Genomic DNA, 57,671 nt, shown 5'->3' with positions numbered 1-57,671 from the left:
CATCGGAGATATATTTATATCCAGATAAAATGTCTTCCATAACAATCCAGCTATAAACATTTTGTAATATGTTAATTATTTCAATCTTATCATTTATTTTTTCTGCAAGCTCCAGTATTTTTTCTTCATATTTACTGTCATCAAATTGTATTTTTATACTTTTTCCATCCTCTCCTTTAAGTTCACTTTCACCAATTACAGTTCCTACATTAAATTTATACCCAAGACAGGCTTTGGCTATTTCTTTACTTATTTTTTTATCCCATTTATTATCAACTAAAATCTTCTCTAAATCTTCGCATTTTTCAGCCTTACTTTTCTTATGTTCATTATTTACCCCTTCTTTTGTTTTTTCATTGAAAATTTCTTCCACTTTTTCTATAACTTCTTTTTCTATTTTAAACTCTGCCCCTTCAAAATTACATTTTAAACAGTCACTTAATTCATTTATTATATCTGACAAATCACTTACTTCCTCGAATTTCTGCCCCTGATACAAAAAATGACCCCTATGTTTAATAATATTATGTATTGCCAGATAAACCATTCTTGGATCAGCTTTTTCATTTGACTCAATCAAATGTTTTCTTAAATGATAGATTGTTGGATATTTCTTATAATATTCTTTATCCGTATAATCCTTATCTGCAAACAATAAATAATCTGATTTTTCTGTCTTATCACACTTCCACAAAAAACTTTCATTAAGCCTTACAAAAAAATTCTTATCTTTTTGATTAACCATATCTCCCAATAAATTTTGAAGTAAAATTATTCTCTGCCTTCTTCTCGCATATCTTCTTCTCAGACTTCTTTTTAATCTTCTTGTTTCCGCTGTCTGTCCTTTATCAAATAATCTTGCTCCCCACATATTTCTTCTCTTAAACTTCATCAATTTGCCATTCATATCCGTAACACACCATCCAACTGATGAAGTTCCAATATCCAAAGCAATATTATATAACTGCTCCATTGTTTTATTTGTACTATCACAAACATTTGCTCTATCCATTAAAACCTGTTTATTTCTGTTCATATACATCCTCCTATTTTCAAACCATAATGAAATGACATTGAATTTTATTTTGCACTTATTTATAATATACAACATTCATTTATATTATTCAAGTATTTATACCACCTTTTTTATTCCTAATCCCTCTTTGAATACACCTCTTACCTCTTTTTAATCAGAATATTTCTACCGCTTTCATCATGGTTAATTTGACATTTTGCATATATCATGTTATATTTTGATTACTATTCACGATTTGGCATTTGTCGTTTCATTAGTTTTAGGAATATGTTAAAAATCACTTGCATTATATTGATATATATCATATAATGAATTTGTTATTACCATTCAAAATTACATATACAAGATTAAAATAAGTTTTTTACAAAATGATTTTCAGACTGCGTATGGCGGTCAAAAAAAAGATTATACATTGCGTATAATCTTTTTTTGCATTTATATATTAGTTATAGTTATGGCTGACTCTCGACCTCAAATCTCTCCTTCGCCTCTTTTACATACTCTCCCGCATTTTTTATATTCGCTTCTAGTTCTTCGTCTCTTATCTTTCTTACAACCTTACCCGGATTTCCAAGCACTACCGAGCCGTCAGGCACATCAACACCACCCGTTACAAGTGCACCTGCTCCTATCAGGCAGTTTTTCCCTATCTTACAGCCGTTAAGCAATATTGCACCCATACCGATAAGAGAGCAGTCCCCAATCTCACAACCGTGTATTATCGCACCGTGTCCGACGGTCACTTTGTCACCTATACGAACCGGATACCCCTCATCGACATGAATTACGCAGTTATCCTGAATATTGCTTTTCTTTCCTATATAAACCTTGTCCGCATCAGCCCTTATGGTTGCATGATACCATACATTGACCTCCTCGTCCAAAGTGACATCCCCGATTATATCAGCACTCGGAGCCATATAACAATTTCCTTTTTTTATAACAGGCATAATTCTACTTCCCTTTCCATTCTTTATTTAGTCAAGCGGATATTCACAATCCACTTAAAGCCATATAGTTATTGAATACACTTAATAGCCGGCAAAGTGTTTATTTCACTTCTAAAATATATCTATCATAGACAATTATAACAAAAAAACATAATCACCTCAAATACAAAGTATCTTTTATTTGTTAAAAATCTCCTTTACCACATTGTAAGCAAGTTTTTTTCTGCGAAATTCATCAACAATCCCCTTATTGTTCATCGTTCTTGGTCTTGTGCCAAACCACTCATCACTTATCCTTATATCACAAAACTGCCAGATATAAACACCAATACAGTCTTTATACCCTAATACCGCTGTAAGCTGTTTTCTAAGTGCTTCTGCCTGATACTCCTCCGTCCATTTTGAATCATAATTGTTTCTATAGCCGTAAAGACCACCTGCTCCTATCTCCGTTATCATAAATGGTTTTCCCACACCTTTAGTTTCATTTTGCACCCATTTATAAAGGTCATCGAGATATTCATCCGGCTCAGTGTCATGATACCACAGAGGATAAATATTATATGAAACCACATCCGGCAGCTCAAAGCATATGTCCGTCTTAACTTTACAGCTTGCAAATGAACACGGTCTTGATGTATCAAGTTTTCTTATTATGTCAAACTGCTTTTTATAACACTCTTTTCCATACTCCGTGTCACTCGCACACTCATTTAATATCCCCCATATATAAATTGACGGATGATTATAATGTGCCGGTATCATCTCCTCTATCACCTTTTCTGCCTGCGGTTCAAAGTTAGGATTTCTCATGTTCTCCTCACTAAGACCTCTCGCATGATTTTCCTCCCACACAAGTATTCCCTGCTCGTCACATATATCAAGAAAAATCTCATCATTTGGATAATGTGATGTCCTTATCGAATTTGCACCCATATCCTTTACAAGCTCAATATCTGCCGCAATAGCCGCAAATGGGAGTGCACACCCAAACTGTGGATGATCCTCATGACGGCAGACACCTTTTATCCTTATTTTCTCCCCGTTTAAAAGTATTTCTTTTCCCGATACTTTTATCTCCCTGAACCCAAATCTGTCAATAAGGTCATCAAACGCCTTTTCATTTCTTAAAAGTTTAACCTCAATATAATAAAGTTCAGGTGTTTCTGGTGTCCATTCATTTATGTTATCAAATTCCATTTCTGCCTTAACAATATTATTTTTTTCTGCATCAATATTTTTTAATATTAAATTTTCTCCTGCCACTTTTACCAAAACATCCACGCTTCTGTTTTCAGAATTTTTTATATCGTTCTCTCTATCTGACACACATCTGTTATTTTCACTAATATTTTCTGTCTCATTTATTTTAAAACAATCTTTATCTCCATATTTATTACCCTTTGTATTTTCAAGATAAATTTCAATCTTTGCTTTCCATTTTCCATCTGCTCTGTAAGGTGTAACGTGAACATTTCTAATATAAACATCTGATATTTGCTCAAGCACTACAGGGCGGCTCACTCCACCATATGACATATAATCATTTGGTATATGTAATGCACTTTTTTCGCTGAATCTGTTATCGGCTCTTACTGTCAGCGTGTGCTCGCCATATGAAAGATTAGTGCACACGGCATCAAATATCGTATATGCATTATAATGTTTTGCAATCTTCCTTCCGTCAAGCCATACTTCTGCTGTGTGGCTTATCCCCTTAAATTCAAGCCTTATATTTCCACCAGCTTTAAATATCGTGGTGTATTCTCCCTCTCCACGATACCCTGCAAACTTCGGATGACTCTCCCAGCAGCAAGGCGTTGCAACCTTAAAATGTTCACCTGCATATTTGCCCACGCAAGGAGAAAAATCCCAATATTTTCCCGTTAATTCCTGCTGTTTTCTAATATTATGTGTATTAAATGTCCTTACCATATCAATCTGCCGCCTTTCTTTGTTAATGCACTCTCTTTATCTTCTCAAAACTAAGATAAGGAGAGTATATGTTTTAATAACAATATAATATTATTTTATTGACGCTATTGTTTCAATAGATTATACTAATAAAAAATTGATATATTCTCATATATCAATTTTTATAATCAGATAAACACAATAATATTTTATACAGCCAGATTTGAATTTTATATATTTTCGCTTATTACAAAACTACCATAACCCGCAATTAACATAACATATAGCCGGTTTCTCCATTATCTATTTCATCTATTTTAACGAAAGGACAACAGCTAACATATGATAAACATATTAAAAATAGGCGAAAACGCCGCCCATGACTCCACTTTTATCGTGGACAGACCACTCGGACATCCCGCCTACCTTTTACTTTTAATAAAAACACCTGCATCTTTTTTTATTGATGCAGCAAATTCTTCCGAGTTTAAAGCAAGAAATCATTCCACGGATAATTTATTAAACATTCCTTGTCCTCCACAAACAAAACGATTGAGGAGATAAGTCTGCAGTGTGGTTATAAAAATATTGAACATTTTATAAGACAGTTTAAAAAATCACAAAATATTACTCCTGCAAAATACAGAAAAGCTCATATCATCACCCAAAGAATATCTCCATATCGTTCTCAACGGTCGTAATTCCTGCAATGTCAAATTTATCGACGAGCACATCAACGACCTCCGGACTTAAAAATGCCGGAAGTGTCGGACCCAAGTGTATATTTTTTATTCCCAGCGACAAAAGAGCCAAAAGTACAAGTACGGCTTTCTGCTCATACCATGCGATATTATAGATTATTGGGAGGGCATTTATATCATCAAGTCCGAAAGCTTCTTTTAATTTCATTGCTATAACTACAAGCGAATAAGAGTCATTGCACTGACCTGCATCAAGTACTCTCGGTATGTCACCTATCATGCCGAGGTCAAGTTTATTATATCTGTATTTCGCACATCCTGCCGTCAGTATCACTGTATCTTTCGGAAGTGCTTTTGCAAATGCAGTATAATATTCTCTGCTTTTTGCCCTGCCGTCACAGCCTGCCATCACGACAAATTTCTTTATCGCTCCTGATTTGACTGCATCAACAATCTTGTCTGCAAGTTTTATCACCTGTTCATGTGCAAACCCACCATAAATCTCTCCTTTTTCTATCTCTGTCGGTGGCGGACACTTCTTTGCGTGTTCTATTATCTCACTGAAATCTTTCTTCTCACCATATCCGCCCGTAATGTGCTTACATCCCGGATAGCCTGTCGCACCCGTTGTATAGAGCCTGTCCTTATAGCTTTCCTTTGGCGGCACGATACAGTTTGTTGTCATAAGTATCGGACCGTTAAATTTTTCAAATTCGTCCTTCTGCTGCCACCACGCATTCCCATAATTTCCGACAAAATTTTCATACTTTTTAAATGCAGGATAAGAGCATGCCGGAAGCATCTCCGAATGTGTATATACATCAACCCCCGTCCCATTAGTCTGTTCAAGAAGCATCTCTAAATCCCTTAAGTCATGTCCCGACACAAGTATTGCCGGATTTTTTCTAACACCTATATTTACCTTTGTTATCTCAGGTTCACCGTATGCGTCGGTATTTGCCTTGTCTAGAAGCTGCATAACGGCTACACCGTTTTTTCCGACCTCAAGTGCGAGTGACACAAGATTATCTACGGAAATATCATCCCTAAGCGTTGCGGCAAGTGCTTTCTGGATAAAAGCGTCTATCTCAGGATTATCTTTTAAAAGTGCATTTGCGTGCTTTGAATATGCACCGATTCCCTTTATTCCATAAGTGATAAGGCTTCTCAACGAGCGGACATTGTCGTTCTCAGTGTCCATAATACCAACTTCCTTAGCTTTCTTTTCAAACTCACTCTCATCACCGTTCCATAATGCCGCCTCAGGAAGTTTCTCTTTGTCCTCGTCATTAAGTTTTTTTAATAATCTTTCCTTTTCAAGCAATGTATCTTTTATCCTGTTTTTTATCGACTCATTATCAAAATTTGCATTTGTAATCGTTGTAAAAAGATTAAATGTAACCCTGTGATTTACATTCTCATCAACTGCAAGCTTTTTTTCTCTCATTTTCGTTGTCACGGCAGAAAGACCTTTTGTCACATATATAAGTAAATCCTGCATATTTGCTACTTCAGGAACTTTCCCACACATTCCTGATACCGTGCAACCTTTGTTTCCTGCCGTCTCCTGACACTGATAACAGAACATTCTTGTCTGTTTGCTGTCTTTTACGGCTTCATTTCTTTTTGTAATCTGCTCCATGTTAATCCTCCTTATTTTTCGCATTTAATTTTTCATTTCTACATATAGCATAACCACTCTATAAAATAAATTACACTATATTTTATCTGTCACCATTCACTCATTGACAAATATCTTTGCAAGCAGTGTAATGCTTTCAAGTAAACAGTAACTATAATGCTCTCTTACATTATCTGCCATTTCAAAAAAAATATACTACAAAAGGACAAAACACTACTTTACAGGCATTTTCCTATACAATAAAAAATGCCATACATTTCTGTATGACACCTTTTATTAAAACTACACCATAATCACAAACTGCAGCTTTTTTCAATAGTTTATTTGCTCATTATATCATTGTAAGTGGATTTATCATTATGTTTTGCCCTCCATTTCCTCAACTGCATCCATATAACTGTTAAGCCACTCTGACTGCTCAACAATAATTTTTATACTTAACTTCTCTGATGTAAACTGCCACTAAATTTCTTTACAAATTTTCAAATTTTGCAACACCTATTTTTTTCATCCATATATATAACATTACTGATAAAGCAGCAAATACCATATCAACAATTATAACATACATAAACAAACCAATTTTGTACGCTTTAACAATAAACACTAATGCTACCGCAATTGCAAATATCCATCCTCCAAACATTGCTATAAATATATTTAAACTTTGTTTTATTGGAGCCGTCTCATTCGTCCATGTAAGATTTACAAAACTAATCCCAAGCAACATTCCAAATAGTAACATAAACACCATATATAAAATTGGAAGTATAAATAACATTATAAGAGTAACCGGTTTTATATCTGCTCTGAATACTATAAGCATACATATATCACAAAACAATACCGGAATCCCTGTAAAAATAAACTGTACCGCAAGTTTTGCCCTAAATATATCCCATGTTTTTACCGGAAGTGAACGTAGCACCCACAGATTTTTTCCCTCCAGTGATACCGACGGAACAACTATATCATTCATAGCTGCCGTTGCACATATTGCTACTGCAAAAAACAGTGGTACCATGCGTACTGCTTCTTTATATTGAAATATCGTATCCGCAAAAACTACAAGCGAATGACCTTTCACGATAAACACCCCACCTAATACAAACAGAAACAGAGAGCCAAGCCCACAATTTAACATATAACTCGGACTTGCAAAAAATCGTGCAAATTCTTTTGAGAGAACCGCCGCAAATTGATTTTTCATTTTACTCTTTTTCTCTTTATATCTGACTTTTGAAACAGTATTATTTGATGTAGCAATATTTATAAAGCTGCCTGAAAGCACACGGTATATTAAAGCACATAAAACCACTATCACAACTGTATAGATAAGCATTGCACTTATATCACCCTCACCTATTCTTCCAAACATATATACAGGGTATGCTTTATTTTTAACATTTTCCCCATAAACAACCGCATTAACCATAATTTTATTTATTACTTCCTGTGCTTTAAAAAATACAAAATAATATGCGGCAAAAAATAAAAGTGATGCCAATACAGTAATAAAGCTTTTATTTTTCAATTTTCTGCTTATCTTTGCCACACACCAGCCAAGAATACATGACAATATAAGCACAATGAGTGAAATAATTACTATAAGTAAAATTGAACCTATTACATTTAATACGGTACATTTTGCAACAACCCAGTAAACAATTACGGCAGGCACTATCACTACTGCTGAATACATAAGACCGAGAAGATAAACGCCTGCAAGCCTTGCTATAAGTATCGTTCTTACAGGAACAGGCATTGACAAGAGCAGATCATTATCCTTTGACATATAAAGACCTGAATATGTATTAAAAACACTGCCAAATGAACCGAGTGATACAGCAACCATACTCATTATAAGAAAATAAAGCCAACTCATATTTACCGCTGCAAACGGTCCGCAGATACCTTTTGAAAAATATGCAAACATTCCGCCCAGCACACCAACCATCATCACTGCATATATGAGCATAAATAATATTGTTGAAACAGTTGAACGCTTTTTATTCTTCTTTGAATCATAAAAATAGCTCCTGAATATCTCCATCATCTGTTTCTTTATAAGAATCCATGTCATTATTCATCCTCCAATTCCAAAAAGACATCTTCAAGACTGTCATCACCTTTTACTTCTTCCATAGTACCAGATTTGATAAGTCTGCCGCCTTTTATTATAGCCACCTTGTCGCAAAGTTTCTCTGCAACTTCAAGTACATGTGTTGAAAAAAAGATTGCTCCGCCATTATCACAAAACTCCCTCATCATTTCCTTTAATAAATGAGATGCCTTTGGATCAAGTCCGACAAAAGGCTCATCCATGATAATAAGTTTAGGATTGTGAAGCCATGCACAAATAATCGCAAGTTTCTGTTTCATGCCATGTGAATATGCTGCTATCGGCTGGCCAAGATCATCCGTAATCTCAAATATATCCGCATATTTCCTAATGCGTTCCTGCCTTGTATCAGCATCGACTTTAAAAATATCAGCGATAAAATTCAGATATTTTATTCCTGTCATAAACTCATAAATATCCGGATTATCAGGTATATAAGCAATTTTTTTCTTACATTCAATAGGATTTTTTAAAACAGACTCCCCGTCAACAAAAATCTTACCCTCATCAAACTTCAAAATCCCGACAACAGACTTAAGTGTCGTCGTCTTACCTGCTCCATTATGACCTATAAAACCATAAATCTCTCCCGCATTTATGTGTAGAGAAAGGTCATCAACAGCTTTCTTATCTCCATAAATCTTAGTCAGATTCTCAATCCTTAACATAAAACTCCCTCTCTTTCCTTCTTAGGTAATTGCAAAACAAATTATATACTATATTAAGTATGTATTACTATGCTTTCACAAGTACCTATTATACTTTTCATTTTCATACATATAAAAATATACACTTAAATATACAACACTGTCAAATAAATAAACAAAATCTCCACAAAAACACAAAAAAGTTCACCAATAAAAACTGTACTTACCATACAAAATGCAGGATAATATTTTTATCTCTAAATAAAAAACAGCTTTGAAGAAGGTTTACAATTCTGACCGAAGGGCGTTAGAACATCGCCGGTAAATAAGCGAGCGTATTTTGGCTCACCTATGTACCTCTACGCTATTCTCCGAGTGAAAGCGTCCCTAAGTGCAGAATAATACTCCTTCTTCAAAGCGTCCATTAGTCAAAGTAGTATATTTCTACTTAAAATAATCCAAATTTTTTCTTGTAAGGCTCTGTCTCTACCGACATTACGGTATATCCGGTCTCATCTATAACTGCACGGATTTTATCTTCATCTAATGCTTCCTCTGAGATTATCTCTGTTCTTTTCTTACTGTGTGATGAAGAAACTTTCTTTACATCAAATGACTTTCTTATTACATCATTTACATGACTCTCACACATTCCACACATCATTCCATCAATTCCTACTATTGTCTTAACCATAACTTTTTCCTCCTGTTCCTGTTTTTTTGCATTATATCAGACTTTTTCATATTATGTCAGATACTTTCATAATCAAAAAAACATATACTATTTACATTTTTTTATATTAACAAAGTTTAACCGCAATGCGTTTGTTACAACACAAAAGCTTGATAAACTCATTGCCAAAGCACCAAACATCGGATTTAATGTCCAGCCGAATATCGGTATCCATACACCCGCCGCAAGCGGTATTCCGATAATATTATAAATAAATGCCCAAAACAGATTTTCATGTATATTTCTGAGCGTAAATCTGCTGAGTCTTATAGCTGCCGGCACATCACTTAATCTGCTCTTCATAAGAACAACATCTGCCGCATCCATCGCTATGTCCGCACCTGCCCCGATGGCTATTCCTATATTTGCCTTTGTAAGTGCAGGAGCATCGTTTATTCCATCACCTACCATAGCAACTTTGCCCTGTCCCATCAGTTCTCTTATAACACTTTCTTTTCCATCAGGAAGAACTCCTGCTATAACCTCATCAACTCCCGCCTGTGCTCCGATGGCTTTCGCCGTTCTCTCGTTATCTCCCGTGAGCATGACAGCCCTTATTCCCATATCTTTTAAATCTTTAACTGCCGCCGGGCTGTCCTCCTTTATCGTGTCAGCTACCGCAATCAGACCACACAATTTATTGTCCTGTGCAAAAAGAAGCGGTGTCTTTCCCTCTTTTGCAAGTTCTTCTGCTTTCTGTCTTATCTCGTCTGATACATTTATCTGTTTGCTTATAAATTTAAAACTTCCTCCGGTTATCGTACCGCCGTTATACTGTGCCGTAAGACCGTTTCCCGGAAGTATCTTAAATCCGTCAACTTCATCTGCCTTTATATTTCTGCTCTCTGCTTCATTTACAACAGCTTTTGCAAGCGGATGTTCACTTTTTGCCTCAAGCGAATAGGCAAGTTTTAACAGCGACTTATCATCATATCCTGTCGTTGGTATCATATCTGTCACCTTGGGCTCGCCCATAGTTATCGTACCTGTTTTATCAAGTGCAACTATGTTTACACGACCTGTCTCCTCAAGCGAAACCGCCGTTTTAAACAAAATACCGTTTTTGGCACCAACACCGTTACCTACCATTATGGCAACAGGTGTCGCAAGACCTAATGCACAAGGACAGCTTATTACGAGTACAGAAATTCCTCTTGCAAGTGCATAACCGGCTTCTTTTCCTGCAATCAGCCATACTATCGTTGTTATTATCGCAAGCACGATAACAACCGGCACAAACACTCCCGACACTTTATCAGCTATCTTTGCGATAGGTGCTTTTGTCGCAGCTGCATCACTCACCATTTTTATAATTTGTGATAATGTAGTATCCTCGCCTACTCTTGTGGCTTCGCACTTGATATAACCCGACTGGTTAATCGTCGCAGCCGATACCATGTCTCCTACTTCCTTATCGACAGGTATGCTCTCTCCTGTAAGTGCCGACTCATTTACGGCACTGTTTCCCTCGATTATACAGCCGTCAACCGGAATATTTTCTCCAGGTCTTACAACAAAAATATCACCTTTTTTCACACGCCTTACCGCAACTGTCTTTTCCTCACCGTCAATCAGTACAACTGCCGTCTTAGGTGCAAGGTTCATAAGACCTTTAAGTGCATCCGTAGTCTTTCCTTTAGAGCGGGCTTCAAGCATCTTACCAACCGTGATAAGCGTAAGTATCATAGCCGCAGATTCAAAATAAAAATCCATCATATAATTCATAACAGCTTTCTCATCACCTGCAGCCTGTGCACCTGTCATTTCAAACAGCACATACACACTCCAAACGAATGATGCCATAGAACCGAGTGCCACAAGCGTATCCATATTAGGCGAACGGTTTATAAGTCCTTTAAATCCGTTTATAAAAAAATGCTGATTTATTATCATAATTATCGCCGCAAGAATCATCTGCAAAAGTCCCATTGCGACATGATTTCCCTCAAACCATTTAGGAAGCGGCCAGCCCCACATCATATGCCCCATTGAAAAATACATAAGTGCTGCCAAAAAAAATATTGATGCTATAAGTCTCTTTTTCAATACAGGTGTGTCCGTATCCTCAAGTCCGGTATCTGCACCTGTTGCACCTTGCGACTCGTCACCATTAACAGACGCACCATAACCCGCCTGCTTAACAGCTGAAATAATAGTCTGTGCATCAGCATCACCCTCGACTCCCATCGAATTAGTCAGCAGACTGACCGCACATGAAGTAACACCGGGCACTTTCAAAACTGCTTTTTCAACTCTTGCACTGCACGCCGCACAATGCATACCCGTAACTTTAAACTGTTCCATTTTGTCCTCTCTTTCTTACTTTATAAGCTTTTGCAATGTCACCATCAACTCATCCACAACCTCATCTTTTCCCTCCCTTATGTCTCTGACAACACAGGAATGGATATGATTTGACAAAAGCTCTCTGTTGAAAGCATTTATCGCCGCACCAACCGCCGCTGACTGGATAAGAACATCATTGCAATAAGCATCGTTTTCTATCATCTTTTTTATTCCTCGTATCTGTCCCTCGATACGGCTCAGACGATTTACAAGCTTCTTTTTGTCTTTCTCTGCACGCTCTGTCTTTTTTACATTACCACCACAACAGCAGCATTTTACCTCAGTATTATTATTACCATTTATCTTATTTTGTTCCATATATACTAATCTCCATTTCTGCATATGCTTTCTCATATTAATCCTAATTCCTGCATTGCTTTTTGTGTATATCAATTTATACAAAGCCCAAATCTTAAGTATGAAAATTTTTAATTTCCAAACCACAAGATACCCCTACAGGGTATATATCATGTTTTTCACAATATATACCCTGTAGGGGTATCTTGTCAAGCGTTATTATTGATATTTTTTATCACTTGTCTTTCAATTATTATATTTTATCATACACAAAGTCTGATTATCAGGTCATTGTCCTGTCAAGCATTTTCTAAACATCTTATCTTTACTTTCTTTATCAAAAAACTCTGCCTGCTTACATTCCAGCCGGTTTTTACCCGGCATTTACTCGTTTTTCATCCTCCAGTCAATGCACCTTTGCAAATAATCAACATATTCAGGATTTTGGCACATTTCCTTTCCGTGTGTATCAGAAATCTTTGCAACATCGGTCGCATTGCACTTTGTCACTTTCATAACAATATTAAGTGCTTCCTTGTCTGTGTCATTTGAGATAAATGTTCCAATACCAAATGCTACATTTATCTTTCCGTCAAAATATCTTTTTATCCTGTCGGCACGCTCAAAATCAAGACTATCACTAAAAAGCAGAGTTTTCATTTTCGGATTAATGCCAAGTTTCTTATAATGGGCTATCATCTTATCCCCCCACACTATAGGGTCACCGCTGTCATGACGCACACCGCTGAAAAGTGTCGCATATGTCAACTGGAAATCTCTTAAAAAGCAATCGGTCGTGATAGTATCAGTAAGTGCAGTTCCATTGAGCACCCCGTACTCTTTTACCCACGCATCGAGTGCATACCAGTTTGAATATGCGGGATTATGTTTTTTATTGCCCTGTCCGGAACACATTATCCACTCATGAGCCATAGTTCCGACCGGAGTAAGTTTGTGCTTTTTTGCAAGATATACATTTGATGTTCCCACAAATGCTGAATTTTCCGACTTGACGCTGCTTAATTCCTCAATAGCATATTCCTGTGCCTGTGCAGATAATCTTCTGCGAAGCCCAAATTCCGAATAATTTCCAAGTCGATATTCTCCACTTTCTATCTTCTGTTTCTTTTCTGCAAGCCTTTTTCTGAAGCTGTCAAAAAGACTTTCATAATCATATGCCATTCTAAAATATACTTCATTTACTATTGCAAGTGTAGGGATTTCATACATGGAAGTGTTGAGCCATGTTCCAGCCGTTTCTATTGAAAGACCACACTCCCCGTCCGTAGTAATCTCAAAATCCTCATATCTGGGCTGCCATAATCTTAAAAAATCAACATACGAGCCCTTTATCCATTTGATATTGTCAAGGTAAGTAAGTTCCTCCTCCGTAAATCTAAGATTACAGAAACCTTTAATCTGCTCTCTGATTTCCTCAATCATCTCCGTACTAAAAAACACATCTTTATTTCTGCACTTAAAAGTCCAGGTTGTCTTATAGTCTGAAAACTGGTGATAAATCGCCTGTCCCATTGAAAATTTATACATATCCTGCTCAAGCAGTGATGTTATTATTTGATGTAATCTCATTTCTTTCCTCGTTTCTTAGCAATTTGCAACAAAGCACAAATATTTAAAAACTTTTCATTTATCAAGTTCTTTTAAAACTTCATTTTCCAAATTTCTATTTACTAAACATCTTAAAATATTCCTGTGCTTTCTGTAATGATACATCCAGCTTCTTTTGAAGTCTTATCAGAATTTCCTCTTCTGAAAGCCCAAATTCATGACCTGTTTCAATGATTTCCTCTGCCCTTCCCTCCAATTTTCCTTCTAACCTTCCTTCCAATCTTCCTTCCAATCTTCCTTCAAACCTTGTTTCTTCAAATACTGTACACATATCAACACTTCCTTTCCCTGCTATCATATCATAATCCATCTTACAGTTTGCCGCTCCTGCCACTGTCATTATTACTGACTTATCCACATCATGCTCCGATGCATATTGTATTGCTTTTTCTTTTGTTTCTTTTAACTTTTCGTCTTTATTTAATAATATCTCAAGCAGATTGAATAAATCTATATTATTTATATTATGTAATTTCAGATTATTTTTTCTTGCTTCTATCAGATGCATTTTATAATCATTGACAAATGGTTCCACTTCTTTTGGGATGTTTAACATCTCGTGTAATGACAATGCCCCATCCCACGGATTTTCTCCATAATAAACAACTATGGTGATAACCGGAATAAACTTGTCCATCTTTTTCATTTTAGACATATATTCATCTCTTGACATTCCATTTGCATTTTTATATTTTTTTGCATTATCATCATATTGTTTCTTATATGTTCCATAATCATAGCCCATCACTCTCATAGGCATTGCGTAATGTATTCTTTCCTGTCCTTCCATTCCCAGTATTACTAGTTCTACATTATATATTGTAGATTTTTTTCTTATTTTTACATTATCCCTGGCTGCCCCTATACTCTCTGCGTAGTCTTTATGTTCAAGTATTGAGGACTCCTCTGTATCAATATCCTCCAGCTCATCCGCTTTTATAATCTCCTTTCCATCAAACAATACAGCATTAAAAAAATCTGCAAACTGTTCATTATTACGCCAATAGTTTTTTACAACAATATCAGGTTTTAACTTCTGTTTTCTTTTTCCCATAATTACCTCCCAAATTCTCTACCGTCCGTCTATCAGCACTTGTTACAGTTTAAAAAACATAACCTGCAATAGATTTTGGCAATGCTTCGCATCCTAAATTGCCAAAATCCTCACACGAAACTTTTCACTTACGATATTTTCGGTTCCGAAAATACCTACCTACCGTCTATCAAAACTTCCTTGCCCTTAAACGCAAAACCATAGTGATGTATGTTTTCTTCTTTCACTCCCCGTTTGATAAGCTCTGCATCCTAGTTTTTTTCCTCTATCTGTTTTAATGCCGCTGCGACCGTTTCTTCCAGTGAGTTTTCTTTTCTCTGATTTATCACTTTAAATTCGATTACGATTCCCGGAAGTTTTTCATTTGTTTTGTCTATTGGTTCAAGCATTATGTCATAACGACCAAAGCCACTTTCTCTGTTTGAGGTTATGATATAATTTTCTGTCTGGTCTACCATAAGTCCTAATACAAAGCCCTGGAAAAACGCGATGACTTTTTTTGCCATATGCACCCTCCTTACTAAACGAACTTTATATGCTGTCCCTACAATTTTTAATAAATACATTTTAACATTAAAACAATGGTATGTAAACGATGTTTGCCCCCCAAACCCTGTCAAATAATTTTTCTAAAAATTTTATTATATCATTTTACACACGCCAATTATTGCCGCTATTTTCCATAGCACTTGACTAATAACGATTTATTGCCTAAAATAAAGACTTGTTGTATATTGTTTTTGTAAATAGCATTTATAATTATTAATTATAAGTTTATAAATATTCTTTTACAATTAAAAAATATGCTTTCACAAAGAGAAAATTTATGTTTCTACTAACAAACTCATAACACTATGAGAAAAAACTACGCCATTATAATGGCAGAATGGAGGAAAACAATGGGCGTTACCTATGTTAAAGAAGTTATTTCACCAGAGGAGCTTTTTGAAAGATATCCTCTCCCTGAAGCTCACAAGAAATTAAAAGCAGAAAAAGATAAGGAGATTGCCAAAGTCTTTACAGGAGAGTCTGATAAGTTTCTGGTTATCGTTGGTCCTTGTTCTGCCGACAATGAAGATGCTGTATGTGATTACACATCAAGACTTGCCAAAGTTCAGGAAAAAGTTAATGATAAGATTATAATCATACCTCGCATATATACAAATAAACCAAGAACTACCGGTGAGGGCTATAAGGGAATAGTTCATCAGCCTGACCCGGAGAAAGCACCTGACCTTCACGAGGGACTTATCGCTATGAGAAAGATGCACCTTCGCTCTATCGCTGAGACTCATCTTTTTTCAGCAGACGAGATGCTCTATCCTGAAAACTGGCCATATCTTTCTGATATATTATCATATGTTGCAGTCGGTGCACGTTCTGTTGAGGATCAGCAGCACAGACTTACAATAAGTGGAATCGATATTCCTTGTGGTATGAAAAATCCTACAAGCGGAACTTTAAGTATCATGCTTAACTCCTGCATAGCCGCACAGGGAAGTCATACATTTATGTACCGTGGATGGGAAGTTAAATCTGACGGAAATCCTCTCGCACATACTATTTTAAGAGGTGCAGTAAACAAGCATGACCAGTCGCTTCCTAACTACCACTATGAGGATCTTGTTTTATTAAACGAGATGTACCATAAATTAGACCTTAAAAACCCTGCCTGCATAATTGATGCTAACCATGCAAATTCAAACAAATGCTACTATGAGCAGCCTCGTATCGTATCAGAGGTACTCCACAGCCGCAGTGTTTCTAAGGATATTGAAAAGCTTGTAAAGGGTGTTATGATTGAAAGTTATATTGAACCCGGCAATCAGAAGATTGGTGAAGGAGTTTATGGAAAATCCATTACCGACCCTTGTCTCGGATGGGATGAAACAGAACGACTCATCTATGAGATTGCTGACAGAATCTAAGTTCTAACACTATCAAAGAAGAATATAAACTTCTTCTGATATGTTGCGATAGCAACTGATATTATGAGCAGGCAGCTAAGCAGATTACAAATATCCGCCTGGCTAAAATAATTTTTCCTTTAAACAAAAAGAACGAACTATATTAAAAATACAGTTCGTTCTTTTTTATTGTATAGAAAAATGCCCGTAATGTAGTGTGGTGCCACCGAGAATTGCGATGCAATTCCTGGTGAGCAAAACGCTGGTTTTTCTCTTTTTTATTTTTCATCACATACCTGAAAAATATAAAACTTCAGATAATACGACTCATTTGCTGCCCAGAGTATTGGATGATCTGGAGCCTGTGTCCTGAACTCAACCTGACGAAGTCTCTTATGCACATTTGAAGCTGCCTGTGCTATGGTCTTTGTAAACAGGTCATAGTCCATAAAATGTGAACATGAACAAGTTGCCAGAAAACCACCGTCTTTTACAAGTTTCATTCCTCTCAGATTTATCTCCCGGTATCCTTTTACCGCATTTTTAATGGAATTTCTTGATTTTGTAAATGCCGGAGGGTCAAGTATTACTACATCAAACTTCTCTCCCGCTTTTTCAAGTTCAGGAAGTTTATCAAATACATCGGCACACTCAAATTTAACCGTATCTGAAAGACCATTAAGTTCTGCATTTTTTCTCGCCTGCTCCACCCCAAGCTCTGATGCGTCAAGACCGAGTACGCTCTTTGCACCAGCCTGTCCGGCATTGAGTGCAAATGAACCCGTGTGCGTAAAACAATCAAGAACTTTTGCGTCCCTGCATAATTTTCTGATAGACTGTCTATTATATTTCTGGTCGAGGAAAAATCCTGTTTTCTGACCTTCCTTTACATCGACATAATATTTGACACCATTTTCAACTATCTGCACATTTGTATCAAATTCATTACCTATAAAACCTTTTATGCGTGGAAGTCCTTCATTTTTCCTGACTTTCGCATCACTTCTCTCATACACACCTCTTATGTTTATTCCGTCTTTTTCCAGAATAGCCTTTAATATATCGACTATCCTTTCTTTAAACCGGTCAATTCCAAGTGCAAGCGACTGCACTACAAGCACATCTGAAAACTTATCAATAACAAGCCCCGGCAAAAAATCTGCCTCACCAAATACAACGCGGCAGCTCGATGTATCAACAGTTTTCTTGCGGTACTCCCATGCATTTTCAAGTCTCTCTCTCAAAAATGCATCGTCTATCTCCTGCTCCGTGTTCCTTGTCATAAGTCTCACTCTTATTTTGGAATTTCTGTTTATAAATCCCTTTCCCATAGGGTAACCGTCGAAATCGTGTACGATAACTATGTCTCCGTCCTCAAACGAACCCATTATAGATGCTATCTCATTATCAAATATCCACATTCCACCGCTTTTTATCGTGCGTCCTTCACCCTTTTTTAATGTTACTACTGCCACATTCCTGTCCTCTCTTTACCCTGACATCAAGGCAACTTATATTTATTTCGATATTCTTTATACATATTTTTGAACTTAGGATCATCTGTTTCTTTTAAGTTGTCAAGATATTCATGTGTATCGAAACCATCTTCATTTGTCTGGATGATACAGACTGCTATATTTGAACAATGATCTGCAATTCTCTCAAAATTCGTCGTAATGTCAGAGAGAACAAAGCCAAGTTCGATAGTACATTTTCCTTTACGAAGTCGTTTTACATGTTTCTTCTTAACTTCATCGTTCAATGTGTCGATAACTTCCTCTAAAGGCTCTACTTTTGTAGCCATCGTAACATCCTGTTTCTCAAAAACATCAAATGTCATTGATACTATATCCCTAATGGCTTTTTCATATATCTTAAGTTCAGCTTTCGCCTTATCAGAAAAATGTTCGTCTTTTCTATATACCTCATTTGCCGTATTCATAAGGTTTACCGCATGATCTGAAATTCTCTCAAAATCTCCGATACAATGAAGTATAGTAGATACTATTTTTGAATCAGCATCCGACAGATCTGCGTTGTTGAGTTTCATAAGGTAAGTACCAAGCTCATCCTCATAATGATCTACCATATCCTCAAGATTCGATACTTCCTCAGCAATGTTTTTATCATAATGATGGAAAAGATCTATCGCCTTAAATAATGCATCCTCCGATGCTTTCGCCATGAGTATGGCTGTTTTCTGTGCCTGATTTACAGCAAATGCAGGTTTCTCAAGGAAACGCTCATCAAGAAGAGACTTAACCGTATGCTCATCTGTCTCATTGTCCTTGATAGTGAGTTTTGCAAGTGTAACAAGGAAGTTTTTAAGAGGAAGCAGACATACTGTTGCGATTATATTAAATGCCGTATGGATAACAGCTATACCTGCAACTGATGCCGAATGGCTCAGGAAATTAAAATGCACAAACGCATTTATTCCATAAAATCCAATCATAAATACAACTGTTCCTATAAGGTTAAAATAAAAATGTACAAATGCAGCCCTCTTTGCATTTTTTCTTGCACCTACCGCAGACAAAAGTGCAGTCACACAAGTACCGATATTTTGTCCCATGATAATAGGAAGTGCCGATGCATAGCTTACTGTACCCGTAAGACAAAATGCCTGTAATATACCGACTGATGCAGATGAAGACTGAATAATCGCCGTAAGCACCGTTCCTACAATAACTCCGATTATAGGGTTGTCACTGAACATCAAAAAAATCTTTGTAAATGCAGGCATCTTTGTGAGTGGTTCAACCGCATCACTCATCGTGCTCATACCTGTCATAAGAATGGCAAAACCTGCCAGTATCGTACCTACATCCTTCTTTGTGTTGCTCTTTGCAAACAATATCATTCCAACACCTATTATAGCAAGAACAGGTGAAAATGATGTCGGCTTCAACAGATTGATGATAAGACTGTCTCCCTGAATACCGGTGAGTGATAATATCCAAGATGTTATCGTTGTACCTATATTAGCTCCCATAATAATTCCAACAGCCTGCTCAAGTTTCATAATACCTGAATTAACAAAACCTACGACCATGACTGTTGTCGCAGATGACGACTGGATTACAGCAGTCACTCCGGCGCCCAGCAATACAGCAAATAAAGTCTTAGATGTAAACTTTTCAAGTATTACCTCTAATTTACCACCGGATGTTTTGGCAAGACCATCTCCCATAACATGCATTCCGTAAAGGAATAAGGCAAGTCCGCCAATCATTGTCAATACATTAAAAATATCCATTGTATTCTTCCTTTCAAAATTGATAGTTTCTTCTTTTACGGATACATGAATATAAATCCATGTACTTCTCCTTTTGTAAAAATGTCCACTATCTAATAATTATACCTAAAAAAAATTTACTTGCAATATACAATGTAAAATTTATGTATATTTTATACAAAATTAGATGTTTCTAACCAGAAAAAAGACCAGACATAATTTATTCTGCATTATTGTATGTCAATAAAATGCTAAATTATGTATCCGGTCTCTTTTATTTTAAATTATCCGATTTTAATCTTCAAACCTTTTTAACCACCTAAACCTCATCTTTTCCAGCTGCTTTCTCCTCTAAAACATATACATTATCATTTGATGCTGTTTCTGGTTCCTCATTATTCCCATCAAATATTGTCTTAACATTAAATCTGCTGCAATTATCTTCAAGTACACCTACAAGCTCCATACTGACATCCATCTCACTTCTTATCTTTTGCACCTCTCCTGCAAGTGATGTAGTTCCCTGAGCCGCATTTCCAATACCTCTCGCACTATCTTCTATAACAGTTGTAATATTTGATACTGACTCTACAAGCTTGTTGATAACCTTATGCAGCTTTCTTGTCCTTTCAGTAAAATCATTCATCTCATCATTTATATAAACCGAATCGTCACTGTATTTTCTTCCCGAAGCAACAAAATTGTTATAATCCGGTAAAATATTACTGTCAATATATTCTACTATCCGGTTAGAATTTTTGCTAAGCTCATTAACTGCAGAAATAACAGTTTCATTTATATTCTGTATATTATTTGCTGTCTCCCTGCTGCTGTCGGCAAGCTTTCTTATCTCATCCGCGACAACCGCAAAACCTTTTCCGGCTTCCCCTGCTCTTGCTGCCTCAATCGAAGCATTAAGTGCAAGAAGATTTGTCTGGCTTGATATTGATAATATCTCATTAGTAAGACCTTCAACCTGCTCAACACTCTTGCTGTTATCTATAGCTTTCTTAAGATTTTCGATGATTTCTCCGATCATTTCGCCCGTTGTCTGTCGGCTCTCAACTGCATTCTTTTCAAGTTCTGATGCCCTGTGCTGCATATCATCCGAATAAGCTAAGATATTCTCACTTGACTTTGCAAACTCTGCAACGCTGTCATCTACATCTTTAACATTTTTATCTATGGTAACAAGTGTTGCCGATACTTCCTGCATAGATGCCGATAACTCCTGCATAACCGCTGAAACATCACATGACCTGTCATTTACAAGGCCTATGCTTTTCTCAACAACGGCAAAGTTTTCCCTAAGTCCGTTTGATGACTCTACGACATCACCTATAACCCTTTGCAAAACATCCATAAATTTATTCATTCCGTTTACAAGACGACCTATCTCATCCTTTGTCCTTACGGTTATCCTCTCGCTAAGATCTCCGCAATTATTTTCAAGCTTGTCGACAACGCTGTCAAGATCTCTTGCAGTTTCCGTAGCCGGCTTTGTTATCGTTATAATACAGGCAAGAATCGCTATAACACTTATGATAACTGATACAACTATCTGAATAACAGACATTCTTATAGTCATATCAAATGTCTGTGCCTGACTCTTATTTGATGCTGCTATCTCATTTTGTATAGCTTCCGTAAGTGCATTAATGGATGATTCTGTCTTGTCCACAAGAGAAGCCAGTTCATCATTTGCCATCTGTATCGCACCACCTATATCGTCCTCACATAGTTTCAATGACTCCATATATTTTTTATAAAGAGCATCATATCTTTCCTTAAATGTGTTAAAACTGTTTACCTCTTTTGCATTTTTTTTATCAATGCTTTTCTCATATTCTTCTATATCATTTGTCACACCCTCTGCCACATCCGAAATTTCTTTTCTTACTTCTGTCTTGGCAGTTTCATTTCCGGTCACAAAATACACAAACAACAGCTTGTGCATTTTGTGAAACCCAATAGAAAGCGAGTCCAGTTTATATATCGCTTCTGAATTTGATTCAGAATTTTGGATACTTGACTTCTTCAGGCTCTTCATTGATGCAATGTTCCATCCCGAATATGCTATACATATAAATGCAAGTGCAAGTATAGGAATGAGTACTTTTAATCTTATTGTTTTCATATTATTTTCTCCTCTATATCCGCTTTTTTCACCATAAATCTTATTACTTATCTAAACATTATACACGCTTTATATTGTTTAGTCTATATAATTTTATGTTTTTATGCCAATTTTTGTAACAGTTCAGCCTTGCATTTCTTACATTCATAAACCTGCCAGCGAGCTGTCAGGCGCTGCTTTGCAATTCTCGTTGGTACTGCACTACTTTATGAGCATTTTCCTATAACATAAAAAATAAAGACCAGGCTTACTTGAAAGCTCAGTCTTTATTATTAATTTCAGTGTCTTACTCTATCTTTTTTCTTTTTTATGGCTTACACATCCTCCGCAAGTTGCACAGTTTCCGGTGCAGCCTCCATTTTTCTTCCCGTTTATGACACTTCTCAATGCAGCAGCCAGTGCCGCCAATATTATTATGCTTATAACAATTGTTGCAACCATTTTTACGCCTCTTTTCCGTTCATATCAGATTAGTATCAGATGATTTTACCTTTCGTTTTACATTTGTGTACAACAGCAGTAACAAACAGATACAAAATCTTATTTTTATTATTATGTTGACTTTTTGTTTATTATTCCTTACAATCGTTAGTATAACCTAACTAGAAATTATTGTCAATAAAGAGATTTCTTCCGTATGACAGAGCGGCAGCATTGAAAAAACAAGTTCCTTGTGTTAATATATATTATGGAATAAATATATGGTGAGGTGAATTATGATGAATACTAACGAATCTTCTGAAAATTATCTTGAAACTATACTTATGCTCAGTAAGACCCTCCCTGTTGTAAGGGGTGTAGATATAGCAAATCATCTTGGCTTTAAGAAGTCAAGTGTAAGTGTTGCAATGAAAAATCTTCGTGAGAAAAAACATATTACGGTTACTGATGCCGGTTACATATATCTTACGGATTCAGGTCGTGAGATTGCTGAAATGATTTATGAAAGACATGAATTTATTTCAAAATGGCTTATATCACTTGGCGTCTCAAAAGAGGTTGCCCTTGAGGATGCCTGCCGCATCGAGCATGTTATAAGTAAAGAAAGCTTTGAAGCCATGAAAAAAAATCTTCATAATTAATATGAACGTTACCACGGAGGAAACATATGATTTTACAATGCAGCCACATCTGTAAGTCTTTTGCTACAGATGTAGTTTTAGATGATGTATCATTTCATATAAATGACAATGAAAAAGCCGCTATCGTAGGAGTAAACGGTTCCGGAAAGTCCACTTTATTAAAGATAATCGTTGGAAAATCCGGATACGACTCCGGCGATATAATTATAAAAAAAGAGGCAACGGTAGGTTATCTCGCACAGAACCAGGAATTTGAATCAGGTGAGAGCATTATAGAAGAAATGCAGACTGCAAAACCTGAAGTCAAAATCCTTGAAAAAAAGATGCATGAACTTTCAGACTGGATGAACAGTGCATCCGGCGATGAACTTGATTCTCTTATAAGACAATATGACAATGCAAGACACCGTTTTGAACAGCTTGACGGATATTCCTATGAAAGCGAGATAAACGGTGTTTTAAAAGGTTTAGGATTTGAGGATAATGATTTTACTAAACCTATTTCTAAACTTTCAGGCGGTCAAAAAACGAGAGTTGCTCTTGCAAAGATGCTCTTACAGGCTCCCGACCTTATAATACTCGACGAGCCGACAAACCACCTTGATATGAACTCTATCCACTGGCTTGAGGGTTATCTTGCCGGATATAAAGGAGCGGTTCTTATTGTAGCTCATGACAGATATTTTCTTGACAAGATAGTAACAAAGGTTGTTGAATTAAGGCAGACACATTCCACAGTCTTTTCAGGTAACTACAGTGACTACTCCATAAAGCGTCAGGCACTTCTTGACTCCCTCATGAAGCAGTATATGAACCAGCAGGCAGAGATAAAGCATCAGGAGGAGGTTATCACGAAACTTCGTTCTTTCAATAGAGAAAAATCCATAAAGCGTGCGGAGAGTCGTCAAAAAATGCTCGACAAAATGGATCGTATCGAAAAACCGATAGAAGAAAACACACAGATGCATCTTCTTTTCACACCTAAGATACAAAGTGGAAATGATGTACTTACCGTCAAAAACCTTTCAAAAAGTTTTGGTACTCTCTCACTCTTTTCGGATATTGCTTTTGAAGTAAAACGCGGAGAAAAAGTTGCCATTATCGGAGACAACGGTACCGGCAAGACTACTATCCTAAAAATGATAAATAAAATGCTCGCTCCGGATACGGGCAGCATAACACTTGGAACTAATGTGCAGATAGCATATTATGACCAGGAGCACCAGGTACTCCACATGGAAAAAACTCTCTTTGAGGAAATCCAGGACACCTATCCTACAATGACAAACACGCAGATACGAAATATGCTCGCTGCATTTTTGTTTACGGAAGATGATGTTTTTAAGAAGATTAAAAACTTAAGCGGTGGAGAACGAGGTCGTGTTTCTCTTGCAAAACTTATGCTTTCAGATGCAAATTTCCTTATCCTTGACGAGCCGACAAACCACCTCGACATAGATTCAAAGGAAATTCTTGAAAACGCCATAAACAATTTTGAGGGAACCGTACTCTATGTATCGCATGACCGTTTCTTCATAAATAAAACAGCAACAAGAATACTTGACCTGACAAAACATCAGATAGTAAATTATGTTGGAAATTATGACTATTACCTTGAGAAAAAAGAGGATAATGAACGTGCACAGCTTAATGATACTATCATCGCTGCCGCTTCATCTGACAATACTGTTTCTGCGTCTGCCAACACGCCAGAATGTCAAAATGCCACTTCTGACACAAAGCTCAGTTGGAAACAACAGAAAGAAGAACAGGCACGACTTAGGAAACTGGAAAACGAAGTCAAAAAGATAGAAGCTGAGATTGAAAAGCTTGAAAATGAAAATGAAGAACTAACCGAACTTTTACAAACAGATGAAGTTTCGACAAATTCCGTCAAATTGCAGGAGATTTCTTCCAAGATTGAAAAAAACACCAACAGACTTGAAGAACTTATGGAACGCTGGGAAAGCATCCAATAAATAAAAGTCCGACTACATTGCAGCTTTGATATTTCATTTTTGTAACAAAAAACCGACCGCATTGTAATTTGAAAATTTAATTTATATTACAATGCAGTCGGTTTTTTGTTTTTTTCTAAGCAATATTATTAATTTCTTTTTGTTTTTAGCTTTTTCATTTTCGACTAGAAATCTCTTATATGCTCACCACTGTATATCTCATCTTTCCTAAGCTTCGACATTATCTCCTCTTTTTTAGTTCCGACAAGAAGTTCACTGTTATATTTAAGATATTTTTCACTTGGATTGTCAGAAAGAAACATTGCAATCTCGCTGTTCATCGTAAGCTCCGTCACAAATACGACCATCTCCTGGCCTGCTCCGAGTGTTTCCTCAATAAATGTAAATACATTTTCAAGCTGCTCTGATGCCATGTCCTCACTCTCTTCAAGTATCTTTCTCTGATTTTCAAAACCTGAAAGTGCTTCTTCAAATGCCGCATCAATGTCTTTCTCTGAACTGATTTCTGTTTCTGACAGCTTATTTATAAGATGTTCATTTGCCTTTATCTCATCTTTATTTAAAAATCCTGCCTTTTTATCTCTCTCAAATAAAGATTTTCTTTCCTCATACAAGGTGTTGTAAATTGTTCCCGTTCCCATACTTTTTTCTTCAAGTTTTGCTTTATAGCCTTTTAAAAATTCATACCACATATCAGTGACAAGTTTATTTAACCAAACTTTATGGAATGACACTTCAAGTCCGCTTATCAAAAGATTTACGACACTTACTCTCTCATCAAAAGACGCATCAAATATATTTTGGTATGACTGTTTCAACGGATTACCGTCAAGTATCTCCTGAATGCCATAATCATTTTTATACTTCTCATAAAGTGCAAAATAAGCTGCGACATCTTTTGCCGTATCATCATGCTGTATAAATTCGGCTATTATGTCCTCGTCAACTTTTATCCCTATATCCTGATATGCATCATACAGATTGCTTAAATCCTCCCAGCCTCTCGCCGTCACAAACTGCATTCCGTCTATATCAGCCTCTACTTTGTAGAAATTATTAGGTCTCAGCTCAAGATAATTTATTATTGCTCTGTTTATATGGTGGTTTACCGCATATTCTTTCCATATATTAAAGTCAGCGTCAACATCTATCTTTCTCACACGGTCAAGTGTCACCATGTCAAACTCTCTTACCGACTTGTTGTATTCTGACGGATTTCCTGCTGCCACGATTATCCATCCCTTAGGCACTTGCTGATTTCCAAATGTCTTACATTGCAAAAACTGAAGCATTGTAGGTGCAAGTGTTTCCGATACACAGTTTATCTCATCAATAAATAAAATCCCCTCAGGAATCCCACTCTCCTTAATCTTTCTGTAGACACTCGCAATAATCTCGCTCATCGTGTATTCGGTTACAGAATACTTTTTGCCGCCAAACTCCTCCTCAACAATAAACGGAAGTCCGACTGCACTCTGCCTTGTGTGATGCGTGATAGTATATGAAACAAGACCTATCCTGCACTCCTTAGCAATCTGCTCCATTATCTGCGTCTTGCCGACACCCGGAGGTCCGATAAGTAAAATGGGACGCTGTCTGATAGTCGGGATAATATACTCCCCATCCGCATCCTTCTTTAAATAAGCCCTCACTGTATTTTTAATTTCGTCTTTAGCTTTCTTTATATTCATTGTTTTTCCTCTCTTATTCCAGCGAAACTTTCATTGCCCATGCCGGCACTGCTGTCTCACTAAGCTTATCAATAAATACAAATGCCGTATTATAAGGCATCTTTTTTTTAGGATATTTTCCTTTTCCGTCCGTAAAATACAAAAGTCCCTGAAGTTTCTTTATCTCACCTGTATCAATCAGGTTATTTACATATTCAAATGCAGGTCTGAAATCAGTATTTCCACCGCCTGCAAGTTCAAAATTATTTATAAGTATATCTATATCCGTGTCACCTGTAACTGTTATATCCGAATGTACCAGCTCGTCACACTGTATTATATGTATCTTTCTCTTTCTGAAAAAGCTGTCTGTCTCTGACAATATCGTAAATGTTTCCCTCAAAAACTTTTTGACAAGTTCACCGCTCGTTGAATAACTTGTGTCAACAACTATAACAAGCTCCCCTATCCTAAGATTTTCCTTTGTTTCTACCGGCTCTATAAGCGGCATATTTTTATATATCCTAAGACCATATGTATAATAATTTAAGTCATATTCATCCATATCTATCTTAAGCTCTTCCTTTAATATACAGAACTTTCTCAAAAAATTCCTGTAACTTTTCTTTCCTCTCTCAGTCTTTACCTGCTGCTGCCAGAAATTTTTTCCTTTATCGCTGTCTTTCCCCTGACTTTCTTTTTTTATCTCGCTCTGTCTTGATATTTTATCCCACTTATCCTTTGTCTGATTTTGTGCCACTGACATTTTATCTTCTTTCGGCCAGTGCTTGTGTGTATCGGTATAAAATTCCATATGAAGCCTGTTTACCGTCTCGCTGTCAGTTTTCATAAGTTCTCTGTATATAACTGCAGCCGATATACCGTCAGGATTTTCATCTATCTTTTCATATACCTGCATCCTCAACCAGCTAAGCGGTCTTTTTAATATTTCCTTTTCCATATTGTCTATAGTGTACTCGACAATAATATCACACGCAATGCCCCATATAAATAAATCTCTCTCACCTCTCACCCACAGGTGGCTGAAAATGCAATGCAAAACACTATGCAGAAAAAGCCTGTCAAGGTATTTAGAGTTTTTCTTAAAAACGCTTATCATATGTTCAGGCTTAAAAAATATACAATTTCCATCTGTTGACATGGTCTCTATCGTCTCGTCAACTTGCGGTATAAGCTCACTAAAAGCAACATCAAAAAATCTAAGCTCAATATAAAGTTCATTCTTAATAAATTTAAAAATATCATTAGAAACCTGCCACTCCCACCCGCTCTGTGTCTGCACTCTCAATTTTATATCCACCTCCCATGCAATCACCTAAATTTTAAAAGGCATATCTCGACTTCCGTATATCCTCTTTTTTCCGGCGGTATTTTAATATAAGTGCTGCCGCCTCACCAAAGCCGGTCTCATTTGCCACAACTATTGCTCTTTCTATCATATTCCTGTCACCACTAAACTTTTCAAGCATAAATTTTATCTCATCAATATTTTTATCATAAATACAGCTACCAATGATTTCATTTTTGTTATTTTTCAGATAATCCATATACAAAACTTCTGATGAACTTCCAAGCATATATGGATACATCAGACGATAGAGTGCGATTTTTCCTGCAACCTTTACGCTTTCCTCTGCAGATGCCTTTGGAAATATCGTATCATACTGGTTCATGTCAGCTTTTCCACCATCAAAGCACTGTCTTGCCCGAAATCCTTCACCCTCTATGTTTCTTCCGAATATATGTGCAGGAGCTATCTCGTCATAGACTTCACTATATTCAGGATAAAGCACTTTAGCAATTACTTTTTCTTCTTTTATATATGTGACTTCAATCTCTGAAGAAATCCTGCTGAGCACCTGTTTAAGTCCTGTAATGTCACTTATATCACTTCGTAAATATATCTTATTTAAGCTGCGGCAATTCATAAACACATCACTGCCAACCTCTTTTATATTCTTTCCTATTGTAATACTTTCAAGCTTTTTACAGTTGTAAAAAGCATTATTTCCTATCTGCATCACACCATCAGGTAACTTTATGCTGTTTGCAAACTCACCTGCAAATTCATGGTAAATTGTTTTGTCTATATCTATTTCATCATATTCATTCTGTAATTTTTCCGGCAGATGCAGCTTTTCTGAAAAACAATATGGTGCAATCTTATTTATCTTATCACATTCTCTTTTTATATATAAATCTTCATTTTCAATATCTTTATTTGTCTGGTCTTTTTTTCTATCTGCAATATCTACAGTGCCACTTTTTCCAAAAACACGATAAAGCGTAAAGCCTGTCTCATTTTTATCTAATAATAAAATAAGCTCATTTATTTCTCTTATCATTTTTTTGCTGACTTCCTATACTCTAAAAATAATACTGCCATGTTCTGAATTAATTATCGTTACTGTTCACCCACAAACCTGACAACACGGTCAAGCTATACGCTAATAAGCGAATTTCATAAGTTTAAACAGTACCTTTTATCAAAACATGGCAGTCTGACATTTTCAATTTTTTATAATTATTATTTTATAATTTCACCATGAAAATCTTCACCGTTGCCCGTCGCATTGTAAACCCTTCTGCACCTTACTCTCTGTCCGGTTTATGATTATTTCAAAAGTTCATCGATCATCTTATCCATCTGCTCGACATTTTCTTCTTTAACTGTTGATTTGATTGAAACTATATTTTCACATATCTCAATGTTTTTCATACTCTCAAGACTCTCACGCATTTTCTTTGCCGCAAGAGGAGCCCATGAACCATTTTCAACAAGTGCAGCTTTTCTCTTCTGGAAATTCTTTGATTTTAAATGATTTAAGAAATCTTCCATAACCGGGAAAAGTCCTCCATCATAAGTTGCGCAGGCAAGCACCATCTTGTCATATCTAAAAGCCGCTTCAACAGCTTCTGCCATATCGTCTCTTGAAAGATCCATGACTTCCATCTTCTCAACGCCTTTTGCCTTAAGTTTGTCTGCTATCTGCTTTGCCGCTTTTGCAGTATTGCCGTGGATTGATGCATAAGCCACAAGAACACCTTCATCCTCAGGCTCGTAACTGCTCCATGTGTTATAAAGGTCGAGATAATATCCAAGATTTTCCTTTAATACAGGACCATGAAGCGGACATATGGTCTGAATGTCAAGTGCAGATGCTTTTTTAAGGAGATTTTGAACCTGTGCACCATATTTTCCTACTATATTGAAGTAATATCTTCTGGCTTCACAAGCCCATCCCTCATCATCCTCTGAATCGAGTGCTCCGAACTTTCCAAATCCATCGGCAGAGAAAAGTATTTTTTCTGTTTTCTCATATGCTACCATAACCTCAGGCCAGTGAACCATAGGTGCCATCACAAATGTAAGCGAATGACTTCCGAGAGAAATCTCATCACCCTCTTTTACAACGACCTGTCTGTCAGCAAAATCCTCATCAAAGAACTGTGGGAGCATCTGGAAAGTTTTTGCATTTCCGATAAGCTGCATATTTGGATATTTATGTGCGATAAGCCCTATATTGGCTGCATGGTCAGGCTCAAGATGTGATATAACAAGATATGATGGCTCTTTCCCGTCAAGTGCCTCCTCAATATTTTTAACCCATTCATCTGTTGCTCTTGCATCGACTGTATCCATTATCGTAATCTTTTCATCAAAAATAATGTATGAATTGTATGATACGCCATCAGGTACTACATACTGACTCTCAAATAGATCTATATCCTTATCATCCACCCCAACATATTTTATACTTTCTGAAATAAACATAATTTAAAAATCTCCTTTCGTATCCAAAAATTTTTATCTAATAATAAGTGCAGTCATCTACACTAATTAAACATATTAAACATTTTCTCAATAACTTCCACCGTGCCTTCAATACCATAGCAAGCTGTATTAAGGCACATATCGTAATTTTCTGAATGACCCCAGTGGCGGCCTGTATAATAATTGTAATAAGCCTTTCTCGCCCTGTCCATATTCCTTACTTTTTCAACAGTGTCATCATATGAAGCTCCTGTACAAGCCATATCGTGTTTTACTCTCTCCTCAAACGGAGCTCCGATAAATACTGAGATGTGAGGTATATCTGCGTGCTCCAGCACAACATCTGCACAACGACCTAAGAATATACAGTCACCTTTTTTTGCCATTTCCTCTATCATCTGGCTCTGTGCAAAGAAAAGTTCATCATTTCCTGCAAACTTGCGAAGTGAAAATGGAGTCTTATTAAGCCATCCTTTTTTGCTGTCTGCCTGTGATGCATCGACACTTGAAAAATCTCTGCCTATATGCTCGCACGCCATTTTGATTATCTGGTTGTCATAGTAAGACATATTTAATCTTGTTGAAAGTCTCATACCAACTTCATGTCCGCCGCTTCCATACTGACGACCTATGCAGAGTATTCTGTGATTTCCGTCTTTAAATCTGTCTTTCATCTCAGATATGTTACTTACAAAGCTGTCTGGAAGCTGTCTTGTCGGATTGTACTGCGCAAGCATCTTATTAAGTTCTTCAAGCTCTTTTTTGCACTCCTCCGCAACTGACGGATTCTTTATAGTCGAAATCATATTTCCGATAAGGATAGTCTCGTCTCTTATAAAATGCCTCTTATCTTCGTCAAGATGTTTAAGCATCTTTTTCACCGATAAATCTTTTCCTGCCGGAAATACCTTTCCCATCGTACTTCCCGTTGCTTCATAAACTTTCACATCAAGTTCATAAATCTTTTCAACAAGCTCTTTAACATCATATTTTTCCATATTCATCAATCCTCCATTCCTGCATAAAATACTACCCTGCCGATAAACATCTGTACATATTTTCTAATAACCTACTTTTTTTCCTTTGGATGTCATATATCCGCTTATCCTGCCCGCTTTATAGTCTTTCTTCTTTGTGGCAGCCGGCACTGAAGGATCTGTAGGGTCATAATTTATTGACTCTGCTATTTTTATCGTAGCAGCTTTTCCGAGAGGTCCCGGTTTTTTAGAATTTCCTTTTTCAATTTTAACTGAACTGCCCACAGCTGCATAATCGTAAAGCCACTTTGCATCAGCAACAGTCATTCTTATGCATCCTGCCGATGCTGCACTGCCAAGTTTGTTATAGTTGCTTGCACGAAGTGCATAATGCGACTGACTTCCAACAGCTATCGCATGAAAATAAACATTTCCGACAACATGACTTGCCCATCTGGCATAAACGGTGCTTCCATCAGGCTCTCCCATAGGCTTTAAACTATATTTTGCTGCCGTACCGTTTGAAGAAATCGAATACGAGCCAAGCGGTGTGTAAGACGATGAAATAGAAAGTCCTGCCGCACCTGATGTGGTTGCTGTATCTCTGCCTACCGAAACTGTACAAGTCTTTACCGGTATGATATAGTCTTTTTTCTGACTGTCGTATGCATATATAGTAACACAACAGGCAGCTCTGTTCACTACTATTTTTAATTTTTTGTTACCTTTTTTTAATTTAAGCACATTTGTGAGATCTGTAAGTTTTTCTCCGTTTTTATAATAAAACTTATAAACTTTTCCGGCATATTTTTCATAACGCCATCCGTTCTTTCCAACCTCTGAACTTTTTACACTGAACTCTTTTGTCTTAAATTTAATCTCCTTATTCCACTGTGTATAACCACACGCAACAACCTGTGTTCTTCCACTTACCATATACTGATAGTTTGCAATATATGTTTTATTTGAATATACACCGATAAGTTTTTTTATCAATGTTCTCTTACCGTTTTTTATGCTGTAAACTTTAAATCTTACACTTTTTATATTTCCCGGTATATACGCATTTTTAAGTCTGAATTTTGCGGTACCATTTGCCAGCTTAGTTACTGTAAGTGTCCCCGTTTTTACCCTTACTGACGCAGTTCCGGTCTTTTTAAGTATTCTCACTATCCCCGCGTTGTCCGTCACTGAAACTTCTATCTTATAATTTCCAAACTTATAATTTATCGTTTTTAACGGTATATCTGAATAATAATATGTACTTGTACCGTTATGCACCCCCTTTTCCGTACATACAAGTTTTCCTGCACTGTTATAAATATTAAATGTAACATTCTTTACGACAAGTGCTGAATTTACTTTCTCAACAAAAACTCTAAATGTCTGATTTTTTTCTGTTTTTGAAGTTGACTTTGAGCCGATTTTCCCATAAGTAAGTGCAAGATTAAACTCTTTTTGTGCCAGCAGCTCACTGCCGCCTGAAAGTTTGCTGTTTATAACAGTGAATCTCGCATAATATGTACCATATGTATTACAATACTTTGTAAGATCAACATCCCAGCTTTTTGTTGCAGTCGGAATAACTGTTGCCGTTCCAACTTTTTTCTCATCTTTTCCGTTTTTCTTCAAAATCGAAAGCTGTATCTGACTGTCTTTTCCCGGAATAATAATATCATTTTCTTTATTTACTAAAGATATAGTCCTGTTTGTTTTTGATTTATATCCTGCAACATCTAATGTTAATTTATCCCTGTGTATTGAAAAATCGCACTTTGCAGCAGCCTCTACAGGAGTACCGTCACTCATAAGAAATGAAACCGTATATTCCCTATATGCATATGTGCTTATATCTGAAAGTGAAAACGAACCTGAATACTGTCCGTTCTGGCAGTTTTCTGCTGTAAATGTCACCGGCTGTTCAAGCACTGTGACCGTATTTTCAGATTCATCTTTATATGTAACCTTTGTTGTCATCCCCGATGTCTGTGCCGTATCTATACCTGCAAGTGTATAATTGCATACACCGTTTTCTCTGTCAGCATTGACATCTGCACTGTACTGCGCAGCTTTTGCGTTTGGTGAAATCGCAAATACCGCAACTACTATAGCAATCATAAATACTGCCGGCAATGCAATGAACTTTTTTTTGTGTTTACCTTGTTTTAACATTTTGTTCCTCCCATTTCTATCTACAGATATACTATTTATATGAATAGTGCAGCCACTTTTTCACATACATATATTTTACCACTTCTTAATAATGTAATGCAAGTGCGGCAAATGATATTTTGCCCTGTTAAATATTGATGCGTAACTTCACAAACAGTGTCAGGTTTGCGAATGTGCAACTCTCAATTCAGACATAAAAAGAGCGAAATCAGCGTTTTACTCCTGGTGTCACACTACTTTACGAGTATTTTCTCATGTATATTTTTAATGCTCTCTGTCACAAGTTTCTTAAAGTCGCCTGATACCCTGTCGGCTGTTTCCTGTACTTCTTTATGGCTAAGTGGTGCAACACTCATGCCACTTGCAAGATTTGATATACACGAAATACCGCATATCATCATACCCATATGGTTTGCCGCCACAGCCTCGCAAGCCGTACTCATTCCGACGGCATCCGCACCAAGCACTCTCGCCATCCTTATTTCCGCCGGAGTCTCATATGCCGGTCCTGTAAACTGCAGATATGTTCCCTCTTTTAAGTCAATGTCAAGTTCAGCCGCCGTCTTTTTAATCACCTTTCTTAAACTAATATCGTATATCTCGCTCATATCAGGAAATCTCGCACCGAGTTCATCAATATTTTCCCCAATAAGAGGTGACGGCACAAAGCTTGAAATCTGATCCTTTATCAGCATAAAATCACCCAGTCTGAAATCATAATTCACACCTCCGCCCGCATTAGTAAGAAACAAAAACTTTGCTCCCATCAGTTTCATAAGCCTTATTGGAAGCACTACATCAGAAATATCATATCCCTCGTAATAGTGGACACGCCCCTGCATACACACAACAGGCACATCTCCAACATAACCGAAGATATACTTACCCTGATGTCCCGGAACGGTCGAAACCGGAACCCCCTCAATCTCATGATAATCAAGCTCGCAGACAACCTCAATGCCATCCGCAAAATCACCAAGCCCTGAACCAAGCACCAATGCAATCTCCGGCTTAAAATCAACCTTATTCCTAAAACACTCATAACATCTGCTAAGCTTATCATAAACTTTATTCATCCACAAAATCTCCTTACTATTATAATTTCCATACGGTTATCTCGATACAGTAAATTGCGAAACTGTCATAATATATAATTAAATTGTGCAAATATAACAAATAGTGTTAGCAGTGTACTCTGTCACCGTCAGCACTTAGTCAGCGTATTTTGCTGACGGGTCAATGCTTTTTTATTGACCTATGTACTGCTACGAACGACAACATAGCGAAAGCGTGCCGACGGTATTATTTATTATAGCCATGCAAGCATCACAACCTACAATCAGTTTCGCCCACTACCTTATCCTGCAATCCCTTTTCCAAGTTTCCCCGTATAAAGCTGGTAATACTTGCCTTCCTCTTTTATAAGTTCATCATGCGTTCCACGCTCTATTATCCTGCCCTGCTCAAGAACCATGATACAATCACTGTTTCTTACTGTTGAGAGTCTGTGGGCGATAACAAATGTCGTTCTGCCTTTCATAAGTCCGTCCATTCCCTGCTGAACAAGTTTCTCAGTTCTTGTATCTATCGAACTTGTAGCCTCATCAAGGATAAGTGCAGGTGGGTCTGCAACTGCCGCACGTGCTATTGCCAGAAGCTGTCTCTGTCCCTGACTCAAGTTTGCACCGTCACCGGTGAGCATTGTGTCGTATCCGTCAGGAAGTCTTGTGATAAAGCTGTGTGCATTTGCAAGTTTTGCTGCCTTTACGATTTCCTCGTCTGTCGCATCAAGTTTACCGTACTGGATGTTTTCCCTTACTGTTCCGGTAAACAGATGTGTGTCCTGCAAAACGATACCAAGCGAGCGTCTTAAGTCATTTTTCTTTATCTTGTTTACATTGATACCGTCATATCTTATCTTTCCATCCTGAATATCATAAAATCTGTTTATAAGATTTGTGATAGTTGTCTTTCCGGCACCAGTCGCACCTACAAAAGCTATCTTCTGACCCGGTTTTGCATAAAGCACTATGTCGTGGAGTATCATCTTGTCATCATTATAACCAAAGTCAACATGGTCAAATACTATGTCACCTCTCATATGTGCATATGTGGTTGTTCCGTCATCCTTATGGAAATGTTTCCATGCCCACATTCCCGTGTGTTCTTCTGTCTCGACTATATCTCCGTTTGCATCCTCTTTTGCATTGACAAGCTCGACATATCCGTCATCCACCTCAGGTTCTTCATCAAGAAGCTTAAATATTCTGTCTGCACCTGCCATAGCCATTACGATAGAGTTAAACTGCTGGCTCATCTGGTTTATAGGCATTGAGAACGATTTATTAAATGTAAGGAAACTTACAAGACCACCTATCGTAAATCCGCCAATACCGTTAAGGGCAAGAATACCTCCGACCATCGCACAGAGCACATAGCTTATGTTTCCAAGCTGTGCATTTATCGGCATAAGTATGTTGGCAAATTTGTTGGCATTGTTCGCACTGTCAAACAACTGGTCGTTTAACCTGTCAAATCCCTCCATGCTTTCTTCCTCATGGCAAAATACCTTGACTACTTTCTGTCCTTCCATCATTTCCTCGACATAACCGTTTAACTTACCTATATCTCTCTGCTGAGCCATAAAGTAAGAACCGCTTAGTCCGCCAATCTTCTTTGTAACTACAAGTGTAACACCGACCATCACAAGTGTGAGGATAGTAAGTGGTACATTGAGTATCAGCATATAAATAAATACGCTGACAATGGTTATCGCACTTGATATCGCCTGAGGAATACTCTGGCTTATCATCTGACGGAGCGTATCTATATCATTTGTGTAAAGTGACATAATGTCTCCATGTGCGTGTGTATCAAAATATTTAATAGGAAGTGTTTCCATCTTATTAAACATTTCTATTCTGAGTCTTTTAAGTGTTCCCTGAGTAACATATATCATAAGTCTGTTATACAGAAATACTCCTATGACACCTGCACCGTAAAATATTCCTACTTCTGTTATCTTTGCAAGAAGTTTTGAAAAATCAGGGTCAGAACTTTTTGACAAAGGCACTATATATTTGTCAATAAGTGTCTGCGTAAACATTGTTCCCTGATTTGTTGCAAATACACTTGCTATTATTCCGACTACCACTATAAGACAGTGTACCCAGTAATACTTGAATACATATTTCATCAGTCTTATAAAAAGTTTGCCCGGATTTTCTATTTTTGCACCCGGTTTTCCCGGTCCCATTGGTCCTTTAGGCATAAAGCATTAACCTCCTATATTATTTTTCATCAAAATCGGCATTGCCGTTTACCTGTGATTCATATACTTCCTTATATATCTCGTTGTTTTCAAGCAGTTCATCCGATGTTCCAAAGCCGTTTACACAGCCGTCCTCCATAACGATTATCTTGTCACAGTCCTTTATACTTGAAACTCTCTGTGCAATGATTATCTTTGTAGTTCCCGGTATCTCCTCGGCAAACGCTTTTCTTATCTTTGCGTCAGTTGCAGTATCAACGGCACTTGTCGAATCATCAAGTATAAGTACCTTAGGTTTCTTTATAAGTGCTCTTGCTATACAGAGTCTCTGTTTCTGTCCACCTGATACATTGTTACCGCCCTGCTCGATATATGTATTGTAGCCGTCTGGCATCCTGTCGATAAATTCATCGGCACAGGCAAGTTTGCATGCTCTTATACATTCCTCGTCAGTGGCATTTTTGTCACCCCAGCGGAGATTGTCAAGTATCGTTCCGCTGAACAGTACATTTTTTTGCAATACGACTGCAACCTCATCCCTGAGCGTCTCAATGTCGTACCTTCTTACATCAATTCCGCCAATCTTAACCGCACCGTCAGTTACATCATAAAGACGGCTCAAAAGATTGACAAGACTTGATTTGGCACTTCCCGTTCCTCCTATGATACCGATAGTCTGTCCTGACTTTATCTCAAGATTAATATCCTTTAAAACAGGAGTTTTTGCTTCTTTTTTGTAGCTGAAGTTTACATGTTCAAAAGAAATGTCGCCACTCTTAACTTCCATAACAGGCTTCTCAGGATTTGTTATGTCAGGTTTCTCATTTATTACTTCGCATATACGCTCTGCACTTGATACACTCATTGTTATCATTACAAATACCATTGAGAGCATCATAAGGCTCATAAGTATGTTCATGCAGTAAGCAAGAAGTGTTGAGAGATTGCCTATCTCCATATCTCCACCTACGATAAGTTTTGCACCTACTAAACTTATGATGAGAATACAACTGTAAACCGTAAGGTTCATAAGCGGCATGTTGTAAGCGACCGTCTTTTCTGCTTTAATAAACATCTTATAAACATTCTCACTTGCTTTCGTAAATTTCTTCTGTTCAAAACTCTCTCTTGAGTATGCCTTTACAACTCTTATCGCATTTACATTTTCCTGAACACTCTCGTTAAGTTTATCGTATTTTTTAAATACCTGGTCAAAATATTTCATGGCAACTTTTATTATAAGTGCAAGGAAACATCCGAGTATGATAACTGCTATAAGATATATAGAAGCAACCCTCGCATTTACATAAAATGACATTGCCATAGCACAGATAAGGCTCGCCGGTGCTCTCATGCACATACGGAGTATCATCTGATACGCATTCTGAACATTTGTTACATCAGTCGTAAGTCTTGTCACAAGACCTGAAGTACTGAACTTATCAATATTTGAGAAACTGAAAGTCTGAATATTGTCATACATAGCCTTTCTTAAGTTTCTCGCAAATCCCGTCGATGCACTTGCACCGTATTTTCCACCCATAGCACCAGCCCAAAGGCTTACAAATGCTGTTAATACCATCAGTGCACCCATAAGGTAAATATGAGTAAGATTACCTTTTTGCACACCATCGTCAATTATTGAACCCATTATCAATGGAATAATAGTTTCCATGATAACTTCCAAAATCATAAATACAGGAGTAAGAATCGAATCTTTTTTAAATTCTTTAACCTGTCCGCCTAATGTTTTAAGCATTTTTGTCCTCCTTATAATTTATTAAATTAAAAACATGAAGCCGTTAGCATAAATATTATACCTCAACTGAAATCTTCAATGTCCTAATCCACTCTCTTATGGCATCATCCCATCCTCTGTCGAGTGTTTTATCCATTGTAAACTCTCTGTGTGTGATACCTGTCACCATAGTAAGTTCACCTTTTTCATATCTTATCTGAAGATAAAGATCAGGCTGCTCGCTTAAATATCTTGAAAACACTCCACTTCCCGCAAGAATTTTTTCTGCTGCCTTATGGCTCGCCTTAAGCGAGAACTTCATATACTCAGGCGTCTTTTTTCCTTTTATGTAATCAAATAAAAAATCCCTTGCCTCTCCCCAGTATAAAAGTTCGGACAATTGATTTTCTTTTTCGTCATCATCATACCAATTTAAATTTCTTTTTCCATTTATTTCAAACATGGCAAATGTTACCACCTTTGACTCTTCAAGCAAAAACTCATCAAATGTCTCCCTTAAAAGCAGATGAGCCATTGTTATCTTAATATCATTTATTTTTAAACTTAACATAAAATCTCAACTTTCCGTTAATACTATTTACACGACAACAAAGACAGCAAAACCGATGCCTTATTTAGCATCAATCTTCTGTCAGTTGTCTTTATATATATGTAGCTTCAAACCATCGGTGAATGTTACTGAACCCACTTTTATACAGACAGTAACATTGAATACTCCGTACATTTGTGCACCTTGTACAGAATAGTATTTGAGCAGTTATGTAATGCCACACCGAAAGTATAGTCCTGTTCATAATTCAGATTGTTTTCCCTAAAATGAATAAGACCATACAAACACTTAAAATGCACAGAAACGAGGTTTTCCATGAAAAAAAATGCTGAAACAATGAAAGAAGTAGCTTCACTTTGCAGCAAATACTGTAGCTGTGACGATTGCGGATGTAAAAATTCAACATCAGCAAATGCATCCTGTCAGAATTGCACACACTATGATGCTAAAAATGTGTGTGACATCGATCTTTATGAAGAAATCGTGACTAACCACAACCTTTAATACTGTCCGACAACCGACAGTTAAGAACTTTTAGGATGCTGCAAAGCGACCGTAAATACAAACAGTCTTTTTAGCATACCAACAGTTCTTATGAGGGGCAATGTAAATTCATTGCCCCTTTTTGCTGTCAGCATTTATATGATTTGCCGGCATTTTTTCTCTGTCCATACTTCACTCCATGTATCGTAATCATTCTATCTGCCGACAAATACAACTATACTTCTCGGCTCAACCATATATTCCCTAAATAGCTGTTTCTCCGATTTGATTTTCCTTTTTCTTTTTTTCTTCGGTGGCACTGTAAAGAATTCTCCCGAATGGGTATCAATGGCAGGATACCATTTTTTACCAACCGTGGGATTTGGAAGTTCAAACACTTTTTGTTCCCAGAACATATTAAAAGCGATATAAATGTCATCATCCTCGGTGATGCCGTATCTGCCACCGAGCAGTATGCCAAGCATCCTGCTGTAATTTGAAAAATCAGCTCTCCACGCCTGTGTGCCGTGAACCGACATATCAGGTATGCCTATGCCTTTCGTATCAAACATCGAAAGCGGTTCTTTTCCATGCAATACACAGTGTTGTTTTCTGAAAGCTATCATCCTTTTGACAAATTCAAATATATCCTGCTCTGACTTTGTGTGTTTCCAGTTGAGCCATGTGATATTATCATCGTGGCAATATGCATTGTTATTGCCAAGCTGGGTATTGCCAAACTCATCACCCGCAAGAAGCATAGGCGTTCCCTGACTGCAAAGCAGCATCGTAAAGGCATTGCGTATCTGGTTCATCCTGCTTCTCATTACGGCTCTCTTTCTGGTCTTTCCCTCAATGCCGCAGTTCCAACTGTAATTAAACTCCGTCCCATCATTATTATTCTCACCGTTTGACTCATTGTGCTTTATATCATATGACACAAGATCCATCATAGTAAAACCGTTTACATGAGTGATAAAATTTATAATAGAATAATCAGGAGCATTTCTCTTAAATCTCTCCGAGAAAGTCTGAACCATACCCTCATCACTCTTTAAAAAGCGTCTTGCATCATTCATAAAGCCCTCATTGTACTCAGCAAGCACATTGTCATTTAGTGCACCTGTGTCATGGAGCATATTTTCATCCCAGTAAGATGTAAGAAGTTTGACTCCTGAAATAATCGGATCCGATACGAGCGAGATTGCAGGCATTACCTCCTGATTTACCCTGAATCCGTCAATATGGTAATTAATGACCCAATGCCTTAAGCAGTCTGTCATAAGATACAGATTTGTCCCCGGTTTGAAATAGATATCCATAAGAACTTCAATCCCTGCAAGATGCATCTGTCTTACAAACTCTTTAAACTCTACATCTGAATGTCTGACATCTGAGGCATAAGATGATTTAGGGGACAGATAATATGTATTTTTAGTGCCATATCCCCAGTAGTTAATCCTGTGTTTCACATCCTCATCACTATCATTTTCAGACGGTGCATTATAGCTGCCCACGTCCAAGCTCAGTTCATCAAACTCATAACATGGCAAAAGCATAAGTGCATTTATACCAAGTTCTTTAAGGTAGGGGATTTTTTCAATGATACCAAGATATGTTCCCTTATCTTTAACTTTTGAGGATGAATGTTTTGTAAAGCCCCTGACATGAAGCTGATACATTATAACTTCACTGAAATCCCTTCTCGGAAGGACATCCTGTTTCCAGTCAAACTCCTCCAGACTTATACCTGCACGCACACTGTCAGGATTTCGTCTTTTTCCCCATCTGTCACGCCCGTGTATGATCTGTGCATAAGGATCGGCAAACTCCTCACCGTCTGCCTCATACATATACTCATATTCCTCCGACAACACCTTTGCTATATTGCAAGTGTCATCACCCTTTATTCCAGTGACGGTAACAAAATAAACGCTTCCCTTTTTGTATTCATCTTTCAAAGGAATGACAGCCGCCGGAAGTTTCCTGCCTATACGATACAGCTTCAGCATACACTTCTTTTTATTTGGAAGGTAAACCGCAAACTGTACACCTCTGACTACTTTTGTGACTCCGAGTGTCAGGGTATCTCCCGGCTGAACATTAAACAACTCCTTTGACATTTTCGTTTTCTCCATTCAATCTGATGTACTTATTTTGTATGCTTATAGCAATACAATAATCTATAGTATTCTTATTTTACTACAAATTCTTTCTATCTGCAAAACATAATTTGTTAAATATTTGTGTTCACCTTGTAAACATTAAATAAACTATTTTAAGATTTTTGCCTTATACCCTTGCAAAATAGCCATTTTTCTGTAAAATAGAAAGAGTTATATAGTTGACCGAACCAAAGGTAAGGTTATACTTTCTGATTTAAAGTCAGGAAAAAGAAAACTTATAGAATTGATAATTATATTTAAGAAAGGAAACATATAAATGATACAAGCCAGTAATATTACACTCCGCCTTGGAAAAAAGGCACTTTTTGAAGATGTAAATATTAAATTCACAGAAGGAAACTGTTATGGTCTTATCGGTGCCAACGGTGCCGGAAAGTCAACATTTTTAAAAATACTTACAGGTGAGATTGAGCCAAGCAAAGGTGAGGTTATCATCACACCGGGGCAGCGACTTTCCTTCTTAAAACAGGATCATTTCAAATATAATGAATTTGTTGTCCTTGATACTGTCATTATGGGTAACGAGCGTCTTTACCAGATAATGAAAGAAAAAGACGAAATTTATGCAAAAGAGGATTTTTCTGAAGAGGACGGTATCAAAGCCGGAAAACTTGAGGAGGAGTTTGCAAACATGGATGGCTGGAATGCTGAGTCAGATGCAGCCACACTTCTTAACGGACTCGGACTTTCAACTGACATTCATTATAAAAAAATGAGTGAACTTCCGGACAGTGAAAAAGTAAAAGTATTACTTGCACAGGCACTTTTTGGGAATCCGGATATTCTTCTTCTCGACGAGCCTACTAACCATTTGGATCTCGATGCCATAAACTGGCTTGAAGAATTCCTTATAAACTTTGATAATACTGTTATTGTTGTATCGCATGACCGTTACTTCCTTAACAAAGTCTGCACGCATATCGCTGATATTGATTATGCAAAAATCCAGCTCTATGCAGGAAACTATGACTTCTGGTATGAGTCAAGCCAGTTGATGATAAAGCAGATGAAAGAAGCAAACAAGAAGAAAGAGGAAAAGATAAAGGAACTCCAGAGTTTCATCCAGCGATTCAGTGCGAATGCATCAAAATCCAAGCAGGCTACTTCCCGTAAGCATGCCCTTGAAAAAATACAGCTCGATGAGATGAAGCCGTCAAGCCGTAAATATCCATATATTGATTTCAGACCTGACAGAGAGATAGGTAATGAAGTTCTTACTGTTGAACATATTTCCAAGACAATAGATGGTGTTAAAGTACTCGATGATATTTCATTTGTCATAAACAGAGAAGATAAGGTAGCTTTTGTAGGAAGCAACACTATTGCAGCAACCACTCTCTTCCAGATACTTACAGGCGAGATGGAGCCTGACGAGGGTACTTTCAAGTGGGGAGTTACAACAAGCTTTTCTTACTTCCCTAAAGATAACACTGAACTTTTTGACAGAGACGAAACTATCGTAGACTGGCTTATGCCTTTCTCTCCTGAAAAAGACCCTACTTATGTAAGAGGCTTCCTCGGACGTATGCTTTTCCCTGGTGAAGATGGTGTAAAGAAAGTAAATGTACTTTCCGGTGGAGAAAGAGTTCGTGTAATGCTTTCAAAGATGATGATTCTCGGTTCTAATGTACTTGTCATTGATGAGCCTACCGCACATCTTGACATGGAGTCTATCACTGCATTAAACAATGGACTTATCAAATTCCCTGGTGTAATCCTTTTCACTTCACAGGATCACCAGTTTATACAGACTATCGCAAACCGTATTATGGAGATTACTCCTGGCGGACTTATCGACAAACTCACAACTTATGATGAATATCTTGAGAGCGATGAGATGGCTAGAAAAAGACAGATTTTGTCAGTACAGAGCGATGATGAGGACTAAAACATCAAACAATCCTTGTTTGATGTAGCAAAAAAAGACAGTGCAAAGATTTGCACTGTCTTTTTTGCTGAATATCGCTGCTTCTTATATTTACTCTTTATAAAGAAGTTTTTCTATGATAAATCTTGGTCTTTCTTTTACTTCCATATATATCTTTCCGACATACTCTCCTATTATTCCGAGTGATAAAAGTATCAGGCCTCCTATTCCCCAAAGCGATATTACTATGGTCGTCCAGCCCTGTACCGTATGTCCTAAAAGCCACACAATTAGGAAGTATATCAGCATAACGATACTTATCGTAAATACAAGTGTTCCAAGTGATGTTATCATTCTTATCGGTTTTACACTGCATGATGTTATTCCATCTACGGCAAATGAGAGCATTTTCTTTAATGGATATTTTGACTCTCCTGCAAATCTCTCATGTCTCTCATAATAGACAACATCCGTTTCATAGCCTATCATAGGTACTATTCCTCTTAGGAAAAGATTTACCTCTTTGTACTTTGCAAGTCCCTCTAATGCTCTTTTACTCATAAGCCTGTAGTCGGCATGATCCTGTAATGTATCTGCTCCCATTGCCTTCATCAGCTTGTAGAAAGCGTGTGCCGTACTTCTCTTAAATACAGTATCTGTTGCTCGTGTAGAACGCACTCCGTACACTACATCTTTTCCCTCATTGAACTTGTCTATAAACTGCTCTATAACTCCTACATCATCCTGAAGATCGGCATCAAGCGATATAGCCGCATCTGCATAATCCTTAGCTGTCATAAGACCTGCGAGCAGTGCATTCTGATGACCTTTATTATGTGCAAGATTTATACCGGTAAACATCGGATTTTTCTCATGAAGATCAGTTATTATATTCCATGTATTGTCCTTTGAACCATCGTTTACAAAGGCAATCTTACTCTTATCACTTATCTTGTCTTTTTTTATAAGACCTCTCATTATCTCCTCAAGCTGTCTTGAAGTTTCCGGAAGCACTTCCTGCTCATTGTAGCACGGTATAACAAGCCATATTATTTTTTTCATATCATTATTCCCTCCTCTTGCATTATTTAAACATTCCGCCAAGAACCTGGTTTACAAGCTTTCCATCAGCTTTTCCTTTCACCTTAGGCATAAGGACTTTCATTATCTTCCCCTTATCTTTTGCCGTTGGTTCTGCAATCTCAAGTTCTGCTAAAACTTCCTTGATAACAGTCTCTATCTCAGCCTCATCCATCATTTTAGGAGCATACTCTTCTAACACCTTGATAGTATAGTTACATTCATCTATAACATCCGTTCTGTCTGCCGGAGTCATCTCCAAAGTCTCTTTTGTCTGTTTAATAAGCTTTAAGATAATCTGGTCACCCTCTGCATCAGTAATATCTTCTCTCTTGTCTATCTGAAAGTTTTTAAGTGCAGTAAGGAGACTTGACAGTACAGCCTTTCTCTCTTTATCTCTCGCTTTCATTGCAGCCATCATTTCGCCTCTTATAAAATCTACTTTATTCATCACTAAATCCTCCTCGTTTATATTATGTGCTCTCGAAATTTTTCATTTAAAAGATTCCGAGAGTACATTATTTGTTTTTAGCAAAATGGGTATTCCCACACCATTTCCACCATCACACTTTAATTGATATTCAACATTTTATATGTCAATAGTGAAACATCTTTATAAAACAAAAATCGCAGAATAATCCAATGAAAATTCTACGACCTTTAAACTGGGCTACAAGGATTCGAACCTTGAAATGCTGGAGTCAGAGTCCAGTGCCTTACCGTTTGGCGATAGCCCACTATATTTAATTTTGCCAGTTTTTCACTGAACACACCAAATAAACTTTGGTAAAACTGGGCTACAAGGATTCGAACCTTGAAATGCTGGAGTCAGAGTCCAGTGCCTTACCGTTTGGCGATAGCCCATCATCTTTTGCTTTGTTGCTCTGTTTTGTTTCTCTCTCGCTGAGCACTTGCTTAGTATATAACATCTTTTTTTAAAATGCAAGTACTTTTTTCAATTTTTTTAATATTTTTTTGATTTTTTTGCCACAATCTGTCAAAAGCCCCTAATTTACGGGCTTTCTGAGAATAAACTTTTTTCGCAATAACCTATTTCTTATAAGCAAACAATAAAAGAAGCATCTGCCGCTTCTTTTTTCTCGCAACAAATGCTCCTTTTGTCAATCTATCGTCGTACGGCTCCGTCCTCATAAAACTTGCCGTCTTCCATAATCCAAACTTTATAATGATACTAAGGATAAATGCATATTCTTTGTAAGTTCCTCACATAATATAAGTAATGCATCAACTACTGTATGACAAAGTTCCAATATATATTCACAATCACGTTTCACTCCGCTTTGCATACGCATATAAATCTGATGCATCCTTTGAACAAAACCAAGAATTGCTTCAGGTGTGTGAACCGATTCACTCAATCTGCCTCTTTCTACTCCCGGCTCCCTTACATAACTGCGAAGCTCTTTTTTAAGCTCCTCCTCATAGATACAATGATCTTTTAAATTTCCGGGGAAATTCTGATTGTGTGGAAAGGTAAAGTAATCAGCGACATAATGAGTAATCACTCCTAAATGTCTGCAAAAATAGCTATCAAACCCTCTAATCGGGTCAAAATGTGATACCAGTCTGCTGATTTCTTTCTCAAGTACATCAAAGGAATCCTCAATAGTATGTTTCCTTACTAAAAATGAAGGAATACAATCCGGTAATATACTTCCAATATAGAATGCTCCTTTATGATGTTTAAGTGACTCCATACCTTCATTGTTCATCAAGTACCATGCCAATGAAATATGGGATTTCTTTCGCATATCATCCTCCTCACTGTGACATATACACGATTGACATCGCTGTCTTAATTTGTATGTTTATTGTATAACATTTTTTCATTTTTTGCAATAGTTTTCTGACATTTTTTCTGTGTTTTCATAAAAGTTTCACAATTATATATTCTGCATCAAAACTTGACAACTGCATAATATATAGGTAAAATATTGATTGTTTATACATATTAAACGAATATTAAACGATTGGAGTTGATTTTTTTGGATTCTGGCGACGCCTCGAAACTGATAATATTACTTATTTTACTGGTTCTTTCCGCATTCTTTTCTTCTGCGGAAACCTGTCTTACAACAGCAAACAAAATGCGTCTTAAATCTATGGCTGATGAGGGTAATAAAAAAGCTGCATTAGTCTTAAAACTTTGTGAAAAACCTACTAAAATGTTAAGTGCGATACTGATAGGAAACAATATCGTAAATCTTTCGGCATCATCACTTACCACAACATTTGCTATAAATATTGCCAAAAAATCAGGCTTTTCAAATTCTGCAAGCCTGATAACCGGAATTGCCACCGGAATACTTACTGTTTTGGTAATTATATTTGGGGAGATTATGCCTAAATCATTTGCCACGGTAAATTCAGAAAAAATGTCACTTTTTTATGCAAAACCGATATATTGGCTCACATCAGTATTAGGACCTGTATCATATATATTTGATAAGTTTTCAAAGCTGCTTTTGAGAATACTTCATATAGACGCTACAAAACAGCCTGCCATCACTGAAAACGAGCTTAGAACTATTGTAGATGTAAGTCATAAAGAAGGTGTTATAGAGAGTGAAGAACGCCAGATGATAACAAATGTTGTTGACTTTGGTGATTCTCTGGCAAAAGATGTAATGGTTCCAAAAATGGACGTTGAATTTGTTGAACTAAACCTTACCTACGATGAACTTATCGCGGCTTACTCAAAAGAAAAATTTACGCGTATGCCTGTATATGATGACAGCAGGGACAATGTTGTCGGTATAATAAATCTCAAAGATTTATTCTTTTATCAGGGCGACAAAAACGATTTTAAGATTTCAGATGTTATGCGTGAAGCTTATTTTACCTATGAATATAAAAAAATATCCGAACTGTTTTTTGAAATGAAATCGGCATCAATCCCAATGGCAATTGTTCTTGATGAATACGGCTCTACATCCGGTATTCTTACTATTGAAGATCTGATAGAGGAGATTGTTGGTGAGATAAGAGATGAATATGACACAAATGAAGAAGATGACATCACAAAAACCGAAAATGGTGACTATATCATACTCGGTGTTGCCAAACTTGATGATATAGACGAAGCACTTGGAATTAAGATAGAGTCGGAAGATTATGATTCCATTGCAGGTCACATAATAAACCTTCTGGATCACTTTCCTGATGCCGGAGAGACTGTTTCAGACGACTATGCGACATATACCGTTTTGGAAGCTGCCAAAAATCATATTGATAAAGTAAAACTTCATCTGCTTCCAAAATCCAATAATAATGATGATGAATTATCATCTGATGACAATACAAAAGAAGCACATTCCGCATAGGATGTGCTTCTTTTGTATGTATGTTCTGCTAAGATATATCGGCTGGTTTACATTCTTCAAACTGGCATTTTTCTATGTGTGTTCCCACCTGCCTGTCTATAGCTCCCCCACCTTTTTTGGCTATACATCTTTTAAAATTGCAATGTTTTACAAGTCCTTTATTGCCATACATACTTATTCCTGCCCCACTTTTGGCACGGCAGTTTACAAACACACATTTCTCAATCTCTCCACCCTGCGTATATATTGCCCCGTCCTGACAAAAATTAAATATGCTTTCTTTTATAACCGGACGATATGCATTAAATACAGCTCTGCCACCATATGTATTCCTAAACAATGAATTTTTTATCGTTACATTTGTTCCCTTGATATTTATTCCGCCTGTCCTTAATGCTCCATCAAATTCGCAATTACTTATTTCACACTTCCTTGCACCCTCAAGATAGAGCATATCTGAATTTTCAAGATGGTTTGCCACAATCCTTGCATGTACCAGCTTTAAATTTCCTGCACACATTACAGGATAATTAAGATATAATGCGGCTTTTGAAACACTGAGATTTCCTGATGACTCAACATAAACAGGACAATCCACTATTGTTGATTTATTGATAAGCATATCACCCAAAATCCTTAACTCTCCATTTTTTTTGAGTACCTGAACAAACTCAGCTCCTTCCGGATGGCAGGCAACATATTCTAATTCACGGTCATCAACATCTGCAAGGCCTGAACAAAAAACTGCTGCACCATACTCTGCAACATTACAATTTGTAAAATGACATTTGTCAAGACAGATGTTTTCAACTATATAAACGGCTCCACCACGCTTTGCCTCACAATCGGCAAAACGACACTTACTTATCTTTCCGACACCGCCGCGAACCATTACCGCACCACCATCCTCCGGCGAATAACATCGACTGAAAATACAATTTGTTATCTCAATACTTTCACCCCAGAATCTTATCGCTGCACCTCTTGTCGTATTGTAAATATTTGACTCGCTGACAACTACCTTTCCTGATTCTGCTCTTATAAACATTCCATAATTTCTACAGTCAGCCTCGCATCCTTTTATAACCACATTGCTGTAATCACCCTTAAGATTTATGCAGGAACGGTGACTGTCACTCTTCCTTATAACCTTACTGTTGATTATTTCAAGAGTTCCGCCGTCTAAAAGTATATTTCCATATACCCTTACAAGTGCATGGTCAAACACCAGTTTCATCCCTCTTCTTAGGACTATATCCTCATAAATCTGACATCTGTCCGTTATCCTTAACTCTTTCTTTTCTTCCAATATCCTCTGCGTACACTCAGAATACTCATATATCTGCAAAGCAAAATATTTCATATCTATGAGCTCTATCTCAGGATAAAGGTTTTTTATTATCTGCGACAGTTCAAAACACTCTTTACTCTCTTCCTTAACCGCACATTCAATAAATCTTCTTACGACCTCAAAAATCTGCTCTGATATTCCAAGTTTGTCAGCAAATTTTTTTAAGAATTTAATCTCGTCAGCAGAAATTTCACTGCCTATTCCCGATACATTTAAAAGATCCATTAAAAAAATAATCTTTTCTTTTCCTGTTTTTATATTTTCTAAAACAAACTCACATATCATTTCGTACTCTTTTGAATTTCTAAGAGCCCACGCAATGTCAGACGAATTCATTTTAAGACCATATTTCATAAGCCGTTCAAGTTCAAAATTATTTAGCAATTTTACTTTTTTATTAAGTCCGGCCTGCATTATAACCGCTGAACTGTATTGCATTTTAAATCCATCATCATATGAACAGAACGGATGCTCAGGGGTAAGATAGATTTTTCGCCTGTAATTAAATTTTGTCAATATATCTACGATCATATCTTTCCTCCCTATAACCTCTGCATCTCAAAATCATCATCATAAACATTAAAAACGCTGCTCTCCTCAGGCAAACATTCCTTATATATGCAATTCGTAACAAACTGACCGAATTTGCTATATTTAAAATATATTGCCGAGCCAAGATATTTCGCCTTACTATTCTCGAATGTACAGCTTTCAACCTTTACATTTCCTATTGATTCAGAATATAAACTACCGCCGTATTCTGACATACAATTTATAAATTCGGTATTTTCTATGTTTACCCTTGAATTTTTCATCAATGCCAGTGCACCTGCATTGCAATTTACAAAACGGCAGCGCGTTATGACTGCTGATCTTCCTAAGAACTCAACAGCCCTTTCTCCCGAAGTATTGCTTATAGCCGTGTCTGACAATATAAACCTTCCTGTAGTCTGGTTTATACAACCACATTTTCCGCCACAATCAATAAATGAGTATGTAATCTGAACAATTGCCGTTTTTGACAGTTTCATAAAATAATCGTTCTTATTGTCCATAACCCGTACTCTTGCATTATAAAGCCGAACTCTTCCGCCATCCGTTATTATACTCCCGTATATTTTAAGTATTCCACCTAAAACAAGCAGCGAACCGCCTCTTTCTACAATAATATCACCGGTAACTTTAGTCGGTTTATCTATTATAAATGTCTTTCCGGCCTTAACGGTTATATTATCATAGTTCTCCTCAAGCACAAATTCAGGAAAAAAATACGACAGAACTGAATATCTTATCTCATAACCTTTCTTTCTGAAAAGTTCATATGCTTTCCCTGCCTTTTCAGTATCCTTTTTTTGAGCACTTTCACTAAATGTTCCAAAAAAATTTCTCTCAATATCTGAAAACCTGAATATCTGCTGATAATAATCAAGTACCTTTTCACAATAATCCTGCGACCATAGAGATAACTGATATATCTTATACAGGTCTAATACAAAACAATACTGTATTTCTTTCTCTCTTACCTTTTCAATACATTCAGTCAATCTGAAGTCAAAATAATTATTTATATCTGTTATTATCTGCTCTCTTCCTTTTTCTGAGATACATAATCTTACTGACAACGACTCGAAATACTCCTGAAGTTCTTTCATTGCTTTCATATTTCCAAGTGCCATAACACCAAGTCCAAAAGCATACAGATACCTGAAAGAGTCATCATAACGCACCATAGGATGACTTACTTTTTCAAGTTCGCTCTGTCTTTTTTTTAAATATCCTAATATGTCTGAATTAACTCCGGTCTCCATGCACCCACCTCCCCTTATATTCATATAAGTTTTTCCTATATAATTTTTCGTATATCTCATCTGTTTTCTTTACAGGCATCGTCTATCTTTTGCAACTCAATACTTCTTATCATCTCCTTTTTTATTTCTCTCGCTGTATTTTCCACAAGCTTTGCATTCTTTTTGCAATGTCTTATAAAAAATTCATTTTCTCTGCTGGTCGCTCTCATATAATTGCTGCATAAATACTGCTGCAGCCTGCCTGCATCTATCGCATACTCAAGTTCAATAGTATATGGCATAATCCCTATTCTGTTTCTCGGCACATTATATTCATAGCTTATCCTCTTTCGCGTCCACTTTCTTTCAGGACGGTATTTTCCTACAATGTATATGGCTTTTTCTCTTATTGAAGTATAATTTTCAAAAAAATCTCTTATATTGTCAGGATTTTGTGTAAGATTTACCACAACTATATCTGCATCAAACAATATCTGTTTTGTACTAAGATTTTGATTTGACTCCGTATCTATAAAAATATACTCTGAAACTTCTTCTAATATTTTAAACAACTCTCTGTGAACCATACTGAAATCATAATTGAATACTTCTTTGTTAAAAACCATCCCTGATGGCAAAAGACACATATTAGATAACATCAGATCAACTGTCGAATTTTTGATAAGTTCTCTATCCCTATCTCCACAATAAATCCTCTTTAGTATGTAATCCAGTCCGTATTTTACATTGTACCCTCCGGATTCCCTAAGGAAATCCTGCTGCATTGGCTGCAGCAAAACATCTTCAAGACTTTTATTTCTGCTAAAATGATTTTCCAATAAAATTTCTTTAACTCTGCCTGCATTTCTAAGTGATACCATTGATGCGATACTCGCCATATTGGCTGTAACGCACATCTTCTCCCCTCCATTACTCCAAAATGCTATTTTCATATATATTCTCCATTCTTAAATTTTTCTCTACCCCTTTAATAAAGCAAACGTTTTTGCACTCTGCTTAATGCTGCATACTCCGAATACACTTATTATATTCGTATATTAAAGAATTTTTTTCGCAATGTAAAGTGGTTTTTGCCTTATTTTTGACAAAACTACATCTTTCTCCATTATTCACAAATTTTTGTTTATTTTTTCTACATATCAAAAAAAATGTCACTTATTTCGTAACATTTTTCTCGTATTACAAGACTAGAAAATATTTTTTTCGTCATTTTGCCAAAATTTCCATGATTTTTTTGTGCATTTTGCTACCACTGACTTTTCCATGCACTGCTGTTTTATAGACCCAATGGACTGCATTTACAATATCTTTTTCATAATTGCTGCCTTTTTGAAGACTCAAACTAAACATTATCGTATCGAGCATCACGATTTCTCCTGCCACCTGATATATCCTGTCATAAGTATCTTCATCCGGATTTTCATATTTTTTTGTAAAAATTCGGTAGTCAGCATAATTTTTATCAAATGTTGCAAGTCTTTCTCCATATTTTTTTGTAAAATCATTGTATCTTCGCCGAAACTCTTCTCCCTGCATCTGTTCCTCATATGCATCAAAACTTCCATCAAAATACATACAGTCTTTACAGCTTATTATAATATCTACTGCCATGTCGGCAAAGTCAAAAAAAAGTTCACTAAGTCTCTCCGATTTTAAATAATATTTTGTTTTTATATCATTTATCAAAATATCAAATCTGTTCTTGTCCTGTGCAAACCAATTTACACCGCTTATATCGATCGGATACATTTTCTTGTCTGTTCCCATCTCATACCACATATTTTTTATTTTATCATTACTCAGATATTCTATTATGACAGGACATGACGCTGCCATAGATAAGAGCATAGTATCTTTATCTGAAAACGACAATCTCGGATATTTACGACAGGTATTACACAATGTCTTTTCATTTGAATTTCTCTGTATGCGGCAAAGACCATCACCATCGAGCATGGCACAGTCACCATTTGTCCTGTTCTTAAACGAATGCACATCGTCTTTCTCTACAATATTTGATAATATATCAGCCCTAAGACTTTTATTCTCAAGATTTTTAAATCTCTCATAGGCTTCTCTGTCAACAACTATCTTCCACCCACTGCAACAGGTTGTCTGGCAGTTTCCCGCCAGACATTTAAAATCCATGTAATTTCCAAATACATATATCTTCATTAAAACATAAGCTCCGATTTATCTTTGAGAAGTCTTGCTCCTTTTGCAATAAATAAAACCCCGGTCGTAATCCCTGAAACGATAAGCAGTATTCCCATAACGAGATTAAATGAACCTACGGATTTCATTGTCTTATATATCTTCTCTCCCATATAAGTCTCCTTTTGGTCTTTTATTAAACTAAATTTACTTTAATTTTCGTTGAAATTGCTAATATGAGTTTCTATACATTCATTATTTTTAACTATAGTGCTCTGATTTTTATTATTTCACACCATACTGCTCATAATATTCATCGATTGCTGCCTTGAGTTTGTCGTCAATAAGCACTTTTCCCTGACATTCTTTATTGTAAAGACATTCTACAACATCCTCCATAGTTACAATGGCATTTGCACCAAAACCGTATTTTGACTGAATTTCATCGAGAGCACTTGCATCTGTGCTAAGACCTCTCTCCATTCTGTTTAATGAAACTATAAGACCTTTTATCTCAACATCTCCCTGAGCTTTGATGATAGGGAATGTCTCCTCAATAGATTTTCCTGAGGTTGTCACATCCTCGATGATAACAACTTTATCGCCGTCTTTTATTTTGCTTCCGAGTAAGATTCCCGTATCTCCATGGTCTTTTACTTCTTTACGATTTGAACAGTATCTTACCTCTTTTCCATATAACTCACTGTATGCAATAGCAGTCGTAACACTGAGAGGAATTCCCTTGTATGCAGGTCCGAACAGTACATCGAAATCATCACCGTAATGCTCATGTATTGCCTTTGCGTAATACTCGCCAAGTCTCTTAAGCTGTGAGCCTGTGACATATGCTCCCGCATTCATAAAAAACGGTGATTTTCTTCCGCTCTTAAGAGTGAACTCTCCAAATTTTAAAACATCACTCTCTACCATAAATTCTATAAACTCTTTCTTATAACTTTCCATAATCAAACCTCTTTTCTATAAAATTTTTTGTCTGTCAAACTCCTTTAAACATCTGCATTCTTAGCTTTTAGCACATTCATGTCTACTGTCAGTCATCTTTATATCTAGACAAACGGCTTATGTTATTACTTCACGCAGCCGATAAGCTCATTTATATCTTTGACTCCGTTTTTATCCATAAATTCGGCTATTCCGTCAATAACATCTGTTGTTGCCGCCGGATTGTTAAAGTTTGCCGTTCCGACTGCAACCATAGCTGCACCTGCCATGATAAACTCCAATGCATCCTCTGCAGTTCTTATACCGCCCATTCCGAGAATTGGTATATTTACTGCATTTGCCACCTGATAGACCATTCTCACGGCAACAGGCTTTACGGCCGGCCCTGACATTCCGCCTGTCTTATTGGCAAGTGCAAATGTTCTTCTGTTTATATCAATCTTCATACCCGTAAGCGTATTTATAAGTGATACCGCATCTGCTCCGCCTGCTTCCGCCGCCTTTGCCATCTCAGTTATGTCCGTAACATTAGGACTTAATTTCATTATGACAGGCTGTTTTGCATGATCCTTTATCTTTGATGTTATCTGCTCCACAAGTTTGGGATCCTGTCCAAAAGCAATACCTCCTGCCTTTACATTAGGGCATGATATATTTATCTCAAGCATTGAAACATCCTCATTTGCAAGTCTGTCTACAACCTCTATATATTCTTCCGGAGTCTTTCCACACACATTTACAATAATGTTTGTATCATATTTTTTAAGGAAAGGTATATCCCTGCTTACAAATGTGTCTATTCCGGGATTTTGAAGTCCTATCGCATTTAACATTCCTCCGTATGTCTCACATACTCTCGGCGTATCATTTCCCGGCCACGGAACATTTGCAACACCTTTTGTCGTAACAGCTCCAAGTCTGTTTAAGTCAACATACTCACTGAATTCCTCGCCTGAACCAAAAGTGCCCGATGCCGTTGTAACCGGATTTTTCATCTTAACTCCGGCAAAATCTACTGAAAGATTCATAAGCTTCCTCCATTTCGCAATATTTATTCTTTAAGCAAGTCCTCTACCGCCGCTTATTGCTCTACGCAATAGAAACATAGGACTTCCCTGATAGTGTTAAATCTCTATATCCTCTGCATTAAATACAGGTCCGTCTTTACATATTCTCTTGTTATGAACCTTACTGTGCTCATCAATATCTTTTGACTTGCATACACAGCCGAGACACGCCCCTATTCCACAAGCCATCTTTTCTTCCATTGAAATCTGTGCCTCGATGCCTTTTTCTTTTGCGTATGCCTTAACACCCCGAAGCATAGGAATAGGTCCACATGAGTAAAGTACATCCGCATCAAGCCCGTTTTCCTTTATCGCATCTATGACATTTCCTTTGGTTCCGACACTTCCATCCTCAGTCGATACATACACATTTGCATAAGGCTCAAATTCATCTTTGAGGAACAGGTCATTGTCTCTGTAACCGAGCACTACCGAAACATTTTCTTTTGAGTTAAGAGATTTTGCGAGTTCAAGCATTGGCGGTATTCCTATACCACCGCCGATAAGTACTGCCTTTCCTCCTTTAAGCGTAAAGCCGTTTCCGAGTGGTCCGACAACCGGTATCTCATCACCTTTAACCATCTTTGAAAACTCGTCTGTTCCCTTTCCTACAACCCTGTAAACAACTCTAAGACAGTTTGCAACTTTGTCAATCTCACATATGCTTATCGGTCTTGGCAACAGCCTGCTGCCGTCAGCACTATACATTGAGATAAACTGTCCCGGAACTGCACTGTTCACAACATTAGCATTGGCTTCAAATTCGAGCCACATACTGAATATATCTTTTGTTATATTTTCCTGCGATCTTATCACCGCCATAGTTTTTTTCTTGTCAGCCATAAACCGTATAACCTCATTTCATTTAGTCAAGTGGATTATTCTCAATCCGCTCTGCTACTTGCTCATAACAGTTACCATTTGATGTCACGGATTGCTCTATTGCTGTGCAATTTTTACAATCCTGCCAACATCCGGCAATTTATATGTAACCATACATTGCCGGATGCTTTTGACCCTTGCATCAAAATATGCTGTTGATATCGTTTTTCATATTAATGACAGCTTCCCTTGACGCATCTGCAAAATTCTCCTCACCGAATTTGCTGTATGCATCCTGCTTGTATGCTGCGATTATTCCTCTTGACGAATTTACTATAGCTCCAAGACCGTCCTCGTTAAAGTACGGTTTCAGGTCTTTTGCCGTACCACCCTGTGCGCCATATCCCGGTACAAGAATATATGTCTTTGGCATAAGTTTACGGAGAACTTTTCCCATTTCAGGATATGTAGCTCCGACAACACATCCGACATAACTGTAATCATCGCCCATGCAGTCCTCGCCCCATTTTGAAACCATCTCGCCGACAAGCTCATAGAGAGGTCTTCCTTCAACTTCTTTATCCTGAAACTCTCCACTTGACGGATTAGATGTTTTTACAAGAACAAAGATACCTTTCTTTTCTTCTTTGCACACATCAATAAAAGGCTTTACCCCGTCACTTCCAAGATATGGATTTACTGTTGCAAAATCCTCGTCAAATCCTGCATAAGACTTTGAGCCAACCTGAACTTTTCCAAGATGACCTACAGCGTATGCAGCCGATGTTGATCCTATATCTCCACGCTTGATGTCTCCTATGACTACAAGACCTTTTTCTTTACAGTAATCTATAGTCTTTTTGTAAGATACAAGTCCCGGTATCCCAAACTGCTCATACATTGCAATTTGTGGCTTTACGGCAGGGATAAGGTCATA

The 57,671-nt window shown here is 37.0% G+C and carries 45 protein-coding genes and 2 tRNA genes (2 of these 47 running past the window's edge); 6 read left to right on the top strand and 41 right to left on the bottom strand.

Annotated features, from left to right (window positions below; translation table 11 throughout):
* The 12 genes from cas9 to DW721_RS02680 form a co-directional block, all read right to left on the bottom strand.
* Window positions 1-1,036, bottom strand: the 5' portion of a protein-coding gene (gene cas9, locus DW721_RS02740; RefSeq protein WP_182436179.1) for a type II CRISPR RNA-guided endonuclease Cas9. The gene continues 3,191 nt to the left of window position 1, outside the view; 1,036 of the gene's 4,227 nt are visible here — the first part of the coding sequence; the start codon lies at window positions 1,034-1,036; the stop codon falls past the left edge of the window.
* 452 nt (window positions 1,037-1,488) lie between these two features.
* On the bottom strand, window positions 1,489-1,986 hold the full coding sequence (locus DW721_RS02735; protein WP_118744713.1) for a gamma carbonic anhydrase family protein: 498 nt from the start codon (window positions 1,984-1,986) through the stop codon (window positions 1,489-1,491).
* 177 nt (window positions 1,987-2,163) lie between these two features.
* A complete protein-coding gene (locus DW721_RS02730) occupies window positions 2,164-3,921 on the bottom strand; it encodes a glycoside hydrolase family 2 TIM barrel-domain containing protein (RefSeq protein ID WP_118744712.1) in 1,758 nt (585 codons plus the stop codon).
* Between the two features lie 639 nt (window positions 3,922-4,560).
* Window positions 4,561-6,243: a hydroxylamine reductase gene (hcp, locus tag DW721_RS02720; protein WP_118744710.1), complete on the bottom strand. Its 1,683-nt coding sequence runs from the start codon at window positions 6,241-6,243 to the stop codon at window positions 4,561-4,563.
* A gap of 472 nt (window positions 6,244-6,715) precedes the next feature.
* Window positions 6,716-8,326, bottom strand: coding sequence for a hypothetical protein (locus DW721_RS02715; protein WP_118744709.1), 1,611 nt, complete (start codon window positions 8,324-8,326; stop codon window positions 6,716-6,718).
* Window positions 8,326-9,033, bottom strand: a complete 708-nt coding sequence (locus tag DW721_RS02710; protein ID WP_055943508.1) for an ABC transporter ATP-binding protein — start codon at window positions 9,031-9,033, stop codon at window positions 8,326-8,328. Before DW721_RS02710 ends, DW721_RS02715 begins: the two co-directional genes overlap by 1 nt.
* 427 nt (window positions 9,034-9,460) lie before the next feature.
* A complete protein-coding gene (locus DW721_RS02705; RefSeq protein ID WP_022014370.1) occupies window positions 9,461-9,706 on the bottom strand; it encodes a cation transporter in 246 nt (81 codons plus the stop codon).
* Window positions 9,707-9,793: 87 nt separating this feature from the next.
* On the bottom strand, window positions 9,794-12,049 hold the full coding sequence (locus DW721_RS02700; RefSeq protein WP_118744708.1) for a heavy metal translocating P-type ATPase: 2,256 nt from the start codon (window positions 12,047-12,049) through the stop codon (window positions 9,794-9,796).
* Window positions 12,050-12,064: 15 nt separating this feature from the next.
* Window positions 12,065-12,433 (bottom strand): metal-sensing transcriptional repressor, encoded by a 369-nt coding sequence (locus DW721_RS02695; protein WP_243035926.1) that lies wholly within the window; start codon window positions 12,431-12,433, stop codon window positions 12,065-12,067.
* A 339-nt stretch (window positions 12,434-12,772) separates the two neighbouring features.
* On the bottom strand, window positions 12,773-13,978 hold the full coding sequence (gene pncB / locus DW721_RS02690; protein WP_118498351.1) for a nicotinate phosphoribosyltransferase: 1,206 nt from the start codon (window positions 13,976-13,978) through the stop codon (window positions 12,773-12,775).
* Window positions 13,979-14,072: 94 nt separating this feature from the next.
* Complete coding sequence (locus tag DW721_RS02685; RefSeq protein WP_118744707.1) at window positions 14,073-15,071, bottom strand: Rpn family recombination-promoting nuclease/putative transposase; 999 nt, start codon at window positions 15,069-15,071, stop codon at window positions 14,073-14,075.
* 251 nt (window positions 15,072-15,322) lie between these two features.
* A complete protein-coding gene (locus DW721_RS02680; RefSeq protein ID WP_055943514.1) occupies window positions 15,323-15,577 on the bottom strand; it encodes a PD-(D/E)XK nuclease domain-containing protein in 255 nt (84 codons plus the stop codon).
* A gap of 393 nt (window positions 15,578-15,970) precedes the next feature.
* Between DW721_RS02680 and DW721_RS02675 the strand changes: the two genes are divergently transcribed.
* Complete coding sequence (locus DW721_RS02675) at window positions 15,971-16,999, top strand: 3-deoxy-7-phosphoheptulonate synthase (protein ID WP_055943517.1); 1,029 nt, start codon at window positions 15,971-15,973, stop codon at window positions 16,997-16,999.
* 257 nt (window positions 17,000-17,256) lie between these two features.
* Here the strand turns inward: DW721_RS02675 and DW721_RS02670 are convergent, their stop codons facing one another.
* The 4 genes from DW721_RS02670 to DW721_RS02655 all read right to left on the bottom strand — a co-directional run bounded on the left by DW721_RS02670 (window position 17,257) and on the right by DW721_RS02655 (window position 22,794).
* Window positions 17,257-18,453 carry a class I SAM-dependent rRNA methyltransferase gene (locus tag DW721_RS02670; RefSeq protein ID WP_270393014.1) on the bottom strand — a complete coding sequence of 399 codons (1,197 nt, stop codon included), beginning with the start codon at window positions 18,451-18,453 and terminating at the stop codon, window positions 17,257-17,259.
* Between the two features lie 26 nt (window positions 18,454-18,479).
* The gene (locus DW721_RS02665) at window positions 18,480-20,237 is read right to left on the bottom strand and encodes a Na/Pi cotransporter family protein (RefSeq protein WP_118498347.1); all 1,758 of its coding nucleotides are present in this window, start codon (window positions 20,235-20,237) and stop codon (window positions 18,480-18,482) included.
* Between the two features lie 298 nt (window positions 20,238-20,535).
* A complete protein-coding gene (locus DW721_RS02660) occupies window positions 20,536-22,353 on the bottom strand; it encodes a methyl-accepting chemotaxis protein (protein WP_118744706.1) in 1,818 nt (605 codons plus the stop codon).
* Window positions 22,354-22,644: 291 nt separating this feature from the next.
* Complete coding sequence (locus tag DW721_RS02655; RefSeq protein WP_022014380.1) at window positions 22,645-22,794, bottom strand: FeoB-associated Cys-rich membrane protein; 150 nt, start codon at window positions 22,792-22,794, stop codon at window positions 22,645-22,647.
* A gap of 278 nt (window positions 22,795-23,072) precedes the next feature.
* Here DW721_RS02655 and DW721_RS02650 point away from each other — a divergent pair, with 278 nt between their 5' ends.
* Together DW721_RS02650 and abc-f are read left to right on the top strand one after the other, a co-directional pair.
* Window positions 23,073-23,435, top strand: a complete 363-nt coding sequence (locus DW721_RS02650; RefSeq protein ID WP_022014381.1) for a metal-dependent transcriptional regulator — start codon at window positions 23,073-23,075, stop codon at window positions 23,433-23,435.
* Between the two features lie 26 nt (window positions 23,436-23,461).
* Window positions 23,462-25,414, top strand: a complete 1,953-nt coding sequence (gene abc-f / locus DW721_RS02645) for a ribosomal protection-like ABC-F family protein (protein WP_118744705.1) — start codon at window positions 23,462-23,464, stop codon at window positions 25,412-25,414.
* 164 nt (window positions 25,415-25,578) lie between these two features.
* On the opposite strand, the gene DW721_RS02640 is transcribed toward abc-f, so the two are convergent.
* From DW721_RS02640 to DW721_RS02595, 10 genes are all read right to left on the bottom strand, one after another.
* Window positions 25,579-27,105 (bottom strand): AAA family ATPase, encoded by a 1,527-nt coding sequence (locus DW721_RS02640; protein WP_118498343.1) that lies wholly within the window; start codon window positions 27,103-27,105, stop codon window positions 25,579-25,581.
* 13 nt (window positions 27,106-27,118) lie between these two features.
* Window positions 27,119-28,387, bottom strand: a complete 1,269-nt coding sequence (locus DW721_RS02635) for a VWA-like domain-containing protein (protein WP_243035933.1) — start codon at window positions 28,385-28,387, stop codon at window positions 27,119-27,121.
* Window positions 28,388-28,427: 40 nt separating this feature from the next.
* Window positions 28,428-29,450 carry a leucine-rich repeat domain-containing protein gene (locus DW721_RS02630; protein WP_022014385.1) on the bottom strand — a complete coding sequence of 341 codons (1,023 nt, stop codon included), beginning with the start codon at window positions 29,448-29,450 and terminating at the stop codon, window positions 28,428-28,430.
* A gap of 269 nt (window positions 29,451-29,719) precedes the next feature.
* The gene (locus DW721_RS02625; protein WP_118744703.1) at window positions 29,720-30,880 is read right to left on the bottom strand and encodes an FprA family A-type flavoprotein; all 1,161 of its coding nucleotides are present in this window, start codon (window positions 30,878-30,880) and stop codon (window positions 29,720-29,722) included.
* A gap of 62 nt (window positions 30,881-30,942) precedes the next feature.
* Window positions 30,943-31,878, bottom strand: a complete 936-nt coding sequence (locus DW721_RS02620) for a cytidylate kinase-like family protein (RefSeq protein ID WP_172794159.1) — start codon at window positions 31,876-31,878, stop codon at window positions 30,943-30,945.
* A gap of 63 nt (window positions 31,879-31,941) precedes the next feature.
* Window positions 31,942-34,029 (bottom strand): L,D-transpeptidase, encoded by a 2,088-nt coding sequence (locus tag DW721_RS02615; protein WP_118744702.1) that lies wholly within the window; start codon window positions 34,027-34,029, stop codon window positions 31,942-31,944.
* Window positions 34,030-34,262: 233 nt separating this feature from the next.
* A complete protein-coding gene (locus DW721_RS02610) occupies window positions 34,263-35,105 on the bottom strand; it encodes a purine-nucleoside phosphorylase (RefSeq protein ID WP_182436178.1) in 843 nt (280 codons plus the stop codon).
* A gap of 281 nt (window positions 35,106-35,386) precedes the next feature.
* Window positions 35,387-37,285, bottom strand: a complete 1,899-nt coding sequence (locus tag DW721_RS02605; RefSeq protein ID WP_347560351.1) for an ABC transporter ATP-binding protein — start codon at window positions 37,283-37,285, stop codon at window positions 35,387-35,389.
* A 34-nt stretch (window positions 37,286-37,319) separates the two neighbouring features.
* Window positions 37,320-39,059, bottom strand: a complete 1,740-nt coding sequence (locus tag DW721_RS02600) for an ABC transporter ATP-binding protein (RefSeq protein ID WP_022014391.1) — start codon at window positions 39,057-39,059, stop codon at window positions 37,320-37,322.
* Window positions 39,060-39,114: 55 nt separating this feature from the next.
* Window positions 39,115-39,609, bottom strand: coding sequence for a DUF5721 family protein (locus DW721_RS02595; protein WP_118498332.1), 495 nt, complete (start codon window positions 39,607-39,609; stop codon window positions 39,115-39,117).
* Window positions 39,610-39,924: 315 nt separating this feature from the next.
* Between DW721_RS02595 and DW721_RS02590 the strand changes: the two genes are divergently transcribed.
* Window positions 39,925-40,113 carry a hypothetical protein gene (locus DW721_RS02590; protein ID WP_022014393.1) on the top strand — a complete coding sequence of 63 codons (189 nt, stop codon included), beginning with the start codon at window positions 39,925-39,927 and terminating at the stop codon, window positions 40,111-40,113.
* Window positions 40,114-40,307: 194 nt separating this feature from the next.
* Here the strand turns inward: DW721_RS02590 and DW721_RS02585 are convergent, their stop codons facing one another.
* Complete coding sequence (locus tag DW721_RS02585; RefSeq protein ID WP_182431409.1) at window positions 40,308-42,215, bottom strand: alpha-amylase family glycosyl hydrolase; 1,908 nt, start codon at window positions 42,213-42,215, stop codon at window positions 40,308-40,310.
* A 319-nt stretch (window positions 42,216-42,534) separates the two neighbouring features.
* Here DW721_RS02585 and DW721_RS02580 point away from each other — a divergent pair, with 319 nt between their 5' ends.
* Window positions 42,535-44,166 carry an ATP-binding cassette domain-containing protein gene (locus tag DW721_RS02580; RefSeq protein ID WP_022014395.1) on the top strand — a complete coding sequence of 544 codons (1,632 nt, stop codon included), beginning with the start codon at window positions 42,535-42,537 and terminating at the stop codon, window positions 44,164-44,166.
* A 90-nt stretch (window positions 44,167-44,256) separates the two neighbouring features.
* On the opposite strand, the gene DW721_RS02575 is transcribed toward DW721_RS02580, so the two are convergent.
* The 5 genes from DW721_RS02575 to DW721_RS02555 all read right to left on the bottom strand — a co-directional run bounded on the left by DW721_RS02575 (window position 44,257) and on the right by DW721_RS02555 (window position 46,997).
* Entirely contained in the window at window positions 44,257-45,207 is a 951-nt protein-coding gene (locus DW721_RS02575) for a glycosyltransferase family 2 protein (protein ID WP_118498328.1), read from the bottom strand.
* 22 nt (window positions 45,208-45,229) lie between these two features.
* Complete coding sequence (locus DW721_RS02570) at window positions 45,230-45,676, bottom strand: GatB/YqeY domain-containing protein (RefSeq protein WP_022014397.1); 447 nt, start codon at window positions 45,674-45,676, stop codon at window positions 45,230-45,232.
* Window positions 45,677-45,890: 214 nt separating this feature from the next.
* Window positions 45,891-45,962: transfer RNA gene (locus tag DW721_RS02565), tRNA-Gln, on the bottom strand.
* A 55-nt stretch (window positions 45,963-46,017) separates the two neighbouring features.
* A tRNA-Gln gene (locus DW721_RS02560) sits at window positions 46,018-46,089 on the bottom strand.
* 317 nt (window positions 46,090-46,406) lie between these two features.
* Window positions 46,407-46,997 carry a zinc dependent phospholipase C family protein gene (locus DW721_RS02555; RefSeq protein WP_022014398.1) on the bottom strand — a complete coding sequence of 197 codons (591 nt, stop codon included), beginning with the start codon at window positions 46,995-46,997 and terminating at the stop codon, window positions 46,407-46,409.
* A 234-nt stretch (window positions 46,998-47,231) separates the two neighbouring features.
* Here DW721_RS02555 and DW721_RS02550 point away from each other — a divergent pair, with 234 nt between their 5' ends.
* Window positions 47,232-48,569, top strand: a complete 1,338-nt coding sequence (locus DW721_RS02550; protein WP_118744699.1) for a hemolysin family protein — start codon at window positions 47,232-47,234, stop codon at window positions 48,567-48,569.
* Window positions 48,570-48,597: 28 nt separating this feature from the next.
* Here DW721_RS02550 and DW721_RS02545 read toward each other — a convergent pair whose 3' ends face one another.
* From DW721_RS02545 to pyrF, 9 genes are all read right to left on the bottom strand, one after another.
* Window positions 48,598-50,451, bottom strand: a complete 1,854-nt coding sequence (locus tag DW721_RS02545; protein ID WP_118744698.1) for a right-handed parallel beta-helix repeat-containing protein — start codon at window positions 50,449-50,451, stop codon at window positions 48,598-48,600.
* An 11-nt stretch (window positions 50,452-50,462) separates the two neighbouring features.
* The gene (locus tag DW721_RS02540; RefSeq protein ID WP_182436177.1) at window positions 50,463-51,728 is read right to left on the bottom strand and encodes a right-handed parallel beta-helix repeat-containing protein; all 1,266 of its coding nucleotides are present in this window, start codon (window positions 51,726-51,728) and stop codon (window positions 50,463-50,465) included.
* Between the two features lie 56 nt (window positions 51,729-51,784).
* Complete coding sequence (locus DW721_RS02535) at window positions 51,785-52,660, bottom strand: hypothetical protein (protein WP_118744696.1); 876 nt, start codon at window positions 52,658-52,660, stop codon at window positions 51,785-51,787.
* Between the two features lie 274 nt (window positions 52,661-52,934).
* Window positions 52,935-53,903: a flagellin lysine-N-methylase gene (fliB, locus tag DW721_RS02530; RefSeq protein WP_118744695.1), complete on the bottom strand. Its 969-nt coding sequence runs from the start codon at window positions 53,901-53,903 to the stop codon at window positions 52,935-52,937.
* Window positions 53,903-54,055, bottom strand: a complete 153-nt coding sequence (locus tag DW721_RS15970; RefSeq protein ID WP_022014404.1) for a hypothetical protein — start codon at window positions 54,053-54,055, stop codon at window positions 53,903-53,905. Before DW721_RS15970 ends, fliB begins: the two co-directional genes overlap by 1 nt.
* Before the next feature lie 112 nt (window positions 54,056-54,167).
* The gene (pyrE, locus tag DW721_RS02525; protein WP_022014957.1) at window positions 54,168-54,845 is read right to left on the bottom strand and encodes an orotate phosphoribosyltransferase; all 678 of its coding nucleotides are present in this window, start codon (window positions 54,843-54,845) and stop codon (window positions 54,168-54,170) included.
* A gap of 125 nt (window positions 54,846-54,970) precedes the next feature.
* The gene (locus DW721_RS02520; RefSeq protein WP_022014956.1) at window positions 54,971-55,873 is read right to left on the bottom strand and encodes a dihydroorotate dehydrogenase; all 903 of its coding nucleotides are present in this window, start codon (window positions 55,871-55,873) and stop codon (window positions 54,971-54,973) included.
* 96 nt (window positions 55,874-55,969) lie between these two features.
* Window positions 55,970-56,755 carry a dihydroorotate dehydrogenase electron transfer subunit gene (locus DW721_RS02515; protein ID WP_118744694.1) on the bottom strand — a complete coding sequence of 262 codons (786 nt, stop codon included), beginning with the start codon at window positions 56,753-56,755 and terminating at the stop codon, window positions 55,970-55,972.
* Window positions 56,756-56,936: 181 nt separating this feature from the next.
* On the bottom strand, window positions 56,937-57,671 hold the 3' portion of the coding sequence (pyrF, locus tag DW721_RS02510) for an orotidine-5'-phosphate decarboxylase (protein WP_055943573.1). Its footprint extends 183 nt past the window's final position; only the last 735 of its 918 coding nucleotides appear in the window; its start codon lies beyond the right edge, outside the window; it ends in the stop codon at window positions 56,937-56,939.

Origin of the sequence: Clostridium sp. AM27-31LB, from assembly GCF_003480745.1 — a bacterium.
GTDB lineage: Bacteria > Bacillota > Clostridia > Lachnospirales > Lachnospiraceae > Butyribacter > Butyribacter intestini.
This window is presented reverse-complemented; position numbering and strand designations above follow the sequence as displayed.

What these genes read in the sequence shown, in the direction of transcription:
- DW721_RS02735 (WP_118744713.1), bottom strand. Translation starts at nt 1,986, where the DNA reads ATGCCTGTTATAAAAAAAGGAAATTGTTATATGGCTCCGAGTGCTGAT.
- DW721_RS02730 (WP_118744712.1), bottom strand. Translation starts at nt 3,921, where the DNA reads ATGGTAAGGACATTTAATACACATAATATTAGAAAACAGCAGGAATTA.
- hcp (WP_118744710.1), bottom strand. Translation starts at nt 6,243, where the DNA reads ATGGAGCAGATTACAAAAAGAAATGAAGCCGTAAAAGACAGCAAACAG.
- DW721_RS02715 (WP_118744709.1), bottom strand. Translation starts at nt 8,326, where the DNA reads ATGACATGGATTCTTATAAAGAAACAGATGATGGAGATATTCAGGAGC.
- DW721_RS02710 (WP_055943508.1), bottom strand. Translation starts at nt 9,033, where the DNA reads ATGTTAAGGATTGAGAATCTGACTAAGATTTATGGAGATAAGAAAGCT.
- DW721_RS02705 (WP_022014370.1), bottom strand. Translation starts at nt 9,706, where the DNA reads ATGGTTAAGACAATAGTAGGAATTGATGGAATGATGTGTGGAATGTGT.
- DW721_RS02700 (WP_118744708.1), bottom strand. Translation starts at nt 12,049, where the DNA reads ATGGAACAGTTTAAAGTTACGGGTATGCATTGTGCGGCGTGCAGTGCA.
- DW721_RS02695 (WP_243035926.1), bottom strand. Translation starts at nt 12,433, where the DNA reads ATGCAGAAATGGAGATTAGTATATATGGAACAAAATAAGATAAATGGT.
- pncB (WP_118498351.1), bottom strand. Translation starts at nt 13,978, where the DNA reads ATGAGATTACATCAAATAATAACATCACTGCTTGAGCAGGATATGTAT.
- DW721_RS02685 (WP_118744707.1), bottom strand. Translation starts at nt 15,071, where the DNA reads ATGGGAAAAAGAAAACAGAAGTTAAAACCTGATATTGTTGTAAAAAAC.
- DW721_RS02680 (WP_055943514.1), bottom strand. Translation starts at nt 15,577, where the DNA reads ATGGCAAAAAAAGTCATCGCGTTTTTCCAGGGCTTTGTATTAGGACTT.
- DW721_RS02675 (WP_055943517.1), top strand. Translation starts at nt 15,971, where the DNA reads ATGGGCGTTACCTATGTTAAAGAAGTTATTTCACCAGAGGAGCTTTTT.
- DW721_RS02665 (WP_118498347.1), bottom strand. Translation starts at nt 20,237, where the DNA reads ATGGATATTTTTAATGTATTGACAATGATTGGCGGACTTGCCTTATTC.
- DW721_RS02660 (WP_118744706.1), bottom strand. Translation starts at nt 22,353, where the DNA reads ATGAAAACAATAAGATTAAAAGTACTCATTCCTATACTTGCACTTGCA.
- DW721_RS02655 (WP_022014380.1), bottom strand. Translation starts at nt 22,794, where the DNA reads ATGGTTGCAACAATTGTTATAAGCATAATAATATTGGCGGCACTGGCT.
- DW721_RS02650 (WP_022014381.1), top strand. Translation starts at nt 23,073, where the DNA reads ATGAATACTAACGAATCTTCTGAAAATTATCTTGAAACTATACTTATG.
- abc-f (WP_118744705.1), top strand. Translation starts at nt 23,462, where the DNA reads ATGATTTTACAATGCAGCCACATCTGTAAGTCTTTTGCTACAGATGTA.
- DW721_RS02640 (WP_118498343.1), bottom strand. Translation starts at nt 27,105, where the DNA reads ATGAATATAAAGAAAGCTAAAGACGAAATTAAAAATACAGTGAGGGCT.
- DW721_RS02630 (WP_022014385.1), bottom strand. Translation starts at nt 29,450, where the DNA reads ATGATAAGAGAAATAAATGAGCTTATTTTATTATTAGATAAAAATGAG.
- DW721_RS02625 (WP_118744703.1), bottom strand. Translation starts at nt 30,880, where the DNA reads ATGTTTATTTCAGAAAGTATAAAATATGTTGGGGTGGATGATAAGGAT.
- DW721_RS02620 (WP_172794159.1), bottom strand. Translation starts at nt 31,878, where the DNA reads ATGGAAAAATATGATGTTAAAGAGCTTGTTGAAAAGATTTATGAACTT.
- DW721_RS02615 (WP_118744702.1), bottom strand. Translation starts at nt 34,029, where the DNA reads ATGTTAAAACAAGGTAAACACAAAAAAAAGTTCATTGCATTGCCGGCA.
- DW721_RS02610 (WP_182436178.1), bottom strand. Translation starts at nt 35,105, where the DNA reads ATGAATAAAGTTTATGATAAGCTTAGCAGATGTTATGAGTGTTTTAGG.
- DW721_RS02605 (WP_347560351.1), bottom strand. Translation starts at nt 37,285, where the DNA reads ATGGGACCGGGAAAACCGGGTGCAAAAATAGAAAATCCGGGCAAACTT.
- DW721_RS02600 (WP_022014391.1), bottom strand. Translation starts at nt 39,059, where the DNA reads ATGCTTAAAACATTAGGCGGACAGGTTAAAGAATTTAAAAAAGATTCG.
- DW721_RS02595 (WP_118498332.1), bottom strand. Translation starts at nt 39,609, where the DNA reads ATGTTAAGTTTAAAAATAAATGATATTAAGATAACAATGGCTCATCTG.
- DW721_RS02590 (WP_022014393.1), top strand. Translation starts at nt 39,925, where the DNA reads ATGAAAAAAAATGCTGAAACAATGAAAGAAGTAGCTTCACTTTGCAGC.
- DW721_RS02585 (WP_182431409.1), bottom strand. Translation starts at nt 42,215, where the DNA reads ATGTCAAAGGAGTTGTTTAATGTTCAGCCGGGAGATACCCTGACACTC.
- DW721_RS02580 (WP_022014395.1), top strand. Translation starts at nt 42,535, where the DNA reads ATGATACAAGCCAGTAATATTACACTCCGCCTTGGAAAAAAGGCACTT.
- DW721_RS02575 (WP_118498328.1), bottom strand. Translation starts at nt 45,207, where the DNA reads ATGAAAAAAATAATATGGCTTGTTATACCGTGCTACAATGAGCAGGAA.
- DW721_RS02570 (WP_022014397.1), bottom strand. Translation starts at nt 45,676, where the DNA reads ATGAATAAAGTAGATTTTATAAGAGGCGAAATGATGGCTGCAATGAAA.
- DW721_RS02555 (WP_022014398.1), bottom strand. Translation starts at nt 46,997, where the DNA reads ATGCGAAAGAAATCCCATATTTCATTGGCATGGTACTTGATGAACAAT.
- DW721_RS02545 (WP_118744698.1), bottom strand. Translation starts at nt 50,451, where the DNA reads ATGATCGTAGATATATTGACAAAATTTAATTACAGGCGAAAAATCTAT.
- DW721_RS02540 (WP_182436177.1), bottom strand. Translation starts at nt 51,728, where the DNA reads ATGGAGACCGGAGTTAATTCAGACATATTAGGATATTTAAAAAAAAGA.
- DW721_RS02535 (WP_118744696.1), bottom strand. Translation starts at nt 52,660, where the DNA reads ATGAAAATAGCATTTTGGAGTAATGGAGGGGAGAAGATGTGCGTTACA.
- fliB (WP_118744695.1), bottom strand. Translation starts at nt 53,903, where the DNA reads ATGAAGATATATGTATTTGGAAATTACATGGATTTTAAATGTCTGGCG.
- DW721_RS15970 (WP_022014404.1), bottom strand. Translation starts at nt 54,055, where the DNA reads ATGGGAGAGAAGATATATAAGACAATGAAATCCGTAGGTTCATTTAAT.
- pyrE (WP_022014957.1), bottom strand. Translation starts at nt 54,845, where the DNA reads ATGGAAAGTTATAAGAAAGAGTTTATAGAATTTATGGTAGAGAGTGAT.
- DW721_RS02520 (WP_022014956.1), bottom strand. Translation starts at nt 55,873, where the DNA reads ATGAATCTTTCAGTAGATTTTGCCGGAGTTAAGATGAAAAATCCGGTT.
- DW721_RS02515 (WP_118744694.1), bottom strand. Translation starts at nt 56,755, where the DNA reads ATGGCTGACAAGAAAAAAACTATGGCGGTGATAAGATCGCAGGAAAAT.